Annotated in this window: 54 protein-coding genes (2 of these 54 running past the window's edge); 35 read left to right on the top strand and 19 right to left on the bottom strand. The window is 72.2% G+C overall.

The annotated features are described in order from the left end of the window. The 3 genes in view from BMZ92_RS11185 to BMZ92_RS11195 are tightly spaced (at most 11 nt apart) and all read left to right on the top strand, a layout consistent with a single transcriptional unit that may run on beyond the window. Window positions 1–506: the 3' portion of an oxidoreductase gene (locus BMZ92_RS11185; RefSeq protein WP_091505904.1), read on the top strand. The gene continues 265 nt to the left of window position 1, outside the view; only the last 506 of its 771 coding nucleotides appear in the window; its start codon lies beyond the left edge, outside the window; the stop codon is at window positions 504–506. 11 nt (window positions 507–517) lie between these two features. Beyond that, window positions 518–1,255, top strand: a complete 738-nt coding sequence (locus BMZ92_RS11190) for an SDR family oxidoreductase (RefSeq protein WP_091505906.1) — start codon at window positions 518–520, stop codon at window positions 1,253–1,255. Beyond that, entirely contained in the window at window positions 1,252–1,995 is a 744-nt protein-coding gene (locus tag BMZ92_RS11195) for an SDR family oxidoreductase (RefSeq protein WP_091505908.1), read from the top strand. Before BMZ92_RS11190 ends, BMZ92_RS11195 begins: the two co-directional genes overlap by 4 nt. Window positions 1,996–2,009: 14 nt before the next feature. On the opposite strand, the gene BMZ92_RS11200 is transcribed toward BMZ92_RS11195, so the two are convergent. Then, complete coding sequence (locus BMZ92_RS11200) at window positions 2,010–2,927, bottom strand: LysR family transcriptional regulator (RefSeq protein ID WP_091505909.1); 918 nt, start codon at window positions 2,925–2,927, stop codon at window positions 2,010–2,012. A gap of 102 nt (window positions 2,928–3,029) precedes the next feature. Here BMZ92_RS11200 and BMZ92_RS11205 point away from each other — a divergent pair, with 102 nt between their 5' ends. The 4 genes from BMZ92_RS11205 (at window position 3,030) to BMZ92_RS11220 (ending at window position 8,003) form a co-directional block, all read left to right on the top strand. Then, entirely contained in the window at window positions 3,030–4,133 is a 1,104-nt protein-coding gene (locus BMZ92_RS11205) for an LLM class flavin-dependent oxidoreductase (RefSeq protein WP_091505911.1), read from the top strand. After that, a complete protein-coding gene (locus tag BMZ92_RS11210; RefSeq protein ID WP_091505912.1) occupies window positions 4,130–6,475 on the top strand; it encodes a beta-glucosidase family protein in 2,346 nt (781 codons plus the stop codon). The genes BMZ92_RS11205 and BMZ92_RS11210 overlap by 4 nt, the downstream gene beginning before the upstream one ends. A gap of 53 nt (window positions 6,476–6,528) precedes the next feature. Then, window positions 6,529–6,681, top strand: a complete 153-nt coding sequence (locus BMZ92_RS37340; protein WP_177228641.1) for a hypothetical protein — start codon at window positions 6,529–6,531, stop codon at window positions 6,679–6,681. 140 nt (window positions 6,682–6,821) lie between these two features. Then, window positions 6,822–8,003, top strand: a complete 1,182-nt coding sequence (locus tag BMZ92_RS11220) for an MFS transporter (protein ID WP_245783001.1) — start codon at window positions 6,822–6,824, stop codon at window positions 8,001–8,003. Window positions 8,004–8,102: 99 nt separating this feature from the next. On the opposite strand, the gene BMZ92_RS11225 is transcribed toward BMZ92_RS11220, so the two are convergent. Genes BMZ92_RS11225 through BMZ92_RS11240 form a run of 4 tightly spaced genes read right to left on the bottom strand, consistent with a single transcriptional unit; the run spans window position 8,103 to window position 12,173 of the window. After that, a complete protein-coding gene (locus tag BMZ92_RS11225; RefSeq protein ID WP_091505915.1) occupies window positions 8,103–8,891 on the bottom strand; it encodes a TIM barrel protein in 789 nt (262 codons plus the stop codon). 3 nt (window positions 8,892–8,894) lie between these two features. After that, the gene (locus BMZ92_RS11230) at window positions 8,895–9,839 is read right to left on the bottom strand and encodes a sugar phosphate isomerase/epimerase family protein (RefSeq protein WP_091505917.1); all 945 of its coding nucleotides are present in this window, start codon (window positions 9,837–9,839) and stop codon (window positions 8,895–8,897) included. Beyond that, window positions 9,836–10,774, bottom strand: a complete 939-nt coding sequence (locus BMZ92_RS11235) for a sugar phosphate isomerase/epimerase family protein (RefSeq protein WP_091505918.1) — start codon at window positions 10,772–10,774, stop codon at window positions 9,836–9,838. Before BMZ92_RS11235 ends, BMZ92_RS11230 begins: the two co-directional genes overlap by 4 nt. 43 nt (window positions 10,775–10,817) lie before the next feature. After that, a complete protein-coding gene (locus BMZ92_RS11240) occupies window positions 10,818–12,173 on the bottom strand; it encodes an MFS transporter (protein WP_177228642.1) in 1,356 nt (451 codons plus the stop codon). Window positions 12,174–12,455: 282 nt separating this feature from the next. Here BMZ92_RS11240 and BMZ92_RS11245 point away from each other — a divergent pair, with 282 nt between their 5' ends. The 10 genes from BMZ92_RS11245 (at window position 12,456) to BMZ92_RS11290 (ending at window position 22,638) form a co-directional block, all read left to right on the top strand. Continuing rightward, window positions 12,456–13,844: an MFS transporter gene (locus BMZ92_RS11245; protein WP_177228643.1), complete on the top strand. Its 1,389-nt coding sequence runs from the start codon at window positions 12,456–12,458 to the stop codon at window positions 13,842–13,844. Between the two features lies 1 nt (window position 13,845). Continuing rightward, a complete protein-coding gene (locus BMZ92_RS11250; protein WP_091505923.1) occupies window positions 13,846–14,325 on the top strand; it encodes a flavin reductase family protein in 480 nt (159 codons plus the stop codon). 44 nt (window positions 14,326–14,369) lie between these two features. Beyond that, entirely contained in the window at window positions 14,370–15,035 is a 666-nt protein-coding gene (locus BMZ92_RS11255; protein WP_245783002.1) for a TetR/AcrR family transcriptional regulator, read from the top strand. Between the two features lie 79 nt (window positions 15,036–15,114). After that, a complete protein-coding gene (locus BMZ92_RS11260) occupies window positions 15,115–17,250 on the top strand; it encodes a cytochrome P450/oxidoreductase (RefSeq protein WP_245783003.1) in 2,136 nt (711 codons plus the stop codon). Between the two features lie 68 nt (window positions 17,251–17,318). Beyond that, window positions 17,319–18,308 (top strand): sugar phosphate isomerase/epimerase family protein, encoded by a 990-nt coding sequence (locus BMZ92_RS11265; protein ID WP_091505926.1) that lies wholly within the window; start codon window positions 17,319–17,321, stop codon window positions 18,306–18,308. An 11-nt stretch (window positions 18,309–18,319) separates the two neighbouring features. Beyond that, a complete protein-coding gene (locus BMZ92_RS11270; protein WP_091505929.1) occupies window positions 18,320–18,691 on the top strand; it encodes a C-glycoside deglycosidase beta subunit domain-containing protein in 372 nt (123 codons plus the stop codon). Further along, complete coding sequence (locus BMZ92_RS11275) at window positions 18,688–20,136, top strand: GMC oxidoreductase (RefSeq protein ID WP_091505932.1); 1,449 nt, start codon at window positions 18,688–18,690, stop codon at window positions 20,134–20,136. The genes BMZ92_RS11270 and BMZ92_RS11275 overlap by 4 nt, the downstream gene beginning before the upstream one ends. Beyond that, window positions 20,136–20,471, top strand: coding sequence for a hypothetical protein (locus tag BMZ92_RS11280; RefSeq protein ID WP_091505935.1), 336 nt, complete (start codon window positions 20,136–20,138; stop codon window positions 20,469–20,471). Before BMZ92_RS11275 ends, BMZ92_RS11280 begins: the two co-directional genes overlap by 1 nt. A 17-nt stretch (window positions 20,472–20,488) precedes the next feature. Further along, window positions 20,489–21,499 carry a sugar phosphate isomerase/epimerase family protein gene (locus tag BMZ92_RS11285; protein ID WP_091506212.1) on the top strand — a complete coding sequence of 337 codons (1,011 nt, stop codon included), beginning with the start codon at window positions 20,489–20,491 and terminating at the stop codon, window positions 21,497–21,499. Then, complete coding sequence (locus BMZ92_RS11290; RefSeq protein WP_091505937.1) at window positions 21,496–22,638, top strand: Gfo/Idh/MocA family protein; 1,143 nt, start codon at window positions 21,496–21,498, stop codon at window positions 22,636–22,638. Before BMZ92_RS11285 ends, BMZ92_RS11290 begins: the two co-directional genes overlap by 4 nt. A gap of 400 nt (window positions 22,639–23,038) precedes the next feature. On the opposite strand, the gene BMZ92_RS11295 is transcribed toward BMZ92_RS11290, so the two are convergent. Continuing rightward, entirely contained in the window at window positions 23,039–26,425 is a 3,387-nt protein-coding gene (locus BMZ92_RS11295) for a glycosyl hydrolase family 65 domain-containing protein (protein WP_091505939.1), read from the bottom strand. A 34-nt stretch (window positions 26,426–26,459) separates the two neighbouring features. Beyond that, window positions 26,460–27,038: a TetR/AcrR family transcriptional regulator gene (locus BMZ92_RS11300; protein WP_177228644.1), complete on the bottom strand. Its 579-nt coding sequence runs from the start codon at window positions 27,036–27,038 to the stop codon at window positions 26,460–26,462. A 48-nt stretch (window positions 27,039–27,086) separates the two neighbouring features. Between BMZ92_RS11300 and BMZ92_RS11305 the strand changes: the two genes are divergently transcribed. After that, a complete protein-coding gene (locus BMZ92_RS11305) occupies window positions 27,087–28,049 on the top strand; it encodes an SAM-dependent methyltransferase (RefSeq protein WP_091505944.1) in 963 nt (320 codons plus the stop codon). On the opposite strand, the gene arsM is transcribed toward BMZ92_RS11305, so the two are convergent. Next, window positions 27,985–28,761 carry an arsenite methyltransferase gene (gene arsM, locus BMZ92_RS11310; RefSeq protein WP_091505946.1) on the bottom strand — a complete coding sequence of 259 codons (777 nt, stop codon included), beginning with the start codon at window positions 28,759–28,761 and terminating at the stop codon, window positions 27,985–27,987. The genes BMZ92_RS11305 and arsM overlap by 65 nt on opposite strands. 49 nt (window positions 28,762–28,810) lie before the next feature. On the opposite strand from arsM, the gene BMZ92_RS11315 reads away from it, so the two are divergent. Together BMZ92_RS11315 and BMZ92_RS11320 are read left to right on the top strand one after the other, a co-directional pair. Further along, window positions 28,811–29,191, top strand: a complete 381-nt coding sequence (locus tag BMZ92_RS11315; RefSeq protein ID WP_091505948.1) for an ArsR/SmtB family transcription factor — start codon at window positions 28,811–28,813, stop codon at window positions 29,189–29,191. Then, entirely contained in the window at window positions 29,188–29,604 is a 417-nt protein-coding gene (locus tag BMZ92_RS11320) for an arsenate reductase ArsC (protein WP_091505951.1), read from the top strand. Before BMZ92_RS11315 ends, BMZ92_RS11320 begins: the two co-directional genes overlap by 4 nt. A gap of 4 nt (window positions 29,605–29,608) precedes the next feature. Here the strand turns inward: BMZ92_RS11320 and BMZ92_RS11325 are convergent, their stop codons facing one another. Continuing rightward, window positions 29,609–30,490: an SDR family oxidoreductase gene (locus BMZ92_RS11325; RefSeq protein WP_091505953.1), complete on the bottom strand. Its 882-nt coding sequence runs from the start codon at window positions 30,488–30,490 to the stop codon at window positions 29,609–29,611. A gap of 85 nt (window positions 30,491–30,575) precedes the next feature. Here BMZ92_RS11325 and BMZ92_RS11330 point away from each other — a divergent pair, with 85 nt between their 5' ends. Next, a complete protein-coding gene (locus tag BMZ92_RS11330; RefSeq protein ID WP_091505956.1) occupies window positions 30,576–31,154 on the top strand; it encodes a TetR/AcrR family transcriptional regulator in 579 nt (192 codons plus the stop codon). A gap of 7 nt (window positions 31,155–31,161) precedes the next feature. Here the strand turns inward: BMZ92_RS11330 and BMZ92_RS11335 are convergent, their stop codons facing one another. Continuing rightward, entirely contained in the window at window positions 31,162–31,992 is an 831-nt protein-coding gene (locus BMZ92_RS11335; RefSeq protein WP_091505958.1) for an LLM class flavin-dependent oxidoreductase, read from the bottom strand. Between the two features lie 65 nt (window positions 31,993–32,057). Then, window positions 32,058–32,486, bottom strand: coding sequence for a cupin domain-containing protein (locus tag BMZ92_RS11340; RefSeq protein ID WP_143249848.1), 429 nt, complete (start codon window positions 32,484–32,486; stop codon window positions 32,058–32,060). Between the two features lie 114 nt (window positions 32,487–32,600). On the opposite strand from BMZ92_RS11340, the gene BMZ92_RS11345 reads away from it, so the two are divergent. Then, window positions 32,601–33,428, top strand: coding sequence for an oxidoreductase (locus tag BMZ92_RS11345; protein WP_245783004.1), 828 nt, complete (start codon window positions 32,601–32,603; stop codon window positions 33,426–33,428). A 68-nt stretch (window positions 33,429–33,496) separates the two neighbouring features. On the opposite strand, the gene BMZ92_RS11350 is transcribed toward BMZ92_RS11345, so the two are convergent. The 4 genes from BMZ92_RS11350 to BMZ92_RS11365 all read right to left on the bottom strand — a co-directional run bounded on the left by BMZ92_RS11350 (window position 33,497) and on the right by BMZ92_RS11365 (window position 37,345). After that, window positions 33,497–34,420 carry an alpha/beta fold hydrolase gene (locus tag BMZ92_RS11350; RefSeq protein WP_091505962.1) on the bottom strand — a complete coding sequence of 308 codons (924 nt, stop codon included), beginning with the start codon at window positions 34,418–34,420 and terminating at the stop codon, window positions 33,497–33,499. Window positions 34,421–34,716: 296 nt separating this feature from the next. Further along, a complete protein-coding gene (locus tag BMZ92_RS11355) occupies window positions 34,717–35,379 on the bottom strand; it encodes a methionine ABC transporter permease (protein WP_091505964.1) in 663 nt (220 codons plus the stop codon). Next, the gene (locus BMZ92_RS11360; RefSeq protein WP_091505965.1) at window positions 35,376–36,398 is read right to left on the bottom strand and encodes a methionine ABC transporter ATP-binding protein; all 1,023 of its coding nucleotides are present in this window, start codon (window positions 36,396–36,398) and stop codon (window positions 35,376–35,378) included. The genes BMZ92_RS11355 and BMZ92_RS11360 overlap by 4 nt, the downstream gene beginning before the upstream one ends. After that, window positions 36,395–37,345: a MetQ/NlpA family ABC transporter substrate-binding protein gene (locus BMZ92_RS11365; RefSeq protein WP_091505967.1), complete on the bottom strand. Its 951-nt coding sequence runs from the start codon at window positions 37,343–37,345 to the stop codon at window positions 36,395–36,397. The genes BMZ92_RS11360 and BMZ92_RS11365 overlap by 4 nt, the downstream gene beginning before the upstream one ends. A gap of 254 nt (window positions 37,346–37,599) precedes the next feature. Here BMZ92_RS11365 and BMZ92_RS11370 point away from each other — a divergent pair, with 254 nt between their 5' ends. From BMZ92_RS11370 to BMZ92_RS11380, 3 genes are read left to right on the top strand one after another with little or no spacing between them, the layout of a single operon-like run. Continuing rightward, complete coding sequence (locus BMZ92_RS11370) at window positions 37,600–38,745, top strand: LLM class flavin-dependent oxidoreductase (protein WP_245783005.1); 1,146 nt, start codon at window positions 37,600–37,602, stop codon at window positions 38,743–38,745. A gap of 40 nt (window positions 38,746–38,785) precedes the next feature. Next, on the top strand, window positions 38,786–39,937 hold the full coding sequence (locus tag BMZ92_RS11375) for a sensor histidine kinase (protein ID WP_091505970.1): 1,152 nt from the start codon (window positions 38,786–38,788) through the stop codon (window positions 39,935–39,937). Beyond that, window positions 39,934–40,605, top strand: coding sequence for a response regulator (locus tag BMZ92_RS11380; protein ID WP_091505972.1), 672 nt, complete (start codon window positions 39,934–39,936; stop codon window positions 40,603–40,605). Before BMZ92_RS11375 ends, BMZ92_RS11380 begins: the two co-directional genes overlap by 4 nt. Here BMZ92_RS11380 and BMZ92_RS11385 read toward each other — a convergent pair. The 3 genes from BMZ92_RS11385 to BMZ92_RS11395 all read right to left on the bottom strand — a co-directional run bounded on the left by BMZ92_RS11385 (window position 40,586) and on the right by BMZ92_RS11395 (window position 43,117). Beyond that, the gene (locus BMZ92_RS11385) at window positions 40,586–41,464 is read right to left on the bottom strand and encodes a CPBP family intramembrane glutamic endopeptidase (RefSeq protein WP_245783006.1); all 879 of its coding nucleotides are present in this window, start codon (window positions 41,462–41,464) and stop codon (window positions 40,586–40,588) included. The two genes, BMZ92_RS11380 and BMZ92_RS11385, sit on opposite strands and share 20 nt — an antisense overlap. A 107-nt stretch (window positions 41,465–41,571) precedes the next feature. Continuing rightward, the gene (locus BMZ92_RS11390; RefSeq protein ID WP_091505973.1) at window positions 41,572–42,600 is read right to left on the bottom strand and encodes an aldo/keto reductase; all 1,029 of its coding nucleotides are present in this window, start codon (window positions 42,598–42,600) and stop codon (window positions 41,572–41,574) included. Window positions 42,601–42,664: 64 nt separating this feature from the next. After that, on the bottom strand, window positions 42,665–43,117 hold the full coding sequence (locus BMZ92_RS11395) for a VOC family protein (RefSeq protein ID WP_091505975.1): 453 nt from the start codon (window positions 43,115–43,117) through the stop codon (window positions 42,665–42,667). Window positions 43,118–43,231: 114 nt separating this feature from the next. Between BMZ92_RS11395 and BMZ92_RS11400 the strand changes: the two genes are divergently transcribed. After that, complete coding sequence (locus BMZ92_RS11400) at window positions 43,232–44,215, top strand: helix-turn-helix transcriptional regulator (protein ID WP_091506219.1); 984 nt, start codon at window positions 43,232–43,234, stop codon at window positions 44,213–44,215. Between the two features lie 24 nt (window positions 44,216–44,239). Here BMZ92_RS11400 and BMZ92_RS11405 read toward each other — a convergent pair whose 3' ends face one another. Next, window positions 44,240–45,229 (bottom strand): PaaX family transcriptional regulator, encoded by a 990-nt coding sequence (locus BMZ92_RS11405; RefSeq protein WP_091505977.1) that lies wholly within the window; start codon window positions 45,227–45,229, stop codon window positions 44,240–44,242. Window positions 45,230–45,402: 173 nt separating this feature from the next. On the opposite strand from BMZ92_RS11405, the gene BMZ92_RS11410 reads away from it, so the two are divergent. From BMZ92_RS11410 to BMZ92_RS11450, 9 genes are all read left to right on the top strand, one after another. Further along, a complete protein-coding gene (locus BMZ92_RS11410) occupies window positions 45,403–46,323 on the top strand; it encodes a transporter substrate-binding domain-containing protein (RefSeq protein WP_091505978.1) in 921 nt (306 codons plus the stop codon). A gap of 5 nt (window positions 46,324–46,328) precedes the next feature. Continuing rightward, window positions 46,329–47,219 (top strand): amino acid ABC transporter permease, encoded by an 891-nt coding sequence (locus tag BMZ92_RS11415; protein ID WP_091506221.1) that lies wholly within the window; start codon window positions 46,329–46,331, stop codon window positions 47,217–47,219. Continuing rightward, window positions 47,216–48,001 (top strand): amino acid ABC transporter ATP-binding protein, encoded by a 786-nt coding sequence (locus BMZ92_RS11420; protein WP_091505980.1) that lies wholly within the window; start codon window positions 47,216–47,218, stop codon window positions 47,999–48,001. Before BMZ92_RS11415 ends, BMZ92_RS11420 begins: the two co-directional genes overlap by 4 nt. Continuing rightward, complete coding sequence (locus tag BMZ92_RS11425; protein ID WP_091505981.1) at window positions 47,998–49,134, top strand: CapA family protein; 1,137 nt, start codon at window positions 47,998–48,000, stop codon at window positions 49,132–49,134. The genes BMZ92_RS11420 and BMZ92_RS11425 overlap by 4 nt, the downstream gene beginning before the upstream one ends. Further along, on the top strand, window positions 49,131–50,369 hold the full coding sequence (locus BMZ92_RS11430) for a CaiB/BaiF CoA transferase family protein (protein ID WP_091505983.1): 1,239 nt from the start codon (window positions 49,131–49,133) through the stop codon (window positions 50,367–50,369). The genes BMZ92_RS11425 and BMZ92_RS11430 overlap by 4 nt, the downstream gene beginning before the upstream one ends. After that, window positions 50,369–51,463, top strand: coding sequence for a 2-hydroxyacyl-CoA dehydratase family protein (locus tag BMZ92_RS11435; protein ID WP_177228645.1), 1,095 nt, complete (start codon window positions 50,369–50,371; stop codon window positions 51,461–51,463). The genes BMZ92_RS11430 and BMZ92_RS11435 overlap by 1 nt, the downstream gene beginning before the upstream one ends. Then, entirely contained in the window at window positions 51,460–52,704 is a 1,245-nt protein-coding gene (locus BMZ92_RS11440) for a 2-hydroxyacyl-CoA dehydratase family protein (RefSeq protein WP_091505985.1), read from the top strand. Before BMZ92_RS11435 ends, BMZ92_RS11440 begins: the two co-directional genes overlap by 4 nt. Then, on the top strand, window positions 52,704–54,050 hold the full coding sequence (locus tag BMZ92_RS11445; protein WP_245783007.1) for an alpha/beta hydrolase: 1,347 nt from the start codon (window positions 52,704–52,706) through the stop codon (window positions 54,048–54,050). The genes BMZ92_RS11440 and BMZ92_RS11445 overlap by 1 nt, the downstream gene beginning before the upstream one ends. 776 nt (window positions 54,051–54,826) lie before the next feature. After that, window positions 54,827–56,009, top strand: the 5' portion of a protein-coding gene (locus tag BMZ92_RS11450) for a beta-galactosidase (protein WP_091505986.1). It continues 2,897 nt past the right edge of the window; the window shows 1,183 of its 4,080 coding nt (coding positions 1–1,183); its start codon is at window positions 54,827–54,829; its stop codon lies off the right edge, out of view.

The following is a 56,009-nucleotide window of genomic DNA, read 5'->3' on the forward strand; positions in this document are numbered from 1 at the left end:
ACAACGCCGGGGGCGCGGGGCCGCACCCGGGTGCGCTGGCCATCCCCGACGAGGAGTGGCTGAACGCGCTGAACCTGAACTTCCTGGCGTCCGTGCGGCTGGACTCGTTGCTCGCGCCGGGGATGCGGGAGCGCGGTTCGGGGGCGATCGTGCACGTCGCCTCGGCGGCCACGCCCACCGTGGCCCCGCCGTGGCTGCACTACACGACGGCGAAGGCGGCGCTGGAGAACTACAGCCGCGGCCTGGCGCTGGAGCTGGCCGGGTACGGGGTGCGGGTCAACATCGTGTCGCCGGGCCGCACGGAGACTCCCGGTGGGGTGGCGAGGCGGAAGGAGTGGTCGTTGATGACGGAGGGACCCGGGCAGGACGTGACTTCGCCCCCGCTGGGCCGGGACGGCCGCCCGGACGACATCGCCAACGCCGTTTTCTTCCTCGTTTCCGAGCGGGCGAGCTGGGTCACCGGAAGCACGCTCGTCGTCGACGGCGGCGAATACCCCAAACACTGAAAGGCGCGCACGTGTACCGCGGCAAAAATGTGGTGATCACCGGCGGAAGCAGTGGAATCGGCTTCGGGGTGGCGAAATTCTTCGTGGCGGGTGGCGCTCGGGTGGCGATCACCGGGCGTTCGCAGGCCACCCTCGACGCGGCGCGGCAACAGCTCGGCGAGAACGTGGTGACGGTGCGGGGTGACGTGGCGTCGCCGGCGGACCTGGACGAGATGGCCGACCGGGTGAAGCGCGAGCTCGGTTCGGTCGAGGCCTTGTTCGTCAACGCCGGGATCACGAGGTCGTCGCCGTTCGAGTCGATGACCGAGGAGGTGTACGACGAGCTGTTCGCGATCAACGTCAAGGGCGCCTACTTCACCGTGCAGAAGCTCGCTCCGCTGCTGAGCACGGGCGCCGGCGTCGTCCTCACCACCTCGGCCGCGAACGTGCAGGGCATCGAGGGGGCGAGTGCCTACGCGGCGGGCAAGGCGGCGGTGCGCTCGATGGCCCGCAGCCTCGCCCGCGAGCTCCTGCCGCGGGGGATACGGGTCAACGCCGTCAGCCCCGGCCCCATCGACACCGAGATCCTGGAGAAGGAGATGAGCGCGGAGGACGCCGCGGCGTTCAAGGCGCAGGTGGTCGCGAACAACCCGATGCAGCGCTTCGGCGGCCCGGACGAGATCGCGCGGGCGGTCGCCTTCCTCGCCTTCGACGCGACCTACACCACCGGCGCCGAACTCGCCGTGGACGGCGGTGCGACGCAGCTGTGACCAGGGAAACGGTGCTCATCACCGGCGGGACCAGCGGGATCGGTCTCGCCACCGCGCGGCTGCTGCACGAGCGCGGTGCGGAGGTGCTGGTGACCGGCCGGAACCCCGAGACGATCCGGGCGGCCCGGGCTGAACTCCCCGGCGAGGTCGAGATCGTCGAGGCCGACATCGCCTCGCTCGCCGACACCGACCGCGTCATCGCCGCGGCGCGTGACCGCTTCGGTTCGCTCACGGGAGTGTTCCTGAACGCGGGGGTCAACAAGGCGGTGCCGCTGGGAGAAGTGGACGAGGACACCTACGACGAGGTGTTCGCCGTCAACGCGAAGGGGCAGTTCTTCTTGCTGCAGAAGGCCTTGCCCCTCCTGGCGGACAACGCGTCGGTGGTGTTCACGGTCGGCATCGCGGCCACCCGCGGCCTGCCGGGCGCGAGCCTCGGTGCGGGCAGCAAGGGGGCGTTGCTGGCGATGGTGCCGTCGCTGGCGGTGGAGCTGGCGCCGCGCGGGATCCGGGTCAACGCCGTGAGCCCCGGCCCGATCGCGACGCCGATCTGGGCCAAGTCCGGGATGCCGGCCGAGCAGGTGAGCGCGGCCAGGGAGGCCGTCGCGGCGGGGGTTCCGCTGGGACGGCTCGGCGAGGCGCGGGAAGTCGCTGCGGCCGTGGCCTTCCTGCTCTCCCCGGACGCGGGCTACATCACCGGCGAGAACCTCGTCGTCGGCGGCGGCACCGGCCTGCGGGTCTGACCGCGGCGGGGCCTTCACGGGGCGGGCGCCAGCGCCCGCCCCGCTTCTGCGAAGACCTCGCGGATCCAGCGGTGCTCCGGGTCGTCGTCGTGCATCGGGTGCCACCACAGGGCTTCCACGAGCGGCACGGGCTCGAAGGGGCACGGCAGGATCCGCACTCCGTCCACACCGGACAGCAGCCGCGCCACGTGCCCTTGGAGCAGCCCGATCCGGTCCGTGCCCGCGACGAGGTGGGGGACCGCGAGGAAGCTCTCCACCACGGCGGTCACCCTCGGCTCGATCCCGAGCGCCTGCAGCTGCCGGGCGACCGTGGTGAACGCGGTCGCCGACAGGTAGGTGAACACCCACGGCAGCTTCCGCAGGTCGTCCATCGTCAGCGCGTCGCCGACCTGGTCGTTGCTCTCACCGACCACGCACACCCAGGAGTCCGCGAACAGGTCGGCGTGCGGGACGCCGCGGAGGTACCCGTGCGGCAGCATCATCCCGTCGACGTGCCGCAGGCTTTCCGGCGCGTTGTCCACAATGGACGCCGTGCTGGGCTCGAACCGCAGGCGCACCCCGGGTGCGCGTTCGTCGAGGATCCGGCCGACCGCGGCGCCCAGCACGGCCACCACGTAGTCCGAGGCGGCGACCCGGAACTCGCGGCCCGAGGTGGTCGGGTCGAACCCGGGGTGCGCGCTGAACGCCTGCCGGACCCCGATGAGCGCCGCCTCGGCGCGGGGGCGCAGCTGCGCGGCCAGCGGGGTCAGCTCGTAGGCGTTGCCCTTGCGGACCAGCAGCTGGTCGCCGAAGTGCCGCCGCAGCCGGGCCAGTGACGAGCTGAGCGCCGGCTGGCTGAGCCCGAGCCGGGCGGCGGCCCTGGTGACGCTCTTCTCCCGCAGGAGCATGTCCAGGGGGACAAGGAGGTTCAGGTCCAGGTTCGTGAGGTTCACGGTCGCCCTCTCCTTCGCCGTTGACGCGCGGACGCGGAGGAGTCTACGCTAAAACCAGAATCAACATTCTAAATCTTGTTTCTACGGCCACTGGAGGTCGCTGTGCACTTCTCCGCGTTCCTGACCACCCGGTCCTCCGGTCCCGCCGACGACCGGCCCGTCATCGAGGCGATGGTCGACCACGCGGTGGAGGCCGAACGGCTCGGGTTCGACGCCGTCTTCCTGCCTGATCACCACTTCACCGGCTACGCGCCGCCGGCCAGCGACCCGATGATGTTCGCGGCCTACCTCGCCGCGAAACTGCCCCGGCTGCACTTCGGGTTCTCCGTGCAGACCATCCCGCTGCACCACCCGGTCCGCTTCGCCGAGCGGCTCAACCTCATCGACCAGCTCACCGACGGCAAGGTCCTCGTCGGCACCGGCAGCGGGACCACGCCGGAGGAGATGATCGGGCTAGGTATCAATTACAAGGACACCGCGCAGCTGTCGGTGTCCAATCTGGAGCTCGTGGAACGCTTGTGGGCCAAGGAGATCTCCGACCCGCCGATCGAGTTCGACAACGGGCACTACCGCGGCTCGGTCGTCTCGCGGATCGTGCCCGCGCCCTACTCGGCCGGCGGCCCGCAGCTGATGTCGGTCGCCGCGCGGCCGTCGAGCACGCAGCGGGCGGCGAGCAAGGCCCAGCCCGCGTTCATCCTCGCCTTCACGCCGCCGACGATCGACGACGGGCGGCCGCTGGAGCACCTGCGCCGCTACTTCCAGGCCTACCGCGAAGCGCTGGAGGCGGCCGGGCACGACGAAGCCCGCGTCGCCCACGCGCTGGAGTGGACCACGCACACCTACCAGCACGTGCACCTCGCCGAGACCGACGAGCAGGCCGAGGAGGAGCTGCAGCTGCTCATGGAGCAGTACCAGGAGGCGATCGAGCGCGAGCACGTCGCGAACCTCGCCGCCGAGCGGATCACGGGCGTGACGCTGCCCCCGCCGCCGGACGCCCGCAAACCCGGCTACCAGCGCACCTGGTGCCTGTGGGGCAGCCCGGAAACCGTCACCGAGCACCTGCGGGAGATCCAGGGCATCGGGATCGGCAACGTGCTCGGCGGGTTCCTCGGCGGGCCGCTGACCCCGGAGCGGGTCGCGCTGGGCCGTCAGTCGATGGAGCTGTTCGCCACGCGCGTCATGCCGCACTTCCGGGCGGCGGCGTGACCGGCGCGCTGGATCCGGCGCGCAAGGCGGCGCTGACGGCCGGGGAGACCGGGTACCGCACCCCGGCCGAGCCCGCCGTCGGGCTGCGCCCGGTGTACCTCGTGGACGGTCCGCTCGGCCTGGTCAGCCCGACCTTCGACGAGCGGGACACGTCGCTGCTGCTGCCGAGCGGGATCGCGCTGGGCGCGACCTGGGATCCGGACGTGGTGCGGTCGGTGGCGGCGGCGGAAGGCTCGGAAGCCCGCAGCCGTGGTTTCGACGCCGTCTACGCGCCCAACCTCAACCTGGCCCGCACCGGGCTTTCCGGCCGGACGTTCGAGATGCTGTCGGAGGACCCGTTGCTGGCCGGGGTGCTCGGCGCGGCGTTCGTCGAAGGCCTGCAGGGACAGGGCGTCGCCGCCGTGCCGAAACACCTGGTGTGCAACGACACCGAGACCGAGCGCCAGCGGATGAGCGCCGACGTGGACGACACCGCCCTGCGCGAGGTGTACCTGCGGCCGTTCGAGCACGCCGTCCGCGCGGGAGCGTGGGCGATGATGACCGCCTACAACCGGCTCAACGGCACGCCCTGCGCGGCGCACGCCGAGCTGCTGGCGATCGTGAAGGACGAGTGGGGTTTCGACGGAATCGTGATTTCCGACTACTTCGCCCTGCACGAGACGCTCGGGCCCGCGCTCGCCGGGCTCGACCTCGAAATGCCCGGTCCCGCCATCCACTTCGGCGCTCGCCTGGCCGAGGCGGTGGAACGCGGGGACGTGCCGAGGGAGAGGCTCGACGACGCGGTGACGCGGCTGCTCCGCCTGGCGCGCCGGGTGGGTGCGCTCGACGGGAGCAGTCCTCAGGTCACGGCGCCGGATGTGCCGCCGCACGAGGTGCTGACCGACGCGGCTGTGGCGTCGTTCGTGTTGTGCCGTAACGAGGACGAGCTGCTTCCGCTGGCGCCCGGGACGCGGCTGGCGGTCATCGGGCCGAACGCCGACCGGCCCTGTTACCAGGGCGCGACGTTCGGCCGCATCCGTCCCGAAGGGGGCGTGACGACGCCGGTGGAGGCGTTGCGCAAACGCTTTCCCGTGAGCTACGAGCGGGGTGTGGACAGCGTTCCCGCGGTGTCGCTCGGCGCGTTCGATGTGTCCACTCCGGACGGTCAGCCTGGGGTGCTGCTGGAGCACTTCCGGGACGGCGAACTCGTGTTGTCGGAGGTGCGGGGGGATAGCGCTTTCATCTGGTTCGGCCACGTGCCGGGGGTCGGTGCGACCACCGGGCCGGGCGTGCTGCGCCTGACCGCCGTGTGCACGCCGACCGCCGACGGGCGGTGGACGTTCGCGGCGGGCGGGTCCGGGACGACGGTGCTGTCGGTCGACGGGACGGTGCTCGCGTCCCGGCCCGCCCCGGCCCCGGGTGACGTGATGGGGCAGGTCGCCCGTGCGGAGACGACGGGTGCCGAGGTCGAGCTACGGGCGGGACAGCCGGTGACCGTGGTCGCCGAGATGACGTCGGCGGGCAGCCGCGTGCAGGCGTTGACGGTGACCTGTGCCCCGCCGCCGGTGCCCGGTGCGCTGGCGCGTGCCGTGCGAGCGGCGGCCGAGGCCGACGCGGTCGTCCTCGTGGTCGGGGACGAGCTGGAGACCTCGCGCGAGAGCCGGGACCTGGAGTCGTCGGCTTTGCCCGCGGCGCAGGTGGAGCTGATCCGGGAGGTGTGCCGCGCCAACCCGCGGACCGTGGTGGTTGTCAACGCCGGGCGCCCGGTCGACGCGCCGTGGGCCGGTTTTGCGGGTGCGGTGTTGCAGGGCTGGTTCGCCGGCCAGGGGTTCGCGGACGCGCTGGCACGGGTCCTCGCGGGCGACGACGAACCCGGCGGCCGTATGCCGGTGACCGTCCCACTGCGCGACGAGGACCGTTCCACGCACGGCGAGACGCTGGACGCGGACCTGCGCCGGAACTACACCGCCGCGGAGCCGACCGGCTACCGGCACCTCGCGCGCACGGGCACGCGGGCGCGGTTCGCGTTCGGCTCGGGGTCGGGCTACACGACGTTCCACTTCGGACCGTCGCGCTGGGACGGACGGCGCGTCCGGCTCGACGTGACCAACACCGGTGCGCGGCGAGGTCGTGAAGTGGTGCAGGTGTACGTCCGCGCCCCGGGCGAGGCGGACGCGCGGCTGGCGGGGTTCGCCGGGGTGCGGTTGGCGCCGGGGGAGACCGCGGAGGTGGAGGTCGTGCTGGAGGGGCGGGTGTGGCAGCGGTGGCGTGAGGGCCGGTGGCAGGTGCCGCCGGGCAGGCACGAGGTGCTGGTGGGGCGCTCGGCGGAGGAGGTCGTGGAGGTGCTGGAGCACGAGGTGTGATGGTGGGTGGCGCCGGGGAGGCCGCGGCAGGTGTGGAGCGTGATCGCGGAGGTGTGACTGGCGCGGGGTTCGCGGGGGCGGAGGTCGTGCTGGCGGAGCGGGTGTGGCAGCGGTGGCGTGCGGGCCGGTGGCAGGTGCCGCCGGGCAGGCACGAGGTGCTGGTGGGGCGCCCGGCGGGGGAGGCCGCGGAGGTGGAGGTGGTGTGATCGGGCGGGAGCCGGGGCGGTGGTGGCGTGAGGGGCGGTGGCAGGCGCCGCCGGAAAGCGCTTCACCGCCGCGTCCCCCCGTCACCGCGCCGTCGTTTTCCCGCCAGCTTCGCCTCCGCGGCGCTTCTACCGTCGTCGCCGTGGATATTGATCTCTCGCCGGCCCGGCCGGTGCTCCGCGCGCCGGTGGTGGGGTTCCTGACGCTGGCCGCCGCGGTGGGCACCGCGACCCTGTACCCGTTGCAACCCTCGATCGCGGAGGTCGCCGGGTCGCTGGACATCCCGGCGGCCGTCGTCGGCTCGGTGCTCGCCTGCGGGCCGGCCGGGTACCTGGCCGGGCTCGCGGTGCTGGTCCCGCTGGTGGACCGGTTCCCGCCGAGAACGGTGGTGGCCGCGCAGTTCGCCGCGCTCGCCGCCGCCTTGGCGCTGGCCACTGCCGCCGGGTCAGCCGTGCTGCTCGGGCTCGTGCTCGCCGTGATCGGGGCCGGCTCCGCGGTGGGGGCCCAGCTGAGTTCGGTCGCGGGACGCTTCGCCGAGCCGCACCGCCGGGCGACCGTGCTCGGCGTGGTGACGTCCGGGATCTCCGCGGGCATCCTCGCCGGGCGGATCGGTGGTGGCTGGCTGACCGGGATGATCGGCTGGCGCGGCATGCTGCTGGTGTTCGCGCTCGCGTGCGCGATCCTCGCGCTCGCCGCCCGGTGGGCGCTGCCCGCCACGCCCGGCCGCACCGGTTACCTGGCTACGTTGCGCGGGGTGCCGGGGCTGTACCTGAGGTTCCCGGCGTTGCGGCTGGCCGCCGGGCGCGGCGTCCTGTGGTTCTTCGCGTTCTGCGCGGTGTGGGCGGGCATCGCGGTCGCGCTGTCGCAGCCGCCGTTCTCGTACTCGCCGGAACGGATCGGCGCGTACGCGGCAGCCGGGCTGCTCGGCATCGTCGGCACCCGGATCGCCGGGGTGTGGACCGACCGCATCGGCGTGCGGCGGGTCATCCTCATCGGACTGGCGCTCGCCGCCGCGGCTGCGTTGACACTCGGCCTCTGCCTGCCGAACACGCCCCTCACGCTGGTCTGCCTCGGCATGTTCGACGCCGGGCTGTTCGCCGCGCAGGTGGCCAACCAGAGCACCGTGCTCGCACTCGACCCGGCGGCCCCTGCGCGGTTCAACAGCGCCTACATGGTCGTCTACTTCGTCGGCGGCACCCTCGGCACCGCGGCAGGCGCGGCCGCGGTGGGCCGGTTCGGCTGGATGGCAACCGCGGTGGTGAGTGCCGCGGCGATCGTGGCTGCCGCGGGGATCACCGCAGCCAGCCGGGCCGGGGCCGGGTGACGCCCCCGGCGCGGCCGCGGTGGGCCGGTTCGGCTGCACCGCGGCCGCGGTGGCGAGTGCAGTGGGTCACCGGCCGGAGCCCGGTGACAACCCCGGACCCTACAACCCCGCCGCGATCTCCGTGATCGCCCGCAGGGACGCCAGCGACTCCGTCGTCGGGAGGTACTCCAGGCCGAACGGGCCCGCGTAGCCCAGCTCGCGCAGTTCCCGCAGCCGGGCCGCCCAGTCGACCGTTCCCGTGCCCGGTTCCGTGCGGTCCGGCAGGTCTGCGATCTGCACGTGCGACACCACGTCCATCGCACCGGCCAGTTCCCGCGCGGGCTCCTCGCCCATCTGCAGCGAGTGGTACGCGTCGTAGAGCAACGCGAGCCCGGGAGAGCCGACCGCGCGCACCGCGGCAATGCACTCAGCCGTGGTGTCGAACAGGGTGCCGGGGTGGTCGACACGCGTGTTCAGGTTCTCCAGCACGATCGTCACGCCGTGCTCCGCCGCGATGTCCGCGCCCGCCTTCAGCGCTTCGACCACGATGCCGTGCTGCACGGCCCGCTTCATGTACGGCAGCCCGACCCCGGAACCGGTCACGATCCGGGTGCAGCCCAACCGCCGCGCGGCCTCGACGGCGGCGCGGACGTGGCCGGTGAACGCCTCGTGCGTACCGGCGTCGGCGAGGGTGAGGCGTCCTTCGACGAGCATCGTGTGCAGCGTCGAGCCGGTGTCGGAAAGCGCTTTCTCAATGCTGTCGAGGTCCTTGTCGCTGTGCGACCAGATCTCCACGACGCCGTAGCCGTGGTCGGCCGCCGCGCGGATGCGGTCGCCGAGGTCGTCACCGGCCTCGCGGAACAGCAGTTCGACGTTGACGGACAGGGGTAGTGACACGGAATCTCCCATGGCTCAGTTGGTGTGGTCGAACAAACGGCGCGCGTACCAGCCGTTCAGCATCGCGCTGCGGGCCGGGTTGGGGGTCTGCTCGCTTTCGAACACCGCCCAGCCCGACCAGTTCCGCAGCAGTGCGGCGACGGCGGGGAAGTCCACCAGCCCGCCCCGCGTACCGCATTCGTAGAACCAGCGCTCGATCTCCCGTGTGCCGCCTTCCGACAGCATGCTCGCCTCCGCGTGCGGGGCCAGCCGCTCGCCGGTTTCGTCGACGTAGCGGGTGTCCTTGAGGTGCAGGTGGTCCACCCGGTCCAGGTGCCCGGACAGCACCCGCACGGGGTCGAGACCGGCGACGGTCAGCTCGGCGGTGTCCACGGTGAGCCCGACGAGCGCGGGATCGGTGGCCGCGAGCAGCCCGGCGATCACCTTCTCGTCGGCCGCCGCGGACAGGCAGTCCACGTGCAGCGACACCCGCACACCGGATTCCGCCGCCATCGCGCCGACCGCGTTCCACCCGTCCGCCGCGTCACCGAGACGTCCGTCGGTCAGCGCGCCGTGCCCCGGCAGGGCCCGCACGACCAGCCGGTCGGCGCCGGCCTCGGCGAGGAACGCGGCGAACGGCCGCAACGACTCGACGATCGCCGCGTGCTGTGAACTGTCCAGAATGGACCGTCCACGGCTCAGCTCCTCGTCCACCGGCTCGCCGGGATCGACGTAGTACGAGCACACCCGCAGGCCGATTTCCCTTACGACGTCAAGGAACGCGCTCGTGGAACCATACGTGGCGGCGATGGACGACGGACGCCCCAGCGGGTCCCAGCGCCCGGTACCCGCCCGCAGTTCGACACCGGTGAACCCGCACGCGGCGATCACCTTCAGCGCGCGCCGGTGTTGTTCGGGCCGGGTGAAGTCGTCGAAGTTCGGCTTCCACTGGTTGATGGCGTACCCGAGGCGGACGGTCATGCGTAGATCTCCGAAAGGACGTTGCGGGCGTACCACATGGACAGTGCGGTGGCCTCGGCGTAGTCGCCGCCGATGTTGGCCTTGTCGTGCTCGACGGTGATCCAGCCGGTGTAGCCGGTGTCCCGGATCGCCCGCATCAGGCGCGGGAAGTCGACCAGCCCGCCCTCGGTGCCCATTTCGTGGAACCAGCGGTCGGTCTGCGGCGCCATCAGCTCGGCGTCCGGGCTGTGCCGGTATGCCTCGGTCGTGTCGACCTGGCGCGTGTCCTTGAAGTGGAACCCGGAGCAGCGCTCGTGCAGGTCGAGGAACAACGCGACCGGGTCGATCCCGGCGATGCAGTGCTGCGCGGTGTCGCAGAAGAAGCTCACGTACCGCGGGTCGGACCAGTCGTAGAACTTGCGGATGTCGGCCTCGGTGCGGATCGCGCAGAAGAACTCGTGGTGCGCCGTGGTCCGCACGCCGAACTCCGTCAGCGTCATCTCTCCGACGCGGCTCCAGCACTCCGCCGCCGCCTTGATCTTGTCGTCGGTCACCGGCGCGGCCGCGGTGTACAGGCTCGCCGGCATCACGATGAGGTTCTCGATGTCGAGCGCCTGCCACATCCCGAGCATCCGGCGCGTGCTCTCGACGATCTCGTCGTGCGTTTCGCGCACGTGCGGGTCGGCCAGGCGCGGGTCGTACATGATGCCGCGGAACAGGTTCACGATCTTGTCGATGCCGTGGTCGCGCAGGTAGTCCTGGTACTTCGCGACCGAGCCGAACATGCCGCTCAGCGCGAAGACCTGGAAGTCGAACATGTCCAGGCCCTCGAAGCCCACGGCGTTGATCTGCTTGACGAAGTCGTCCATGTGGCGGCGGGCGGAGTACTGCGTCACGGGACCGCGCGGGCTGTCCACCCGCCAGTGGTCCATGTAGCTCCAGCGGAGGCTGGTCATCGTCGATCAACTCCAGAACGTCGGGTGCCTCATTGAAACATAATCAAGATTCTGATTCTAGTCTTTCGGCGGGCAGGGCCAGTGCGCACACGAGCCCGAGGGCGAAACACCCCGCGGTCGCCGTGAACACCGGCGCGTAGGACCCGCCCGCCGCCCGGGCGACCAGCGCGCCCAGCACGGCGGCGCCGACGGTCACCCCCGTCTCCCGCACGAAGGCCAGCCCCGCCGTGACGGCGCCGGCCACCCGTGCCCCGCCCGCGTCCTGCGCCACCACGACGAGGAGCTGCATGAACGACCCGGTGCCGAGCCCCAGCAGTGCCAGCAGCGCCGCGACGACCGGCAGCGGTGCCCCGTCCAGCAACGCCAGCGCGGCCGCCGCGCCGCCGGACAACGCACAGCCCGCGATGGGGAACGGGCGCCAGGAACCCCAGCGGCGCACGGCGAAACCGGACGCGTTGACCCCGGCGACGATCCCCGCGGTGATCGGCAGCAGCAGGAGCCCGGAGGTCGTCGCCGACGTGTCGTACACCTCCTGCACCCACGTCGGCACGTACGCCAGCACGCCGAACAGGCCCATGCCGCCCAGCAGCGCCAGCAGGCAGCACAGCAGCACCGTGCGGTCCCGCAACAGCCCCACCGGGAGGACCGGGTTCGCCGCCCTGCGCTCCCAGCCGAGCGCGACGGCGGCGGCCACCACGGTGAGCGCCGTTCCCGTTGTGGTGGCGGGGTTCCAGCCGGTTTCGGCGACCGCCGTGGTGACCAGGACGAGCCCGGTGGCCGCCGCGGCGAGCAGGACGGCGCCGGTCGTGTCGAACCGCGTGCGCTCGTCCCGCCCGTGATCGGCCGGGACGGCGGTGAGCACGAGCGCGGCCGCCGCGGCCCCGAGCGGCAGGTTGAGCCAGAAGATCCAGCGCCAGGACGTGGCGTCGGTGAGCCAGCCGCCGAGGAGCGGGCCGGCGACCGTGGCGACGGCGTACACGGCGCCGAGCGGACCGAGGAACGCGGCGCGTTCACGCGCGGGCACGGCACCGGCCACCACGGCCTGCGGCAGCACCAGCAGGCCGGCGCCGCCGAGGCCCTGCACCAGCCGGGCCGCGGCCAGGAAGCCGACGTCGCCGGCGAACCCGCAGGCGGTGGAGGCGGCGACGAACACGGCGATCGAGCAGACCAGCACGCGGCGGTGGCCGAACCGGTCGCCGAGCGCCCCGGCGGCGGGCATCGCGGCCGTCAGCGCCAGCGCGTAGGCGGTGACGATCCACGAGACGCGGGACGGCGCGCCCAGTTCGGCGACGATCTCGGGCAGTGCGGTGGCGACGATCGTCTGGTCGAGCGCGCCGAGCGCGGTGACGAGGACGAGGCACGCGAACAGCGCGCGGCGCCCGGTTGCGGTGGCAGGCAACGGGGTTCTCCCTGGGGCGACGGCGGCGACCGGGCGCGGGGAGGGGTCGGCTCCCCGACGGGCGGCTCGCGGGCGCACCCCGCCGTCGGCGCGATTATGCACCACGCCCGAAGCGCCCAGGACCGCTCGACGGCGGGTTCTCGCAGGTCAGGGCGGCGGCATCGCTTTCGTCAATAAGCAGAATCCGAACTATGAATTTCCTTTATCCTGGTGCCGTGCCGCATCGTGGTCGGTGTCTTCCCCGGCGCCACGACGGCGCCGTGTGCGCAAAGGAGCGGCACTGTGGACATCACCAGCGACGTCACCCCGCGGGTGGCGCCCGGACGCGCGGTCCGGCTCGGATGGCGGGAAAAGCTCGGGTACGGAGCCGGCGACCTCGCCTCGAACCTCTCCTGGAACCTCGTCGGCGGGTTCCTGCTCTACTACTACACCGACGTGGCCGTCGTGCCCGTCGCCGCGCTCGGCACCCTGTTCCTCGTCGCCCGCCTGCTGGACGCGGTGGTCGACCCGGCGATCGGCGTCCTGGTCGACCGGACGCGCTCCCGCTGGGGCAAGGCGCGGCCCTACCTGATCTTCGCGTCGATCCCGTTCGGCGCGCTCGGCGTGCTCACCTTCACCGTCCCCGACATCGGCGACACCGGGAAGCTGATCTACGCGTTCCTCACGTACCTGACCCTCGGCCTGCTGTTCTCGATGGTCAACGTGCCCTACAGCTCGCTGCTGCCGATGATGACGCGCGATTCGCAGGAACGCATGCAGATGGGCGGGCTGCGGGCGATCGGCAGCTCGGTCGGCTCGATCATCGTCACCGCGGGCACCACGCCGTTCGTGGCCCTGCTCGGCGGCGGGAACGAGCAGCGCGGCTGGACGATCGCGACGCTGATCTTCAGCGTGCTGTCCGTCGGGTTCTTCGTGTTCACCTTCCTGGTGTGCAAGGAGCGGTACGCACTGCCGCCGGAGAGCGACTCGCTGCGGCCGCGCGACGCGTTCCGCACCCTGTGGGGCAACCGGGTCTGGAAGCTCACCTTCGTCTACGGCGTGCTGAACTTCGTGCGGCTGGGCATGGTGCTCGCGGTGACCGTCTACTTCGCACTCGCGGTGCTGCACGCGCCGTGGGCGATCTCGGTGCTGCTGCCGCTGGTGTCCGGCGCGATGATCGTCGGCGGGTTCGTCGCCCCGGCCTACTACCGCCGCTTCGGCAAGCGGCGCGGCAACATCCAGGCGCTCGGTGTCGGCTTCGTGTTCTGGGCCGCGATGATCCCGCTCGAGAGCACCTTCCCGGCGTTCCTGACCTGCTACATCCTCGGCACGCTGGCGATCAACCTATCGATGGTCTCGATGTTCACGATGGTCGCGGACACCGTCGAGTACCAGCAGTGGCGGTTCGGCACGCGCAACGAGGGGCTGCTGTCCTCGGGCATCAGCTTCGCCACCAAGGTCGGGTCGGCGATCGGGTCCGCCGCGGTCGCCTACGGCCTCGGCCTGGCCGGGTACACGCCCGGCGAGGCCTCCGGCTCGGCGCTGACCGCGATCCGGGTCATGTTCTACGGCGCCCCGCTGCTGCTGATCGCGTTGCAGGCCCTGACGATGGCGTTCTGGGACCTCGACGGCAAGCACGAGCGGATGGCGGAGGAGATCGACCGCGCGACCCGCGCGAAGGAGGAAGGCTGACGTGAACCCGTTCGACGGCACCGAGTTCCGGCGCGCGCTGAGCCACTACCCGACCGGCGTCTGCGTCATCACCGCGGGCACCGGGGCCGCGATGGTGGTCGGCACGTTCACCTCGGTGTCGCTGGACCCGCCGCTGGTGGGGTTCCTGCCCGACCGGTCCAGCACGTCGTGGCCCCGGATCCGCGAAACCGGCCGTTTCTGCGCCAACGTGCTCGCGGCCGGGAACGAGCGGCTGTGCCGGGACTTCGTCGAGAAGGTGCCGGACCGCTTCGCCGTGCACGGCCTGCCCGGTCCGGCGCCGTACGGGCCCCGGCTGGCCGGCACGGTCCTGCGGGTCGGCTGCGACATCGAGGCGGTGCGGCCCGCGGGCGACCACGAGCTGGTGCTGGGCCGGGTGCGGGCGCTGGAGGTCGAGCCGGACGCGGGGGAGCCGATGGTGTTCCTGCGCGGCCGGTACGCCGCGGCAGCGGTGCCGGCGTGATCCCGGTGTCGCCCGGAGCGGCCGCCGTGCCGTACGGTCGGCCCGTGGAGAGCGTCAACGCCCGGGTCAGGGAGCCCAAGCAGGAGCGCAGCAGGCTGTCGTTCGACAAGGCGCTGGACGCGGTCGTCGCGCTGCTGGTGGAGCGCCGCTCGGATGCCTTCACCCTGGCCGACGTCGCGCAGCGCGCCGGGGTGTCCACCGGCTCGATCTACGGCCGGGTGAGCAGCAAGGACGACCTGATCCGCGCCGCGCACGTCCGTGAGATGGCGCGGATCGGCGAGGAGCAGCGCGCGGCGTTCGCCGGACCGGCCCCGGAGGGGGAGACGTTCGGCGAGGCGGTCGAGCGGGTCCTCGGCACGGCGGCGGAGCTGTTGCGCCGCAACGCGCCGGTGCTCGGCCCGTTCATGCTGCTGGCCAACACCGACGCGCAGATCGCCGAGCTGGGCGGCGCGGCGCACGCCGAGCTGCGGGACGCGTTCGTCGCAGCGCTCGCCGAGCGGGAGGACGAGATCCGCCACCCCGACCCGCACCGGGCGCTGGAGTGGAGCTTCACCGTCGTCTACAGCGTGCTCGCCCGCTGGCTCGCGCTGGGCAGCACCCAGCAGGCGTCCGGCGAGGGGGAGTGGTCGGAGATCCTGGTCGACCTCGCGCGGATGGTCCTGGCGTTCCTGACCCAGCCCGAGCCGCCGCGGAAACGCCGTCGGCGCTGAGGGTTTCCGCCCGGGGAGCCCTGGCTTTTCTGCGCCGGGAAAACTAGAATTATAATGTTGAATCTGAAGTGAGGGTGGTATGAGCTGTCCCTTCACCGATCCCCGCGCGTTGTTCGGCGACCTGGCGGCGGCTCGTGCGCGGCCCGGCCTGACCTGGAGCGAGTCGCTGGGGCGGTACGTCGTGTCGCGCTACGAAGACATCGTCGAGGCCCTGCAGCGGCCGGAGGTGTTCTCCTCCAGGCCGGTCGTGCCCGAACTGCCTTCGCCGTGGCGGGACCGGTTCGCCGGACGGGTGCCGGACCGGGGCACGTTGCTGGGGCACGACAACCCCGACCACGACCGGTTGCGGAGCGCGGTCAACACGTTCTTCATGCCGAGGCGCCTGGCCCGGTTCGAACCCTGGATCGAGCGGACCGCACACTCGCTGATCGACGAGTTCACCGACCGCGGCGAGATCGACCTCAAACGCCACTTCGCCCTGCCGCTGCCGCTGCGGACCATCGCGCACGTCGTCGGTCTCGACACCGCCAAGGCCGGCTGGATCGGCTTCGCACTGGCCTTCTTCCTCGGCCCGAAGGACACCCACTACCAGGCCTCACCCGAGGAGAAGGCGGAGGCGCTGCTGGAGCTGCACGACCACCTCCGCGAGGTGATGGCCGACCGCCGGCGCGACCGCCGCGACGACCTGATCAGCCACATCTGGAACGTGCGCGACAGCGGCGAGGTCGAGATGACCGACTTCGAGATGCTGTCGATGTTCCCCGGCCTGATGCTGGCCGGGCACGAGACCTCGTCGAACCTGCTGTGCATGGGGCTGGCCCACCTCCTTTCGCGCGACGGTGCGTACGAGGCCGCCCAGTACGACCACGCCAGCCGGGCCAGGGCACTGGAGGAGCTGCTGCGGTACGAGTCGGCGATCACGGGCATGCCGCGCCTGGTCACCCGCGACACGGAGCTGGGTGGCACCCGGCTGCGGGCGGGTGAGGAGGTGTTCCTGGCCTACGCCTCGGGGAGCCGGGACGCCGCCGTGTTCGACGACCCGGACGGGATCGTGCTCGACCGCGGGTTCGAGCGACCGCACCTGGGGTTCGGCCAGGGCGTCCACGCCTGCCTCGGTGCGCCGCTGGCGAGGCTGCTGCTCAGGACCGAGTTGCGCGTGATCCACGAGCGGCTTCCCGGGCTCCGCCTCGCGAAGCCGTACGCCGAGCGGGAGTACGGTCCCGTCGGCGAAGCACGGGGAGTACCGGAGCTGCTGGTGCGGTGGGATCCCGGCCGGCGGCGGCCACCGGTGCGCGCGCGGCAGGACATCCCCGCCGTGGTGGCCGCGAAGTCCGTGGTCGCCGAGGGCGTGGTCGAGGTGGAGTTCACCCCGCTGGACGGTCGTTTCCCGGCGTGGGCGCCCGGAGCGCACATCGACGTCCGCTTCGCGCCGGGGCTCATACGCCAGTATTCGCTGTGCGGTGATCCGGGTGAACACGACCGGTGGCGCGTGGCGATCCGGCGCGAGGTGGACGGCCGGGGTGGCTCCGTCCACGCGCACGACCGGCTGGCGGTGGGGGACGAGGTGACACTGGCCGGGCCACGCAACAACTTCGCGCTCGTCCCGGCGCCGGAGTACCTGTTCGTCGCGGGAGGCATCGGGATCACGCCGCTGCTCCCGATGATGGCGCGGGCCGCGGCGCCCTGGCGGACCGTCTACTTGGGACGGACCGAGCGGAGCATGCCCTACCGCGAGCTCGTCCGGAGCCTCGGGCACGCGACCATCTGGCCTTCCGATCGCGGCCGCTTCGACCTCGACGCGCTCCTCGCCTCGGCGAAGCCGGGCACGGCGGTGTACTGCTGCGGGCCGGAGCGGTTGCTGGCCGCGGTGGAGGAGCTGTGCGACCGGCGTGCACTGGCGCTGCACGTCGAGCGGTTCGCGCCGAAGCCGCAGGAGCCCGGCGACAGTACGGAGTTCGAGGTCGTCCTCGCGGCGAGCGGGCGCACCGTCCACGTCGGGGCGGAGGAGCCGGTGCTGGACGCGCTGAACCGGGCCGGTGCCCAGGTGCCGTCCACCTGTCGCGAGGGCACGTGCGGCACGTGTGAAGTGCGGGTGCTCAGTGGCACGCCGGACCACCGGGACTCGGTGCTCACCCCCGCCGAGCGGGCGGCCGGGAAGTACCTGATGCCGTGCGTGTCGCGCTCCCTGACGCCTTCGCTGGTACTCGACCTGTAGCGCGAGCCCTGGCTTTTCCGCGCCCGTAAACCTTGAATCATCATGTTGAATCCGAAGTGGAGGATCCCGTGAGCGCACTGCCCGACCGCCCGCGCCGCGGCGTGAGCCTGTACTCCTTCCAGGAGGAGTACTTCCTGCGCACCATGTCCGTCGAGGACTGCGTCGCCGCCTCTGCGGCCATGGGTGCCAAGGGGATCGAGATCATCCCCGAGCAGTCCATCCCTGGCTACCCGGTGCTCACCGACGAGTTCGTGGCGCGGTGGCACGGCTGGATGGAGACCTACGGGACGACGCCGGTCGCCACCAACGCCTTCCTCGACACGAAGCTGCACCCCGACCGCTGGCTCACGCTCGAGGAGCAGGTCGCCTCGGTGCGGCGGGACATCGACATCGCCGTCCGGCTCGGCGCCGGCATCGTCAAGGCCACCATCAACTTCTCACCCGAGGTGATGGCGGCCGCCGGGCCCTACGCCGAGGAGCAGGGTGTGCGGCTGCTGCTGGAGGTGCACGCGCCGTTCCACTTCCGGCACCCGTGGATCCTCGAACACCTCGAAGTGATGCACCGCTTCGGCCCGCACGTGCTCGGCCTGATGCCGGACATGGGCGTGCACGTGCGGCGGTTCCCGCGCGTGGTCAGCGAACGCGCCCTGCGTGACGGCGCGAAGCCCGAGCTCGTCGACTACATCGTGCGGACCTACGACGACCACGGTGACACGCGCGCGCTGATGGACATCGTCAACTACCGCGGCGGCGGGCCCGTCGAGTTCGGCCTGGCGCGCCAGGCCACCCACTACATCTGGACCGAGCCGAAGGACATGGTCGAGCACCTGCCCTACATCGGGCACGTGCAGGCGAAGTTCTACGAGATGACCGAGGACGGCGAGGAGTACAGCATCCCCTACGACGAGATCGTGCCGGTGCTCGCCGACGGCGGTTTCACCGGGTACCTGTCCAGCGAGTACGAGGGCAACCGGCACATCCAGGACGCCTTCGCAGTCGACAGCGTCGAGCAGGTGCGCCGCCAGCAGGACATGCTGGCGCGGCTGCTCGGCGAGTGAGGAGAACCCCGATGTTCGACCAGTACATCGTGTGCGGGCTGCGGGCCCGCGGCCGGACCGGCGGCGAGGTGGAGGTGCGGATGCCCTACTACCGCGGGCTTTTCCTGTCCATGGTGGAGGCCGTCGACCTGGTGCTCGACGGCGTCCCCGTGCCGCCGGAGCGCACCACGTTCACCGTGCACGGCAACACCTACACCTTCGCCGAGCTGCCCGGGGTCACCGGCGACCGGTGGGAGATGGGGGAGCGGGCCGTGCTGGGCTTCGACACCGGCGAACCGCTCGCCCCCGGGGAGCACGACGTGGCCGTCTCGGTGCGGCTGCGGATCTCCTACATGCCGGTGCCCGGCGGCGGGCGCGACCGCAAGCGGCTGGTGGCGGCATGAGCCGCACCTTTCCGTCCACTGTGGACGTCGCGGTCGTCGGCAGCGGGCCGTGTGGCGCCGCCTATGCGCGGATCCTGTCCGAGAAGCGACCGGATCTGCGGCTGTCCACGTTCGAGGCCGGGCCGTTGCTGGCCGACCCGCCGGGCGTGCACGTGAAGAACATCGAGGACCCGGCCGCGCGGGAACGGGCGCAGCGGCGGTCGGAGGGACCGGGCGGGTCGCCGCGCGGGCGCCCGGGCACGTTCCTCCTGGAGAACGACGCGCTGCCCGCCGCGGCCATGTCCAGCAACGTCGGCGGGATGGGCGCGCACTGGACGGCGGCCTGCCCGCGCCCCGGCGACAGCGAGCGCATCGGGTTCCTGCCCGGCCTCGACGAACTGCTCGACGAGGCGGAACGGCTGCTCGGCGTGTCCGCGCACGCCTTCGACGACGCGCCCTTCGCCGCGGAAGTCCGCAAGCGGCTGGCCGCCGAGTTCGACTCCGGCCGCGCCGAGGACCGCCGGGTGCGGCCGATGCCGCTGGCGGTGCGGTGCGAGCCCGACGGCTCGCTGATCTGGTCCGGAGCCGACGTCGTGTTCGGCGAGGCCACCCGGCGCAACGAGCGGCACACGCTGTTCCCCGAGGCGCTCGTGACCCGAGTGCTCGTCGAGGACGGGCGCGCGACCGGTGTCCTGGTGCGCGACCTGCGGGACGGCGGGGAGCACGAGGTGCGTGCCAGGCGGGTCGTGGTCGCGGCCGACGCGCTGCGCACGCCGCAGCTGCTGTGGGCCTCCGGGGTGCGGCCGCCCGCGCTCGGTCGTTACCTGAATGATCAACCGCAGGTCGTTTTCGCGGTACGGTTGCGGGACGTCGGGCCCGCGGGGACCGATCCACGCGGGAGGTCGAAGATCGTGCGGCAGAGCGGGGTGAGCTGGGTGCCGTTCACCGACACCGAGCCCTGCCACGGGCAGGTGATGCAGCTCGACGCGTCCCCCGTGCCCCTGGCGCCGGACGACGTGCCCGCGCCCGGCTCGATCGTCGGGCTCGGCTGGTTCTGCGCCAAGGACGTGCGGCCCGAGGACCGGGTCACGTTCGACGACGAGGCCCGCGACGGCTACGGGATGCCCGCGATGCGCATCCACTACCGGCTCACCGCGCGGGACGAAGCCGCGCTGGACGCCGCCCGCGCGGCCGTCCGCCGGGCCGCCGCCGCGCTCGGCACCCCGCTGGACGACGAGCCGATCACGCTCCCGCCCGGCGCGTCCCTGCACTACCAGGGCACGGTGCGGATGGGCGCCGCCGACGACGGAACCTCGGTGTGCGGCCCGGATTCGCGGGTGTGGGGCGTCGAGGGCCTGCACGTGGCGGGCAACGGCGTCATCCCCACCGCGACCGCCTGCAACCCGACCCTGACCTCGGTGGCGCTGGCCGTCGCCGGGGCCAGGGCGATCGCGGAAGAGGTCTGATGGACGTGGAGAAGATCGCGACGGTCGTGCCCGTCGCCGACCTGCCCGCCGCGGTGGGCACGTGGTCGCGCCTGCTGGGCGCGGAACCGGCGTTCGTCGACGGCGACCGCTGGGCGCAGTTCGACGTGGCCGGCGCGCGGGTCGCGCTGGCCGGGACCGACAGCGTCACCCGGCACCCGGCGCTGCTGCTGCGGGTCGCCGATGTGGCGGCGGCCCGCGCGGAAGCCGTGTCGGCGGGCCTCGAAGCCGGGCCGGTGGAGACCGGGCCGCACGAGCTGCGCTGTCTGGTGTGGACGGACGACGGCACGGAAATCGTGCTGCACAGCCGAGTTTGACGATGGGAGAAGCCACCGTGACCCGACCGATCACCCTGTTCACCGGCCAGTGGGCGGACCTGCCGCTGGAGGAGGTCGCGCGGCTGGCGTCCTCCTGGGGCTACGACGGCCTGGAGATCGCCTGCTGGGGCGACCACCTGGACCCGAACCGGGGTGCGGTCGACGACGCGTACCTCGACGAAAAGCGGGCCCTGCTGGACAAGTACGGGTTGCGGGTGTTCGCGATCTCCAACCACCTCAAGGGCCAGGCGGTCTGCGACGACCCGATCGACGAGCGCCACCGCGCGATGCTGCCCGCCTCGATCTGGGGTGACGGCGAACCCGAAGGCGTCCGGCAGCGGGCCGCCGAGGAGATGAAGAACACCGCGCGCACCGCCGCCCGCCTCGGCGTCGACACGGTGGTCGGGTTCACCGGCTCGGCGATCTGGAAGTACGTGGCCATGTTCCCGCCGGTGCCGGGGAACCTCATCGACGCGGGGTACGAGGACTTCGCCGCCCGCTGGAACCCGATCCTCGACGTGTTCGACGAAGTGGGCGTGCGCTTCGCCCACGAGGTGCACCCGTCCGAGATCGCCTACGACTACTGGACGACCAAGCGGGCGCTGGAGGCGATCGGCCACCGCGAGGCGTTCGGCCTGAACTGGGACCCCAGCCACATGATGTGGCAGGACACCGATCCGGTCGGGTTCATCCTCGACTTCGCCGACCGCATCTACCACGTGGACTGCAAGGACGTGAAGCTGGCGGTCGGCGACGGCCGCAACGGGCGGCTCGGCTCGCACCTCGGCTGGGGGGATCCGCGCCGCGGCTGGGATTTCGTGTCCACCGGGCACGGGGACGTGCCGTGGGAGCGGTGTTTCCGCGCGCTCAACGCCATCGGCTACTCGGGGCCGATCTCGATCGAATGGGAGGACGCCGGCATGGACCGGCTCGTCGGTGCCCCCGACGCGCTCGAATTCGTGCGGTCGCGGCTGTTCGACCCGCCGGCCGCGTCCTTCGACGCCGCCTTCGGGGAGAAGCAGGTATGAGCGAAGTGTTGCGGGTCGCCATGATCGGTCACGGCTTCATGGGGGCGGCCCACTCCCAGGCGTGGCGGAACGCGCCACGGTTCTTCGACCTGCCGCGACCGGTCTCGATGGACGTCGTCGTCGGCCGGGACGCCGAGCGCGCGCGGGAAGCCGCGGCGCGGTACGGCTGGGCGTCGAGCGCGAGCGACTGGCGGGAGGTCGTCGCCAGGGACGACATCGACCTGGTGGACATCTGCACCCCCGGTTCGTCGCACGCCGAGATCGCGGTCGCGGCGCTCGCGGCCGGCAAGCACGTGCTGTGTGAAAAGCCCTTGGCGAACACGGTTTCCGAGGCGGTCGCGATGGCGGACGCGGCGGAGGAGGCCGCGCGGCGCGGGGTCTTCGCGATGACCGGCTTCACCTACCGCCGCGTGCCCGCGATCACCCTCGCGGCCGACCTCGTCCGGCGGGGCGAGATCGGTGAGGTGCGGCAGGCGCGGGCGCAGTACCTGCAGGACTGGCTCAGCGATGCCGAAGCGCCCCTCACTTGGCGGCTCCAGCGCGACGAGGCGGGTTCGGGCGCGCTCGGCGACATCGGCGCGCACATCGTGGACGCGGTGCAGTTCGTGACGGGCCAGACGGTCACGACCGTCAGCGGCACGACGCGGACCTTCGTCGCGGAGCGGCCGTTGCCTTCGGGCGGCCGTGGCGAGGTTTCCGTGGATGACGCGGCGTTGTTCACGGGGAAGCTCAGTGGCGGTGGCCTGGCGACCTTCGAGGCGAGCCGGATGGCGTCCGGGCGCAAGAACGCGCTGCGGTTCGAGATCAGCGGCACGGCGGGCGCGATCGCGTTCGACCTGGAGGACCTGAACACGCTGCAGGTCTTCCGCTTCGCCGACGGGGAGACGGCCGGCTTCCGGCGGGTTCTCGTGACGGAGCCGGGCCACCCGTACGTCGCGGCGTGGTGGCCGCCGGGGCACCTGCTCGGCTACGAGCACGGCTTCACGCACCAGGTCGTGGATCTGGTGCGGGGCATCGAAAAGGGCGAACAACCGCGCCCCTCCTTCGGCGACGGGCTGTGGGTGCAACGCGTTCTGGCCGCCGTGGAACGCAGCGCCGCGGACGATACCCGGTGGACGTCGGTGGCTGAGAGTCGCTAGCCGACGAGCAGGCTGTCGAGGTTGAGCCCGGCGGGCAGGGCTTGGCGGCGGTCGGTGGGCACGGCCTTCGGCAGACCGTGCTCGACGACCACTCCCGCGTCGCCTACGCCGGGGTCTGCGCCGACGAGACGACCGCGACCGCGATCGCAGTGTCGCCAAGTTCGGCCAAATCCCCGACGGGCGGCGGGCGGCGCTACGTCGGCATGCAGCAGGGCGACCGCAACCGGTCGGCAACGGTCGCCAGGACCAGGACACCGCGCAGCACACTACCGCCCTCGGACCGGTATCGACTGGCCCATGTCGGTGGGCGTCCGAGACAGCACCATGACTATCTTCGCCGCCATCGAGTACGTCCGACCGTCTTCGACGACAAGCCGACAATATCCCTGGACGCCAGTCGCTAGCCGACGAGCAGGCTGTCCAGGTTGATGCTGCCCGAGTCACCGGGTGCGACGAGCAGTTGCACCACGTCGTTCCCGGCGGGCAGGGGCACGTCGGCCGTGACGGTGGACCACGTGTCCCAGCTGCCCGTCACCGGTAACGACAGCTGCCGCGCGGTGCCGCCCGCGACGAGGGTGATCGTCCTGGTCTCGGTCAGGTACGGCGGGTTCTGCCCGCCGGTCCAGTTCGCGTAGCGGACGGTCACCCGGTGCGGTCCGGCGGCCGGCACGGAGACCACGGCGGTGATCGCCGCACCGCCGTAGAGGTGGTCGACGAAACCGGTGCCGGTGTAACCGGGGTGGTCCCGCCCGGTCGACGCACCGCCGCTGAGGATCGCCTGCTCCGCCTCGGCCACCGTCCCCGCGGGCACCGGTGGCGCCACGTACAGCGCGGCGGTCGACGTGGTCTGGTCCACCGCGTTCTTCTTGCCCTGCCACGTGGTGGTCACCGTGAGCGGCACGCGCGCCGGAGGCTGGTTCGCCGGGGCGGTCACCGTCCAGGTATTGGTCACGGTCGCCCCGCGCGTCGCGGCCGCACCCGGGGTGGCGCTCCACCCGCTGGGCAGCGAAAGCTCCGTCTTGACGTCCCTCGCGTCCGCACCGCCGACCGAGCGGAGCGTTTGCGTGATCTGGAACGGCGAGCCCGGTGCCGCCGCGTCGGGTGCGTCGAGCGTGGCGACCAGATCCGGGGCCGACGCGTCAGGCACGGTCAGCTCCGCGATGCTGGCCGGCTGCCCTCCGTCGAAGGTGAGTTGCACGGCGCGGGCGGTCACGGGCGGCCAGAGGGCGTCGAGGGTGCCCGTCGCCGGTACCGCACCGGCCGCGACCTGCTGCCACCGCCCGGACGGTGCCTGCACGCGCACCGTGTAGGACTCCGGCCGCGTCGCGCCCCACACGACGGAGGCATGTCCGGTCCTGACCGGCTTGTCCGGGGTCACGGTGAACGACGAGGACGTGCCGGTGGCGGCCCAGCTGGTCACCGCGTTGCCGTCGACCGCCGCGGCGGGCTGGTTGACCGGCTGCGCGGAACTCGCCGACACCGGCGCGCAGCGTGCCGTGTTGTCGCTCGGCGCCAGGTCCGGGCGCGCGGTGGTCACCGTGACCGGCCTGCCCCACCTCAGCGTCTGCGTTCCCGACGGTGTGCTGAGCGCGACCGGCGTACCGGACATGAGCGTCACCGTCGTCCTGTCGAGTCCAATGTGGACATCGACGGCGCGTCCCCGGTACTGCAGGCCGGTGATCGTGATGCCCGGGGACAGCTGCGGGGGCAGGGTCGGGTTCAGCGACAGGGCACCGGAGTCCCACCGCAGCCCGGCGAAACCGTAGGCGAAGGTCTGGAGGAACCCACCGGCCCCGGTCGCGAAGTCGAACGCCGGGTTGGACTGGCCACCCGAGGGCGTCAGGTACTGCGTCTCGTTGAACTGGGCGAACGCGCCGCGCAGGAAGGGCTGGTACGAGTCCTGGAACAGCGTGTACGCGAGGCAGCCCGGCCGCTGGACCTGCGCCGCGACCACCGCCTCGACGGACGCCGTCATGGCGGGCCCGCCCGTGTCGGTGACCGGCATGTACCGGTCGAGGTCCGCGGCGGCCACCTGGTTGTCCGTGACGTAGCCGAACGGGTAGGTCATCAGGACCGTGTCCGCCTGCTTGACCGGCTGGCCGGTGTAGCCCGGGTACTCCGGGTGCGTGCCGTCGGCGTCGGTCGCGACGAAGATGTTCTCCGCGATGGCCGCCCACGACGGATCGGGGGACAGCCCGAGCACGCGCGCGGCGGCCGTCGCGTTGCGCAGGGCGATCACGGCGCCGGCGTTGGTCGCCGACTCGTCGTCGACACCCGAGGTGTACTCGTCGGGGCCGGTGACCTCGTGGATGTGGTACCTGCCGTCGGCGCCGGGCGTGACCCGGCTGGCCCAGAACTCGGCGACGTCCCTGAGCACCGGGTAGCCGTCGGTGCGCAGCCAGTCCGTGTCACCGGTGGCCTGGTAGTACTGCCACTGGGCGAGGGAGATGTCGGCCTGCAGGTGGTCCTCGTAATGGCTGCACGGCGCCAGGCCGCCGCACTTGCCGGTCGGGCCGTCGTCCCACGCCCACGAGCCGCCCCGGTAGCCCGCGGACCGGGCGTTGGCCTCGGCCGCGGCCAACGTGTCGTAGCGGAACCGGACGATCGACCTCGCCAGCTCCGGGTGCAGGACCAGCAAGGACGGGAACATCCACGTATCGGCGTCCCAGAAGATGACGCCGGCGTAGTTGTCACTGGACAGCCCGGCCGGCGGGATGCTGAAGTTCACGCCCTCACGCAGACTTGAATACAGAAGGTAGAACGAGCTGTTCACGGCCGTCTGCACCGCGGGCAGGCCCTCGACCGTGATGTGCCGCTGCCACAACGCCGCCCACTGCGCGGTGTGCGCGCCGACCAGCCGCTGCCAGCCGGTCGCGACGGCGCCGTCGACCGTCGCCCGCGCGACGTCCGCCGGGGCACCCGGGTCGTTCGACGTCGAAATGCCCACGTACTTCGTGAACTCGTAGGAGAGTGCGGACCGGACCGGAACCGTCCACTGTGTACCGGCGGTCGCCGCGTCGTCGCCGGGCAGCACCGCGTCCCGCCGGGACACCCGCACACCGGGGCCGGCCACGAGCCGCGCGGTCTCGGCGACCGCGGTGCCGCGTCCCGGCGTGACCAGCTGGACGGTCGCGGTGTCCGTGGCGGTGTCCACGGCCCGGCCGGCAGCGGTGATCCGCTGGGCGCCGGCGCCGTTGAGCAATGACGTGACCGCCAGGTCCCCGGTCCAGGACGGGGTGATGCTCGCCCGAACCTGGGCGAGGTGCATGCGGTCGCGGTTGGCGAGCACCTCGTACCGCACCGCCGCGGACCGGCCCGGCGCCGGTGTCCAGCGGAAGGTGGTGGTGACGGTGCCCGTGCGCATGTCCAGCGTCTGGCGGTACTCGCTGACCTGGGCGGCGGGCACGTCCGCGTCCAGCACGTGCCCGTCGACGGCGAAGGACAGGTCGGACCACGTCGGCAGCGTCGAGATGTGGTCCGTCGTGCCGGTGTTCTCGTACACCCCCGCGACCAGCGCCGTGGTCGAGCGGTCGTTGTACAGGGGCCAGTTCCCGACGCCGAGCTCACCGCCGCCCTCGAACCCGGCACCGATCGCGGACAGCCGCTGCGCGAGATAACCGTTGCCGACGAACGGTTCCTGGATGTAGTCGTCGGGGGTGTAGGTGCTGTTCGCCAGCACCCACGCGTCACCGCCCCCGGGCCCGGCCGGTGCCGCGTCGGCCTGCGGACCGGCGGCGGTGGTCACCAGCAGAGCGGCCGCCATGGCCGCCACGGTGAGCTTCCCCATGCCGCATGATCTTTCTCGCCCCGGATCGCGCGAGTCAAGCCGGCGGTTGCGCGAAACCGTGGATCACGAACCTGGCGAAGCGCTGGGACGCCGCGACTCGCCCGGCGAGCGTGCTCGCCCGGAAACCGTTTACCGCCGTGAGCATGAGGACCAGGTCGTCCACGGCGACCTCGGGGCGCACGCGGCCGGTGGCCTTGACCCGGCGGAGGAGTTCGGCAGCGGAGGCCAGCGAGCGAGCCCGCATCGCGGCGAAGTCCACCGCGTGCGGGAACTCGGACTTGAAGGCGGTGGTGAACTCGCGGTCGAGTGCCTGCCTCGCGCAGAGCTTCTCGATGGCGAGACAGAAGCCCCGCCAGGGATCGGGATCCGCGATTCCACTGTCCACAATGGACCACCACGGGCGCGTTTGCTCGGTGAACACCTCGGCGGCCAGCGTCTCCTTGGTGGGGAAGTGGCGGTACACCGTGGCGGGGGAGACCTGGGCGCGCCGTGCGATCTCCCTGATCGGCGCGGCCGGCCCGTCGGTGAGGAACGTCGCCCTGGCCGCGTCGACGATGAGGCCGCGGTTGTCCCGCGCCTCGGAACGCCGGCCGTGAGGCAATCGATCGGTCACCGCTCTCACTTTAGCCACGCGGACGGGGGTGTCCGTTACGGTCCGCTGATGATGACGACCAGGCAGGACGGGGATTCCTGGGATCTGGCTTCCGGCGTCGGCGTGACCGCGACGATGGCCGCGATGACCCGGGCGATCGCGAGCCGTGAAGGCGATGCTCTCATCGAGGACCCGTTCGCCGCACCGCTCGTCGAGGCGGTCGGCATCGAGCTCCTCACCCGGCTGGCGACCGGCGAACAGCCCCCTGGGGATTTGGTCGGGCGGGCGGCGATCGACGGCGCGAAGGCGCGAACCCGGTTCTACGACGAGTTCTTCCTCGATGCGACGGCGGTGGGCATCAGGCAGGTGGTGATCCTGGCGGCGGGGTTGGATTCCCGCGCGTACCGGCTGCCGTGGCCGGCGGGCACCGTGGTGTACGAGGTCGACCGACCGCGGGTCGTCGAGTTCAAGACCCGCACACTAGCCGGGCTGGGTGCCGAGCCCACCGCGCAGCGCACGGCCGTGGCCGCCGACCTGCGCGATGACTGGCCCGCCGCGCTGAGCGCCGCCGGATTCGACCCGGCGGTGCCGACCGCGTGGAGCGCCGAAGGCCTGCTGGGTTACCTGCCGCCCGAGGCGCAGGACCGGATGCTGGACACCGTCACGGAACTCAGCGCGCCGGGAAGCCGGGTGGCCACGGAAAGCCGACCGGGCAACGAGGAGGTGAAGGAAGGTCTGGACCGCGTTTCCGCACGCTGGCGTGCACACGGGTTCGACTTCGACCACGCCGCCCAGCGGTACCTCGGTCAGCGCAACGAAGCGGCCGCGTACCTCGCTGCGCGCGGCTGGGTGCTGACCGGGGTCAGCGTCCGGGAGTTGTTCGCCGCCCACGGTTTCTCCCTCGACGGGGACGACCTCGGCATGAGCGAGGTGCGCTACGTGAGCGGTACCAAGGCTGCCGAAGTGCTCAGCCGCAGCACCCGGAGTTCGCCACCACCGGGAGTTCCCGCGCGGCCGCGGCGCGTGGTTTGACGGCCTTGACGATGGCCGAGTGCATGTTCTCGGCGGCTTCGTGCGTCGGCGTGATCTCGATGTCGGTGAATCCCGCGTGGGTCAGGCCCGTGCGGTATTCGGCGAACGACAGGGCGCCCGCGATGCAGCCGACGTAGTTCCCGCGCTCCGCCCGCTCGGCCGCGGTGAGGTGGTCTTCGGCGACGACGTCGGAGATGCCGATCCGGCCGCCGGGCCTGAGCACGCGGAACATCTCGGCGAACACCACCGGCTTGTCCACCGACAGGTTGATCACGCAGTTGGAGATGATCACGTCGACCCGGTTCGCCGGAAGCGGGATCGCCTCGATGTTCCCCTTGAGGAAATCGACGTTCGTCGCCCCGGCTTTCTCGGCGTTGGCGAGTGCGAGGGCGAGCATCTCCTCGGTCATGTCGAGCCCGTACACCTTGCCGGCCGGGCCGACCCGTTTAGCGGACAGCAGCACGTCGATGCCGCCGCCGGACCCGAGGTCGAGCACGGTTTCGCCCTCGCGTAGCTCGGCCACGGCCAGCGGGTTGCCGCAGCCGAGGCTCGCCGACACCGCCTCCGGCGGCAGGGACGAGCGCTCCGCCTCGTCGTACAAACCACCGGTCAGGTCGGCGGGCCCGGGGCAGCAGGACACCCCCGAACCGGCCCGCACCGCGGCCTCCGCATAGCGCTCGCGCACCTGTTCACGCAGCTCCTGCTCACCCATGCCGGCTCCTCCCGTCGGTGGACGAGCAGGACTCTGCTCCTCTGTATCGATGGACGTCAAGATAGAAGCCTGTTTAGATAGCGCTGTGTCCCAGCAGTTGTGCTGCTCGCCGCTGGTGCGGGAACCGCTGTCCGACGGGCAGGCCGCGGACCTGGCGAAGGTGTTCAAGGCGGTCGCTGACCCGGTCCGGTTGCGGCTGCTGTCGCTGATCGCCTCCCACGACGGCGGCGAGGTGTGCGTGTGCGACCTGACCGAAGCCTTCGACCTGACCGGGCCGACGATCTCCCACCACCTCAAGGTGCTGCGCGAGTCCGGGCTGATCACCGGCGAACGGCGCGGCACCTGGATCTACTACCGCGTGCGGCCCGAAACCCTGGCCCGGCTCTCCGCCGTCCTCACCCCCATTCCGGACACCCAGGAGCCGTCGTGAACCCCACCCCTGAAGTCCTGTTCGTCTGCGTCCACAACGCGGGCCGCTCGCAGATGGCCGCCGCCCTGCTCGACCACCACGCGGCGGGCGGCGTCACCGTCCGCTCCGCCGGATCCGCGCCCGCCGCCACCGTCAACCCCGCCGTCGTCGAAGCCATGCGCGAGCTCGGTCTGGACCTCTCCAAGGAATTCCCCAAGCCCCTGACCACCGAAGCCGTCCAAGCCGCGGACGTCGTGATCACCATGGGCTGCGGTGACGCGTGTCCCGTCTTCCCGGGAAAGCGCTATCTCGACTGGCAGCTCGACGACCCGGCGGGCAAGGACGTCGCTGCCGTCCGCCCCATCCGCGACGAGATCGACCGGCGCGTCCGCGCGCTGCTGGACGAACTCTCGCGCCGTGCGGGTGCCGCGTGACGGCTCACGGCTGGACGTTCTCCAGGTCCTCGAAGAGGCTGGGGTGCGTGGGTTCCCAGCCGAGGGCCTCGCGGGTGTGGGCGCTGGAGGCCGGCTGGTCCATGGCGAAGATCGGGCCGAACGGGCCGAAGTCCTCCTGCGGCACCGACCGCACCGGCAGGCCGAGCCGGCGGCCGATGACGGCCGCGATGTCGCGGACCGCGTCACCCTCGTCGGCCACGGCGTGCCAGGCCGTGCCTGCCGGGGCCGATTCCAGCGCCAGGCGGAACAGGACCGCCGCGTCGAGCGCGTGCACGGCGGGCCAGCGCTGGGTGCCGTCGCCGGGGTAGCCCACCACCCCGGTGCGGCGGGCCTGCTCGGTCAGCAGCCCGGCGAACCCGCCCTTGCCCTCGTTGTGCACCGTGCGCGGCATGCGGACCGCCGTCGCCCGGACCCCGCGTGAAGCCAGGTCCAGCAGCGCGTTGACCGAACGGGCGCGACCCGCCACCGGCCCCTCGACCGGCAGGGGATCGGCCTCGGTGGAAGCGCGGCCCGGCACCCACGGCGTGCCCGAGACGGTGACGATCGGGCGGTCACTGCCCACGAGTGCCTCGCCCAGCGCTGCCATGGCCGCGCTCTCCTCGGCGATCGAGCGCGCGAGCGCCTCGTCGGTGCTGTAGTCATTGCCGAACGCCAGGCTGATCACGCCGTCCGACTGCGCGGCACCGGCGCGCAGGACGTCGAGGTCCGCGAGCTGACCGCGCAGCACCCGGGCGCCGGCGTCGGTGAGCGCCTGCGCGGACTTGTCCGAACGGGCCAGCGCGAGCACGGAGTGACCGGCGGCGAGCAGCTCGGCGACGACCGCGGAGCCGATGGTGCCGGTGCCCCCGGTGACGAAAACCTGCATGGAAAGACCCTCCTGAGGTGATGCGACCTTTGTCCCGTCACCATACACGGTGACGGGACTCTTGTCCCATCGCTAGGATGAGGTCATGGCCCGCTGGCAACCCGACACGACTCACCGGCTCGTCGTGGCGGCCGTCGACCTGTTCACGGAACAGGGCTACGACGCCACCACGGTCGCGCAGATCGCCGAGCGCGCGGGTGTCACCAAGAGCACCTTCTTCCGGCACTTCTCCGACAAGCGGGAGCTGCTTGTCGCCGGCCAGGAAACGCTGAGCCGCCTGCTCGCCGAGGGGATCGCCGAGGCGCCGGAAGGTGACGGACCCCTCGAAGCGGTCGCGGCGGGCCTCGAGCGCGCGTCCGGCGTCATGGGCCAGGCCAACCGCGAACTCGGCCCCCGCCTGAAGGCGGCCGTGGCGGCCAGCGCCGAACTGCAGGAGCGGGACGCGCTCAAGACCGTCGGTCTCGCGGCCGCCATGACCGACGCCCTCGTCGCGCGCGGCGTTCCCGAACTGACCGCGCACCTCGCGGCCGAACTGGGCGTCCTCGCGTTCAAGCGGGGTTTCGCCCGGTGGTCCGAAACCGATCGCGGGGACGGTGAAGGGCTCGCGCCCTACGCGCTGGCCGCCCTGCGTGACCTCCGCGAGGCGACGGCATCGCTGGCGTGACCGGGGCCTACTTCCCGGCCAGCTCGGCGACGACCGGTGCGAGCGTTTCGGCGAAATCGGCGCCGAAGACGAAGTAGGTGAAGCCGATCTCCTCCCGCCGTCGCTGGATCTCCTCGGCGGCCGCGGCCGGGTCGTCCGGGAGGATCGCCAGCGAGTCCACGGCGCGGAGCGCGGCGGGGTCGGTGCCGGGAGGGGCCATGAACGGCGCGACCCGGTCGCCGATCACCGCGACGTGCTGCGAGAGTTCGATCTCCCGTTCGGGGTGGAAGCCGCGGACCAGGCGGGTGGTCTCCGCCCGGTCGTCCCCCGGCATCAGCGCGAAGGTGACGGTGTCCGCGACCTCGGCCGCCAGCGCCTGCGCCTTCGGGCCGCGGACGGCCATCACCACGGGCGTGTGCGCGTCGGGTCCGTCGAGATCCCGAAGCGTCGCAATGGTTTCCCGCACCTGGGCCAGCCGCCCCGTCAGCCCGGGTGTGGGCAGGCCCAGCTCGCGGACCTCGTCCTCGATGCCGGGCCTGCCGGTGCCGATGCCCAGCTCGAAGCGCCCCTCGGTGAGCACCGACAGCGAGTGCGCCTCCCACGCGGTGTGCCACGGCGGGCGCAGCGGGGAGGCGTAGACCCAGGTGCCGACGCGCAGGTCGGCGAGACCGGCCGCGGCGGCCAGCGTGGGGCCGGGTGCGGGCTGCCACCGCGGGACGTCGGGCATCAGCAGCGTGGAGAACCCGCTGTCGGCGATCCGGCGCACCCGGTCCCGCCACGCCGGGAGGTCGGAGGTGATCGGGGCGACGGCCCCGAACCGGAACCGCTGGGTGCCGCTGCTTGCGTTCGAATCGCTCATCGTGCCCGTCCTCGTCGGTAGTCGTTACCCGGGTAGACCGGTGCCGCCGCCGGAACTCACCGGTGTCAGTCGAAGGAGCAGCCCGGGTTCGGCGCGTCGACGGCCAGCGGCTGCCCGGCCGGGTTCCGGTAGAACACGTCGAGCACGACGGGTGTGGTGCCCAGGTTCCGTCCGATGTGGACATAGCCGGGCCCGCTGTTCTCGGAGATCAGCCGGCCGGGGTGGTAGGTCCCGTCACTGGCGCACGTGGCGTCGTTGTGGCTCAGCACGCCCTGCTTGACGAAACCGGTCACCTCCCCGGGGTGGTAGTGCCAGCCGGTGCTGCCGCCCGGCGCGAGCGTGATCTCCCTGAGCACGTACTCGGTGCCGCCGACGACGTGGTCGAAGAGCGTGACCGCCGAAACGCCGCGGCCGGGCGTCGCGTTCGCGGTGGCGGGAAGGGTGGCGAGGCACAGGCCGGCGGCGAGGGTGGCCGCCGCTGATTTTCTGTTCACCGGGCGAAGGTTATTCCTCTATGGCGCCGCTCACCAGACACCTCGGCTGCCAATTAAGTGCTACATTGATGAGGCAGTTTAGAGTGCAGAGGAGACAACGATGAGCAGGATCTGGTGGTCACCGGAGCGTCGCGCGGCTTCGGGCGCAGCCTGACCGAGGCCGTCCTGGAGGCGGGCGATTCCGTCGTCGCCACGGCTCGGCGGCCCGGGCAGCTGGACGATCTGGTCGCCAGGTACGGCGAGCGGATCCGCGCGGTCGCGCTCGACGTGACCGATGCCGGTGCCGCGCGCCGGGCCGTCAAGGAGGCGACCAGCGCGTTCGGCGGGCTGGACGTGGTGGTCAACAACGCGGGCTACGCCAACAGCGCGGCGATCGAGGAGATGGCCGAGGACGACTTCCGCGCCCAGATCGAAACGAACCTGTTCGGCGTAGTGCACGTCACGCGTGCCGCGCTGCCGGTGTTCCGGGAGCAGCGGTCCGGCACGTTCGTGCAGTTCTCGTCGATCGGCGGGCGCGTGGGCGGCACGCCGGGGATGGGCGCCTACCAGACGGCGAAGTTCGCGGTCGAGGGGTTCTCGGAGGTGCTCGCGAGCGAGGTGGCGCCGTTCGGGGTGCGGGTGATCATCGTCGAGCCGGGTGCGTTCCGCACGGACTGGCAGGGGTCGTCGATGACGCGGCACCCGGTCGGCCCCGGCTACGAGGAGACGGTCGGCGCGCTGCACCGGTACCGGGACGAGCAGGACGGCAAGCAGCCGGGCGATCCGGTCCGTGGCGCGAAGGCCGTGATCGAGGCGGTCGGGGCACCGAACCCGCCGCGCCGGCTGATCCTGGGCGCCGCGGCCGTCGAGTCGGCACTGGCGTCGGCGCGGGAACGTTCGGCCGAAGCCGAGCAGTGGGCGGAGCTGAGCCGGTCGGCCGATTTCCCCGCCGACGCACGCTAGGGCGCGTCCTGCCGCTTCGGGTGACGACGGCGGGGGAGGACCGTCAGGCCCCCTCCCCCCGGCCGGTGTCAGCGCGCGACCTGTGCGGTGACGCGGTCGATGGCCTGCACCGCGACGTCCGGCTGGTCGACGTAGATGTAGTGGCCGCTGTTGTCCGCCACGGTCAGGGTGCTGTGGCTGGACAACGCGAGCCACTTGCGCTGCCCCTCGGTCCACGCCTGTTCCAGCGCCTGGCCGTAGCCGGGCACGCCCTGCTCGAGGTAGGGCTGCCCGTGCCGGATCACCTCCACTGGCACGTTCCCGGCGGACCGGACCTCCCCGTCCGGCGTCGCGAGCTGTTCCGGCGTCTCGCCGCGCACCACGGCCACGAACTGCGCCCGGATATCGCTGGCGGGGCTGGGCGCGGACTCCGGGATGATCCTCGTGACGTCGGCGCTCATGGTCGACGGGGTGGCGTCCATGAGGACGACGCCCTTCACCCGGTCCTGGTGGTCGGGCGCGTACCGGGCCGCGATGAGCCCGCCGAGCGAGTGCCCGGCCAGCACGACCGGGCTCTTCCCGGCGACGCGGTCCAGCACCCCGGTCAGGATCTTGCCGGTGGTGTCGAAGGTCTGCGGGCCGTCCGGCTGGTCGCTGGCGCCTTCGCCGAGCCGGTCGTAGGAGCAGACGCGGTGGGTGCCGCTGAGCCTCCGCTGGAAGTCGGTGAGCTTGTCGAGCCCGTCGCCGAGCCCGGCCAGCAGGACGACCACCGGCTTGCCCTGCGCGGAAGCGCCGGAGCACGAGACGTTGACCGACTTGCCGTCGACGGTGATCTTCGTGGTGCCGTCGATGCCACCGGGCGCGCTGTCACCCGCGGCGGCCGCCGTCGTGGCGGGCGGGGCGGCCGGTGCCGGCTGGTCCTCGCTGCCCTCCTCGTCGCAGGCCGTGAGCGACAGGCCGGCGACGGCAACCCCCAGTGCGATCAGCGAAGTGACCTTCGTGGTGCGGAACATCGTGTTTCTCCCATGGTTTCAGCTGGTGCTCGCCGTGCCGGCGACGCGATGAACGTTATGGGCCGCGGCGGCCCGGAACGATCACCCGGAGTCCCCTCTTCACGGTGGGGTTGTCCCCACCCCCGCCGCGTCGTGGTGGCGACAACATAAGTGCCGGGGCCGCGGCTCGGGAACGGCGGTGACTCACACGCAGAATTGTTTGCACGGTGGGGAAAACGACGTCGAAGGGGGCGTTTTCTGTTGCACCGCAGGCACGGCTTTGCCCGTTCGGCGATCGCGGGTTGCCCGCGCGTTCCTCAGTGGCGGAGTGCCTTGCGGGCCAGCAGGTTCCCGAGGAACTGGGCGGCCTGGACGAGCACGATGATCGTGAGCACGGCCAGTCCCGTGACGGCCCAGTTGAACCGGTGGTAGCCGTAGGTGATCGCGAAGTCGCCGAGCCCGCCGCCGCCGACCGCGCCCGCCACCGCCGTCATGTCGACCACCGCGACGAACACGAAGGTGTAGCCCAGGATCAGCGGGCCGAGCGCCTCCGGCACCAGCAGCGTGACGATGATCCGCAGCGGGCTCGCGCCCATCGCGCGGGCGGCTTCGAGCACCCCGGGGTCGATCGTGACCAGGTTCTGCTCCACGATCCGGGAGATGCCGAACGTCGCGGCCACCACGAGCGCGAAGGTGGCCGCGGTGGTGCCCAGCTGGGTGCCCACGGCGAGGATGGTCAGCGGGCCGATCGCGGTGATGAAGATGATGAACGGGATCGGCCGGATGATGTTGACCAGCACGTTGAGCACCGTGAACACCCAGCGGTTGGCCAGCAGCCCGCCGGGCCTGGTGGTGTAGAGCAGGATCCCGAGCACCAGCCCGAGCACGCCGCCCACGAGCAGCGTGGTCACCGCCATGAACAGGGTCTGCCCGATCGCGGAGAGGAAGACCGGGCCGAGGGTGTCCCAGTCGATGGTCATCGTGCGAGCTCCTCGATTTCGGTGGTGGTGCGGAGTTCGGCGACGAGCGCGTCGACGCCGGCGGGTTCGCCGAGCAGCTCCAGCGTCAGCCCGCCGAAGGACCGGCCCGACAACGTCGTGATGCCGCCGTAGACGATCTCGAAGCGGACCCCGTGCCTGCTCACGGCGTCCGACAGCACGGCGCCGAGCCGCCCGGCGTCGTCGACCCTCGCCGCGATGAGCCTGCCGCCGTGCCGGGCGCGGAGCCGCTCCAGGTCGGCGCCCTCCGGGGTTTCGCGCAGCACCGTGCGGACGAACCGGCGTGCGGTCGCGCTCTTCGGTGCCGAGAACATGTCATAGACGGTGCCCTCCTCGACGATCCGGCCGTCGTCGAGCACCGCGACCCGGTCGGCGATCTCGCGGACCACGTCCATTTCGTGGGTGATCACCACGATCGTCACGCCGAGCTCGGTGTTGACCCGCTTGAGCAGCCGCAGGACCTCCGCGGTGGTGCCGGGGTCCAGCGCGCTGGTGGCCTCGTCGGCCAGCAGGATCTTCGGGTTGGTCGCGAGCGCCCGCGCGATCCCGACCCGCTGCTTCTGCCCGCCGGAGAGCTGGTCGGGATAGCTCCACGCCTTGTCGGCGATGCCGACGAAGTTCAGCAGCTCCGCGACGCGTCGCCGGCGCCGTTCCCGGTCCCAGCCCGCGACCTTGAGCGGGTAGGCGACGTTGCCGAACACGGTGCGCGAGCGCAGCAGGTTGAACTGCTGGAAGACCATCCCGATCCCGGCGCGGACGCGGCGCAGCTCGCGCTCGGACAGGGTCGACAGGTCGACACCGTCGACCAGCACCTGCCCCGACGTGACCGGTTCGAGCGCGTTGATCAGCCGCACGAGGGTGCTCTTGCCCGCGCCGGAGTAGCCGATGATCCCGAAGACCTGCCCGGCCTCGATGGCGAGGTCCACCCCGTCGACCGCCGTGACCGCCTGCGCGCCGGTGCCGAACGTCTTGGTGACCCCGCGGAATTCGACGATGCTCATTTCTTCGCGGACCGCACGGTCTGCTCGAGCCGGGCCAGGATCGCCTCCAGGTCGGCGCGGGGCCGGTCGACGAGCACGGCGGTGTTCTTGGACTCCGCCTCGACCTCGCCCGTCACCCGCGGGTCGCGGTAGAGCTGGGCGAGCTTGAGGTAGGTCGGGTTGTCCTTGTCGGCGGCCCTGGCGACGAACGCGTTGATGTAGGGCTCGGCGGAGGGGCTCTTCGGGTCGTCGTTGAACAGCGCCTTGGACGGGTCGAGCCCGGCGTCGAGCGCGAAGTTGTTGTTGACGACCGCGGCGTCCACCGACGGCAGCGCGGCGACGGTCTGGGAGGCGTCGACCGGCGTCACGGTGACCTTCGACGCGGCCTGGTCGATCTCCGCGGGGGTGGACAGCACGGTCCCGCCGCCCCGCAGCTTGACCAGCCCCGCCGACTGGAGCACCAGCAGCGCCCTGGCCTGGTTCGTCGGGTCGTTCGGGATGGCGACCTGCCCGCCCGCCGGGATCTCCGCCAGCGTGCTGTGCTTGCGCGAGTACAGGCTCAGCGGCACGACGTAGGTCGAGCCGATCGGAGTGAGCGTGTCGTCGCTGGACACGTCGTAGTTGGCCAGGAACAGGATGTGCTGGAACAGGTTCAGGTCCAGCTGGCCCTGCGACAGCGCGGGGTTGGCCTGCGTGTAGTCGCTGAAGTTCACGAGCTGGACGTCGATCCCCTGCTCCGCGGCGAGCCGGGTGTAGGTCTTCCAGTAGTCGGCGCTGATGTCGGTCACCCCGATCCGCACGGTGGTGCGGCCGGCGGTGTTGGACGAGCCGCCGGTCGTGGTGACCAGCACCACGACGACGGCCGCCACGACGACGATCGCCGCGGCGAGACCGAGGAAGAAACCTTTGCCCCGGCCCGGCTTCTCGGGAAGGTCGGCCGTCGGCTCCGGGGCGTCTTGCGTGGACATGCTGCCTCTCAGGTCAGGAACGGGTGGTCTGGACCGGATCGTGTCCGGCCGGCCGCCATCCTGCGGCAACGCGCCAGGTCACGGCACCGGTTCCCAGGAGGTGGAACGGGGAAGAGCGCCGCGGGAAGCCGTGTTGTGGCTGGCGTTACGGCCGCCCCTCTGTCCTTTGTGGACACAGAGGGCCGCCACGATGTGGACAGCGGTCGACACCGGCGGCGCGGCGCAGGATGCTGGCAGTCGTCGAAGGGATCGCCGTGCCTGAAGTCGCGCTGTCCGTGCTCGATCTGGCCCCGATCAGCGAGGGGGCGACCGCCGCCACCGCGGTGCGCAACACCATCGACCTCGCGCGCCACGCGGAACGCCTGGGGTACAAGCGGTACTGGCTCGCCGAGCACCACCTCGCGCCCGGTGTGGCGGGCAGTTCGCCGCCGGTGCTCGGCGCGCTCGTCGCGAGCGCGACCGAGCGGATCCGCGTCGGTTCGGCCGGTGTCCAGCTCGCCCACCGCACGCCGCTGTCGGTGGTGGAGGAGTTCGGGCTGATCGACGCACTGCACCCCGGCCGCCTCGACCTCGGGCTCGGCCGCAGCGGCAAGCAGCTGCTGCGGGAACGCGCGGACCGGCCGCCCGCGCCCGCCGCACCGCCGCCGGACGCCGGCGTGCTCATCCCGCCGCCGCCGGACGCCGGCGTGCTCATCCCGCCGCCGCCGGACCTGCGCGGGCTGACCCGCTCGCCCCGGCTCGCCCTGACGTTCGGCCTGCTGCAGCAACCGGGAGCCGAGACGCCGGACTACGGGGAGCAGGTCGCCGACATCCTCGCCCTGCTCGAAGGGACCTACCGTTCGCCGGAAGGGCTCGACGCGCACGCGGTGCCGGGTGAGGGAGCCGACGTCGAGGTGTGGATCCTGGGCAGCTCCGGCGGGGCGAGCGCGCGGACCGCGGGTGAGCGGGGGCTGCGGTTCGTCGCGAACTACCACGTCAGCCCGTCCACGGTGCTGGACGCCGTCGGCGCCTACCGCGCCGCCTTCACGCCGTCGAAGTACCTGGCCCGGCCCCACGTCGCGGTGTCGGCGGACGTGGTGGTGGCCGAGACCGACGCGAAGGCGGCGGAACTGGCCGCGGGCTACGGGCCGTGGGTGCGCAGCATCCGCACCGGTCAGGGCGCGATCCCTTTCCCCGCAACGGAAACCGTCGCGGCGCAGGCGTGGACGGACGAGGACGCGGCGATCGTCGCCGACCGCGTGCGCACCCAGTTCACGGGCTCGCCGAAGACGGTGGCCGAGGGGCTGCGGCGCCTGCGGGACGCCACGGGTGCCGACGAACTGGTGATCACCACGATCACCCACGAGCACGCCGACCGGGTGCGGTCCTACGAACTGCTCGCGGGGGAGTGGGGCCGGTAGCGCGCGGGCGGGCGGCCGCGGTGCCGTTAGGCTCTGCGCCATGCCGACGACCCGCGTCATCGACCGGCTGCGGAACTGGTGGCGCGCCTACGACCCCGCGGTGTGGGACCGCTGGCTCGCCGTCGGGTGCGCCGGGCTGGCGTTCGTGCCCGCGTTGTCGAGCCTGAGCGCCCAGTTCGGGGACCTGCCGACGCGGCGGGCGGGCGCGTTCGCGGTCGTCCTCGTGCTCGCGCAGACGCTGCCGATCGCCGTGCGGACCCGCTGGCCCGCCGCCTGCCTCGCGGTCGTCGGGGTGTCGTTCGCGGTCCACCAGTCGCTGGGGTACCCGCCGCACTTCGGCACCGTGACGTTGTACCTGGCGTTGTACTCCGCCGGTGCGCACCAGGAACGGTTCCGGCACGGCCTGGCGATCACGGCGTCGGCCGCGTACGGCGTGTTCTCGGCCGTCCTGCACCTGCTCGGCTCGCCCGCCCGGCCGGTCGACTTCCTGACCTACTACGTGGTGCTCGCCGGGTGCTGGGTGCTCGGCGCCTTCGTGCGGCGGCGGCGGATCGACGAGCGCGAACGGCAGCGGCTGGCCACGGCCGCAGCCGCCACCGCGGAGCGGGCCCGCATCGCGCGGGAGCTGCACGACGTCGTCACCCACCACGTCACCGCGATGGTCGTCCAGGCCGACGCGACGCAGTTCCTCACCGGTTCGCCGGACCGCGTCGCGGGGGCGCTCACGACGATCGGCGACAGCGGCCGCCGCGCGCTGACCGAGTTGCGTCACCTCCTCGGCGTCCTGGAGGCGACCGGCGAAGCCGCGGCACCGCCGGAACGGGTGGCGGACCTGGTCGAGCAGATCCGGCGCGGCGGGCAACCGGTCGAGCTGGTCGAGGACGGCGATCCGCTGCCCGCGGGGGTGGAGCTGGCCGTGTACCGGGTGGTGCAGGAGGGGCTGACCAACGCCGTCAAGTACGCGCCGGGGCAGCCGACCGCGGTGCGGATCGGCCGGCGGGACGGCCAGGTCGAGGTGGAGGTCACCAACCCCCTCCCCGAGGTGGCCGCCGCCCGGTCGCTTTCCGGTGGGCGAGGCCTGAACGGGCTGCGGGAACGGGTTGGCGTGCTCGGCGGTGAGCTGAGCGCGGGGGAGCAGCCGGACGGGCGGTACCGGCTGCGTGCGGCGATTCCGGTCGGGAGGGACGTATGACGGTCCGGGTGCTGATCTGCGAGGACCAGGAGGTCGTCCGCGCCGGGTACGTCACGGCCTTCGCCGCGCAGCCGGACATGGAGGTCGCCGGGGAGGCGGCCAACGGACTGGCCGCGCTCGACGTCGCCGCGCGCGTGCGGCCGGACGTCGTCGTGATGGACATCCACCTGCCGCTGCTGGACGGCATCGAGGCCACCCGGCGGCTCGCCGGGCCGTCCGTGGCCTCGCCGCCGAAGGTGCTCGTGGTGACCACGTTCAACGTCGACGAGTACGTCTACGAAGCGTTGCGGGCCGGGGCCAGTGGTTTCCTGCTGAAGGACGCGCCACTGGCCGAACTCGTGAACGGGGTGCGCACGATCGCCCGGGGTGAGTCGCTGCTGGCGCCCGCGGTGACCCGGACGCTCATCGGCCGCTTCGCCGACCGCATCCGCCCTCCCGGCGCCGGCGGCGGCGAGCCGCTCGACCGGCTCGCGCCGCGGGAACGCGAAGTGCTGCGGCTGATCGCGCACGGCCTGTCCAACGCCGAGATCGCGCAGGAGCTGGTGCTCAGCGTGGAGACGGTGAAGACCTACGTCTCCCGCCTGCTGACCAAACTGGACTTGCGCGACCGCGTGCAGGCCGTCGTGTTCGCCTACCGGACCGGCCTCGTCAGCGCTGACGAGCGGTAGCGGGCACGAGGCGGCCGTGCCGCTTGGCGGAGCGGAGCAGGAGCGCCGAGAGCAGGAGGCACGCCGCGGTCGCGGCCAGGCCCGCTTCCGGGCCGAACGAGCCGCCGGTCAGCGCGGACGGTCCGGTGAGAGTGGTCTGGACCAGTCCGCCCAAGTCGCTCGACTTGCCCGACACCGCCGTGCCCAACGCCGCTTCGACGGCGTTCCAGGCGAAGTGCAGGCCGATCGGGAACCACAGCGTGCGGGACGCGAGGTAGGCCGCGCCGAGCATGATCCCGCCCTGCAGGACGATCGAGAACGCGCCCCACAGCATCGCCCCCGCGCTCACCTCGGAGGCACCCGCCAGGTGCAGCGCGCCGAAGAGCACCGAGGACACCCCCAGCGCGGCCCAGGACCCGAACCGCCCTTCGACGACGCGGAAGAGGACACCGCGGAAGATCACTTCCTCGGTGACCGCGACGCACGCCATCATCCCGAGCGTGGCCAGGAACTTCCAGGCGTCGCCGCCCGAGAAGTCCGCGCCGCCGAAGACCAGCATGATCAGCAGGGTGACGAGGAACGTGGCGGTCCCGATGGCGCTGCCCCACAGCAGGCCCGGCCGGGCGCGGTCACGCGGCAGCTCGGGGACGGACGGCCGTCGTTCGACGAACCTGGTCAGCCGGACGTAGCAGAACAGGGTGGCGGCCGCGGCGGCCACGCCCACCACCAGCCCCAGCAGGCCGGTGCCGCTGAGGAGGACGGTCAGCTGCTGGGCGACGACCAGGATCACGAGCAGCGCGACCACCATCACGGGCAAGCGCCAGGTGTGCAGCCAGGCCGGGGGCGTGCGCCCTTCGTTCGCCGTGCGGGGAGTGGACATCGGGGAAGCTCCTTCCATCGGGTGTGCTCAGACGGTAGGAGCGGGGCGGCACGCCGCGAGTCACCCCGCGGGAGACCTTTCCGGGTAGCTCTCGCGGGGGACAAGCGCTATCCCGGCACCCCGGTGCGGCGGCGGAGGTGCGGTTGCCTGAGGTGGGGCGGCACGTACGCCACGTCCACCGGGCCGAGGTCGGTGCCGGGCGGGACGATCTCGTCGATCCGGTCGAGGAGGTCGTCGTCGAGCCGCGTGCCGGCTCCGGCGAGCAGGTCCTCCAGCTGTTCCTCCGTGCGGGGGCCGATGATCGCCGAGCTGACCCCCGGGTGCGCGGTGGTGAACGCGATTGCCAAGTGCCGCAACGGAATTCCGGCCTCCTCGGCGAGCGGGACGAGGGCTTCGACGGCGTCGAGCTTGCGTTCGTCGGTCAGGTGCCGTGGTGCCCAGTGCAGCCGGCCGGCCGACGGCGTTTCCGCGCCGTTCCTGCGGTACCGCCCGCTGAGCAGCCCCATCGACAGGGGGCTCCACACGAGCACGCCCAGGTCGTAGCGCTGGCACACCGGCAGGACCTCGCGCTCCACACCCCGGTTGAGGATCGAGTAGTGCAGCTGCTCGGTGCGGAAGCGGGCCAGCCCGCGCCGCTGCGCCAGCCACTGGGCTTCGACGATTTCCGACGCGGGCAGGTTGGAGTGCCCGATCGCGCGGACCTTGCCCGCCCGCAGCAGGTCGGTCAGGGCGCTCAGCGGCTCCTCGATGTCGGTGCCGGGCTCGGGGTGGTGGAGCTGGTAGAGGTCGAGGTGGTCGACGCCGAGCCGGCGCAACGAGCCTTCGACGGCGGAGATGATCCAGCGGCGCGAGTTGCCGCGCTGGTTGGGGCCGGGGCCCATCGGCCCGTTGCCCTTGGTGGCGAGGACGACGTCGTCTCGGCGGCCGCGCAGGGCCTTGCCGAGGATCCGCTCGCTTTCGCCGTCGCCGCCGTAGACGTCGGCGGTGTCGATGGTGGTGATCCCGCCGTCGAGCGCGCGGTGGACGATGCGGACGCACGCGTCGGGATCGGGGTTGCCGTAGGGGCCGAACATCATCGTGCCGAGCGTGTAGGTGCTGACCTGGATGCCGGTACGGCCGAGTGGTCGCGTCTGCAAGGGGTTCTCCAGAGGTGGTGCGCGGTGGGATGCGGCTGTCCGGCACCCCACCGCGGGAAACGGGTCAGGCGGCGACGTCGACGATCCAGGTGACGCCGAAGCGGTCGGTCAGCATGCCGAACGCGGGCGCCCACTGGGAGGGCCCGAACTCCTCGATCACGGTGGCGCCTTCGGCGAGGCCCTTCCACACGGGCGAGACCTCGTCGACGGTCTCGCCGCGCACGGACAGGAAGAAGCGCTCCTTCGTGAGGGTGGTGCCGTTCTCGCGGCGGGTGGCCGGGGTGGCCGGGACGGCAGGCCCGTCGGTGCCCGGGACGTCGTAGGCCATCACGCGGAAGCCGTTGTCGGCGGTGACCTGGCCGAAGACGACGTTCCTGGCGTCGGGCAGCTCGGCGGGCATGCCGAAGTCGCCGTAGGTGACGACGGTGGCCTGTCCGCCGAAGACCGACTGGTAGAACTCCAGCGCGGCGCGGGCCTGGCCGGTGAAGTTCAGGTGGGCGACAGCGTTGAGCGACATGGGTTTTCCGGTCCTTCGTGAGTGCTCGCGCCGCCGGGGGTTCCCGGCGGCGAACGCCACTGTGGCAGCGGTAGCGGCCAGGGAACGTCCTCTTCTCGTGGCACCATGGAATTCATGCCGACCGCTTCCTCGGCGGCGACCTCGGGCCGCCTCCTTTCGCTGCTGTCCCTGCTGCAGGTCCGGCGGGACTGGCCGGGCGCGCTGCTCGCCGGCCGCCTCGGCGTGAGTGAGCGGACCGTGCGCCGCGACGTCGACCGGCTGCGGGAGATCGGCTATCCCGTCAGGGCGATCAAGGGTCCGGAGGGCGGGTACCGGCTCGAAGGCGGCAGCCAGATGCCGCCGCTGCTGTTCGACGAGGAGCAGGCGGTCGCGCTCGCGGTGGCGCTGCGGATCGCGGTCGGGACGGGGGCCGGTATCGAGGAGGCCGCCGCGAGGGCGCTGGCCACCGTGCGCCAGGTGATGCCGTCGCGGCTGCGGCAGCGCGCCGACCTGGTCGAGGTCACCGCGGCGGAGCGGGACACGCAGGTCGACACGGAGGTGCTGCTCGCGCTGAGCTCCGCGATCCGGGCGAGCGAGGAGGTGCGGTTCGACTACGCCTCGCCGTCCCGTCCTGCCGAAGCCCGTCCGGTGCGGCGGGTGCAGCCGCACCACCTCGTCGTCCGGAACGGGAAGTGGTACCTGGTGGGCTGGGACGCCGCCCGCGAGGACTGGCGGACCTACCGCGTCGACCGGATGGAACTGCGCGTGCCGAACGGGCCGCGGTTCACCCCGCGCGAGGTCCCGGGCGGGGACGTCGCGACGTTCCTCGCCGCCCGGTTCAAGGGCTCCGACACCGCGGACGCGTGGCCGTGCCAGGGGGAGGTGGTCCTGGACCTGCCCCTCGCCGAGGTGGCACCCTTCGCGGGTGACGGGGTGGCCGAGGAGGTCGCCCCGGGGCGGACCAGGCTGCGCACCGGGTCCTGGTCGTGGGCCGCGCTCGCGGCGGGCCTGGCGCGGTTCGACGCCGAGGTCGAGGTGGTCGGCCCGCCTGCTTTGCGAGCGGCGTTCGCCGACCTGGCGGACCGCGCCCGGCGGGCCTCTCGATTACATGATGACTGACGTACGTACGGCGATGTGTCGTATTTACTCGTGGCGTGCCTCGTCCAGCCTGCGTGCACGGGCGGCCTGTTCGAACGGGGTGTCGCCTGCCGGGTGGCGGTCGCCGAGCGCGGCGAACAGCTTCGCGACCCCGGCCGAGTCGTGGTGGGAGGCGAGCGCGGCCAGCTCGGGGTCGGTCGCGGCCAGCAGCTGCCGGAACCGCAGCTCGCTGAGCGGGCCGAGCCGGTCGTAGATCTGCACGAACACCCGCTGCGCCCGCTCCCTCGCCCAGTCCTCCGGCAGGAGCCCGGCGGGCAGGTCCGGGTCGGTTTCGGGGAAGCGGCGCCAGTCCACGCGCAGCTCCGTCCTGATGCGCAGCGCCTGCGCGGGGCTGACCAGGCCGTCTTCGAGGCTCGCGAGCACGGGTTCGTAGCGCTCGGCGAACCGCTGGTACTCCTTGGCGAGCGGGCCGAGGTCGAAGGCCGCGACGGGGCTCCGCTCCCCGGAGTCCCCGGGGACCTCCGCCGCGCGGAACACCGTCGCGCTCCGCACGCCGAGCTCGTCCAGCGCGGCGAGCGCGGAGTCGGCCTGGTCGTGCGGCGACACCCAGACACCGTCGTAGAGCGCGGCGAAGCGCAGCACGCGCAACCGCGACCGCAGCGCGCTGCGCAGCCCGCGGTCCTGCTCCGGCACCGAGAACGCGACGACGGTCCACTGCCCGTCCCAGTCCGGCGCCGTCGTGCCGAACGTCAGCATCCGGTGCGTGCGCTCGATGATCACCTCGGACGTGCGCGCCGGGATGCCGTACGCCGTCGTCCGCCCCGACTTCGACACGGTCAGCAGGCCGCGGGCGGTGAGCCTGCGGATCGCCGCGCGGGCGCTGGCGGGGGTGATGTCGAACTCGCCGAGCAGCCGCACCAGCGCGGCGGACGGGATGTGCTCGTCGCGCCAGTACCAGAAGTCGCCCAGCAGCGAGGTGAGCAGGAGCTGCGGTTCCGCCCCCTGCTGGGTGCGGGGCAGCGGGCCGGTCGTCATGCGCGCACCCTTCCTCCTCGCCCGTCGGTCGCGGAGGCCCATGGTCGCAGCTTCGGGCCGCCGTCTCCAGCAAGGGGTTGAATCACGCTACACATCATGCGACGATCGATCGCGTAATAGCAACCGATCCTCTCGATCTTTCGCAGGTTCCCCCCTCGCAGGAAGAAAGCCATATGGGTTCCCCACTTCGTCAATGGCGTCGAAGCACCACCGTCGCGATCGTCGTGGCCGGGCTGGCTCTGGCCGGCTGCACGGTGGACGACGGAGCGGCCTCCGCGCCCGCGCCCGCCAGCCTCGCCGTCGTCCCGGCGCTGCACGACCAGCTGCCGCAGGCGGTCAAGGACGCCGGGATCATCCGGTTCGCCGGAGACTCCCACCCGCCGTACCGCACCGTCGGCCCCGACGGCAAGACGGTCACCGGCATCGACAACGACTTCCAGCAGGCGCTCGGCCAGCTGCTGGGCGTGCGCACGGAGACCACTGTCGTGAGTGGACTGCCCGCCGCGCTGCAGGGCATGCTCAGCGGCCGGTACGACGCGTTCAACGGCCCCGTCAAGGCGACCGCCGAGCGCGAGCGCCAGTTCGACACCGTCACCTGGATGACCACCCGCACGTCCTACGTGGTCCCGGCCGACTCCACCGCGGGCGTCCAGCGCGCCGACGACCTGTGCGGCAAGCGCGTCGCGGTCGTCACCGGCAGCGTCGTCGAGGAGCAGCTGACCAAGCTTTCGGCGTTCTGCCAGGGACAGGGCCGTCCCGCGGCGCAGTCCATCGGGCTCGACGACACGAACGCGACGCTGCTGGCCACGAAGTCCGGCAGGGCCGAGGCGGCGGGCATGACGCAGGCCGCCGCGATCGACGTGACCACGCAGCAGAAGGGGCAGTACCGCTACGTGACCCAGAGCGAGGAGCAGGGCGCCACCAAGGACAACCTGGCGCTGTACACGCCGAAGGCCGGTGGCCTCGGGCCCGTGCTGCAGAAGGCCTTCGAGGAGCTGTTCCGCAACGGCACCTACGCCCGCATCATGAACCAGTGGGGCCTGACCGACGTCATGGTCCAGCAGCCGCTGTTCGACGTGGCGTCGGCGAAGTGAGCACGATGTCCACAGTAGACGAAACGGTGACCGTCGCCGCACCCGGCGAGGACGTGGCGTCGGCGCGCGGCCGGCTCCGCCCGCTGCGCTGGCTGTTCGTGCTCGTGCTCGCGGTGCTGGCCGCGCAGCTGGTGCTCTTCCTGGTGCGCAACGAGCGGTTCCAGTGGGACGTCGTCGCGAAGTACCTGTTCGAGAAGAGCGTCATGGCGGGGCTGGGCACCACGGTGGTGCTCGCGATCGCCGCGATGGCGCTCGGCTCGCTGATCGGCGGGGTGGTCGCGGCGATGCAGCTGAGCGGGTTCGCCCCCGCCCGCTGGGTCGCCACGCTGTGGGTCGGCCTGTTCCGCGGGATCCCGCCGCTGGTGCAGCTGATCTTCTGGTTCAACCTGGCCTACCTGCTGCCGAAGCTGTCGATCGGGATCCCGTTCGGCCCGGTGTTCGGCAGCTGGGACGCGAACACCGTGATCACCCCGCTGACCGCCGCGGTGATCGGGCTTTCGCTGGTGGAGTCCGCGTACCTGGCGGAGATCTTCCGCGCCGGCATGGGCGCGGTGGACCCCGGGCAGCGCGACGCGGCGCGGGCGATGGGCTACCCGCCGGCGCAGACCCTGCTGCGGATCGTGCTGCCGCAGGCGATGCGGGTCATCGTGCCGCCCGCCGGCAGCCAGTTCATCAACGTGCTCAAGGGCACTGCGCTGGTCTCGGTCATCGCGATGTCGGACCTGCTGCACTCGGTGCAGGTGATCTACAACCGCACGTACGAGATCGTGCCGATGCTGCTCGTGGCCTGCTTCTGGTACCTCGTCGTGGTCACCGCGCTCACCGCGGGCCAGCGGTGGCTGGAGCGCCGGTTCTCCCGCGGGCACCGGCCCGTCGCCGTGAGGAGGAGCCGATGAGCGAGCCAGTGCTGCGCATCAGCGCCGTCCGCAAGCACTTCGGGCAGGTCGCCGCGCTCGACGGGGTGAGCCTGGACGTGCACGAGGGGGAGAGCGTCGTCGTGATCGGACCGTCGGGCTCGGGCAAGTCGACGCTGATCCGGTGCGCCCACCAGCTGGAGACGATCGACGGCGGCGCGCTGTACCTCGACGGCGAGCTGCTGGGCTACCGGCGTACGCCGCGCGGGCTGCGCCCGCTGAGCGAGCGGCGGATCGCCGAGCAGCGCCGGCGGATGAGCATGGTGTTCCAGCAGTTCAACCTGTTCCCGCAGTTCACCGTGCTGCGCAACGTCACGGACGCCGCGGTGCGCGTGCACGGCCGCGACCGGTCCGAAGTGGACCGTGAGGCGCGGGAGCTGCTGGCCCGCATCGGCCTCGCGGGCCGGGAGGACCACTACCCGTGGCAGCTGTCCGGCGGGCAGCAGCAGCGGGTCGCGATCGCGCGGGCCGTGCTGGTCCGGCCGCGGATCATGCTGTTCGACGAGCCCACCAGCGCGCTCGACCCGGAGCTGGTCGACGAGGTGCTCGCCGTGCTGCGGGACCTCGCGGCGGCGGGCACCACGATGGTCGTGGTCACGCACGAGATGGCGTTCGCGCGAGAGGCCGCCGACCGGTGCGTGTTCATGGAGGCCGGCCGGATCGTCGAAGAGGGCAAGCCCGCCGACCTGTTCAGCCGCCCGCGCACCGAACGGCTGCGCGCGTTCCTGTCCCGCCACCTGTCCGAAAGGGAGGCTGCTTCGTGATCACCGTGGGCGCCGTCGGCGACCTCATCCTCGACGAGCCGGATCCGGACTCCTTCCTCGCCCCGGCCGCGCCGGTGCTGCGGGGGATGGACCTGGCGATCGGGCACATCGAGGTGCCCCACTCCACCACGACCGTCCAGCGCAGCACGGACGTGCCGGCCCCGCCCGCCGACCCCGCCGCGCTGAAAGCGGTTTCCGCGGCCGGGTTCCACGTGGCCACGCTGGCGGGCAACCACATCTACGACGCCGGCGACGAGGGACTGGCGGACACCATCGCACACGCCCGGGCGGCGGGACTGGAGACCGCCGGGGCGGGCCCGGACCTCGCCGAGGCCCGGCGGCCCGCGGTCGTCGAGCGCGGCGGGCTGCGCTTCGCGGTGCTGTCGTACAACTGCGTGGGGCCACGGGATTCCTGGGCCACGTCACGCAAACCCGGCTGCGCGTACGTGCGCGTGCTCACCCACTACGAACTCGACCACGCCAGCCCCGGCGGCCCGCCCGAGGTCTTCACCTTCGCCGACCCGGCGAGCCTGGCCCTGATGGAGGAGGACGTGCGGCGGGCCCGCGCGGACGCCGACGTCGTGCTCGTGTCGCTGCACAAGGGCGTCGGGCACACCCCGGCGGTCGTCGCGATGTACGAGAGCCCGGTGGCGCGGGCGGCGATCGACGCCGGTGCCGACGCCGTGTTCTCCCACCACGCCCACATCATGCGCGGCATCGAGGTCCACAAAGGACGGCCGATCTTCCACGGGCTGGGCAACTTCGTCACCGTGACCCACGCGCTCACCCCGAGCGCCGGCACCGGTGCGGACGAGCTGCGGGCGTGGGCCGAGCGGCGCACGAAGCTGTACGGCTTCGCGCCCGACCCCGACATGCCGTACTACCCGTTCCACCCCGAGAGCCGCAACACCGCCATCGCCGTCTGCCGGTTCGACGAGAACGGCCTGCGGGAGGCCGGTTTCGTGCCGTGCCGGATCGACGACCGCGGCCGTCCCGTGCCGGTCGGCGGCACGCCCGAAGGCGCGGAGGTGACCCGGTACATCGAGGACATCACCCGCGAGGCCGGGCTCAACGGCCGGTTCACCGCACACGGCGCCGAAGTGCGCATCGATCTTTCCGGAGGGGACCAATGACCGACCAGCCGCTGGCCGGCCGCACCGTCATCGACCTGACCACGGCGCTCGCCGGCCCGTACGCGACGCTGCTGCTCGCCGGGCTCGGCGCCACCGTGATCAAGGTCGAGAACCCCGCCACGGGCGGCGATTCCTCCCGCAACAACGCGCCCTACGTCGGCCGGGACGGGCTGAACCTCGCACGGCGGCACGAGGACGACCTGTCGGTGTCGATGCTGGTGCGCGGCCGCAACAAGCTCAGCGTCACGCTCGACCTGAAGAACCCGCGCTCCCACGCGGTGTTCGCCGACCTCGTCCGCGACGCCGACGTGCTGGTGGAGAACTACAGCCCCGGCGTCACCGAGCGGCTGGGCATCCAGTACGAGAAGGTCCACGAGATCAACCCCCGATTGGTCTACACCTCCATCAGCGGCTTCGGCGCCCAGGGCGGGCCGGGCTCGGGCAAGGCGATGGACTCGATCATCCAGGCGCTGTCCGGCGTGATGATGACGGCGGGCGAGCCGGACGAGGGCCCGGTCCGGTTCGGGCTGCCCATCGGTGACCTCCTCGCGCCGCTGTTCGCGGTCGTCGGCACGGTTTCCGCGCTGCTGCAGGCCGAGCACACCGGCGAGGGGCAGCACGTCGACGTGTCGATGCTCGGCGCGCTGACGTCACTGGTGGCGTGCGAGCCGTTCGACGCGCTTGAGGCGGTCGGCCTGCCCTTGCGCACCGGTTCGATGGTGCCGCGGCTCGCCCCGTTCGGCATCCTGCCCGCGGCGGACGGGTACGTCGCGCTGTGCGCGCCCACCGACGCGTTCGCCCGCGGCGTGCTGCGCGCGATCGGCAGGCCGGACCTCGTCGAGGACGACCGGTACCGCACCAGGGACCAGCGCGTGCGCTCGGCGGACGAGCTGCACGGGCTGATCCGGGAGTGGTGCGAGGTCCGGCCGCTGGCGGAGATCCTCGCGGCGTTCACCGCCGAGGGCGTGCCGGCGGCCGAGGTCCGCGAGCCGCGCGAGGCGGTCCGCGACCCCCTCGTGCGGCAGCGCGAGGAGGTCGTCCCGCTGCGGCACCCCCGGCACGGCGACGTGGCCGACCTCCTCGGAACCGGTGTCCCCATCCGGTTTTCCGCCTCGCGGGTGGCGCTCGACCGGCCCGCGCCCGCGCTGGGCGAGCACAACGAGCACGTGTTCCGCGACCTGCTCGGCTACAGCGAGGAACGCCTCGCCGAGCTCGCCGACGAGGCCGTCATCTGATGAGCGCTCTCACCGAACTCCTCGCCGTGGCGGAGGACCGGGCCGGGAGCGCGCAAGGCGCAGGCCTGCCCGTAGTGGGCTGCGTCGGCGCCGACGTGCCGGTCGAGCTGATCACCGCCGCCGGCCTGCTGCCACTCCGGCTCGCCGGGCAGCCGGAGCGGGACCACGCCTTGGGCGACCGCTACCTCGGGGTCGGCGTCGACCCGGTCGCGCGCTCGGTCCTCACCGGCATCCTCGCGGGGGACTACGGAAACCTCGAAGCCATAGTGGTATCGCGGGACTGCGAGGCGTCGCTGCGGCTGTTCTACGCGCTGCGGGAACTGCACCGGGTCGAGCCGGAGACGGCGCTGCCCCCGGTGTACCTGGTCGACGTCCTGCACCTGCCGCACCACACCACCACGCGCTACGTCCAGGCCAGGATCGGGCAGCTGCGCGACTGGCTGGGCCGGTGGCGGCGGATCGGCGACGACGACCTGGCAGCGGCGATCGAAGCGCACGACGCGTTACGGCAGGCGCTCGGCCGCGTTGCCGTGCTGCGCAGGGAAAACCGGCTGACCGGCACCCAGTTCCTCGGCGTCGTCGCGGCGGCCACCGCCCTTCCGGTGGCCACCGCGACGGACCTGGTGGAGCGCCTGCTCGCCGAGGCTCCCGCGCTGCCGGAGGCCGGCGGGACCCGGGTGTTCCTCACCGGCAGCTCCCACGACGGTCCCGCCGTCTACGAACGCTTGGAGGACAACGGTTTCTTCGTCGCGGGGGAGGACCACGACTGGGGTGAGGCGCTGTTCGCCCGCACGTGCGCCGCGCCGACCGAACTGGCCTTGGCCGAGCGCTACCAGTACAACGGCCCCGCCGCGCCGCGCGCGTCCATCCGGCAGCGTGCCACGCACACCGCCGAGGCCGCCCGCGCCTGCGGGGCGGAGGTCCTCGTCTCGTACGCCCGCGCCGGGGACGACGCGCCGCCGTGGGACTTCCCGGACCAGCGTGCCGCGACCGGACTGCCCGCGGTGCTGGCGGAGCGGCAGCCCTACGGGGAGCTGACGGACGACGCGCTCGCCGCGATCCGCGAGCTGACGACGGCGGGGGTGGCGCGATGACCGGCAGGCTGGCTTCCGCGACCGCCGCGACCGCGCACCAGCGCGAGTGGTTCGCCCGGATGCGGGAGGAGGTCGAGGGCGGTGCGCCGCTGGCGCTGGTGAACGCCGACGCACCGCAGGAGATCTTCCGCACCATGGGCATCCCGTACGTGGTCAACCAGTGGTGGGCGTCGATCGTCGCCGCGAAACGGCAGACCCCGCGCTACCTCGGGCTGCTCAAGGAACGGGGCTACCCCGACTACATCGAGCAGTACAGCGCCACGTCGCTCGCGTCGGCCTTCGAGACCGATCCGGCGCAGGCGCCGTGGGGCGGTCTGCCCAAGCCCACCATCGTGCTCGGCGAAACCACCGGGGACGCGTCCCGCAAGATCTTCGACGTCTGGGACGCCCAGCCCGGGGTCACCTACTACGCGCTGGAGAGCGCCGCGGAGAACGCGGTGCCCGAGCGGTGGTGGGAGCTGATGCCGCACCGGTGGGAGGAGGCGATCGGCAGCACCCGGCTGGACCTGATGACCGGCGAGCTGACCGGGTTCATCCGGTACCTCGAACTCACCACGGGCCGGGTGTTCTCCGAGACCCGGTTCCGCGAGGTGATGGCGCTGGTCAACGAGCAGCAGGAGTGGAACCGCCGCACCCGCGACCTCATCGCCGCGGCGCGGCCCTGCCCGATCGCGGTCACCGACGGCATCCCGAGCGTCATGGTGCCGCAGTGGCACCGCGGGACCGAGTGGGCCCGCGACGCCGCCCGCGCCTTCCACGACGAGGTGCGCGAGCGGGTCGACGCCGGGGTGGGGGTGTTCGAGGACGAGCGGCTGCGGCTGATGTGGATCGGCCGCGGGCTGTGGTTCGACCTGGACTTCTACCGGCGGTTCCAGGAATCGCACGGCGCGGTGTTCGTGTGGTCGATGTACCTCGCGATCGCCGCCGACGGGTACCTGCGGTACGGCGACGACCCGCTGCGTGCCCTCGCCGCCCGTTTCGCCGCCTTCAGCGACCAGCTCTACACGCCACCGTGGTCTTCGGAGTGGTACGTGAAGGAGGCCCGCCACCACGGGGTGGACGGCGTGGTGCACCTCGTCTCCGACGACGCCCGTGGCGGTTACTTCACCACGCGTGCGTTGCGGGCGGCGGGGATCCCGGTGCTGGAGCTGCACGCGGACAACGTCGACGCACGCAAGGGCGGCGACCTGACCTCGCAGCTGAGCGCTTGGCTCGACGAGCTCGGGGGAGGAAAAGCCTGATGGGCCGCAGACTGGGCTGGCTCGTGCTCGCGCTGGTGCTCGTGGCGGTCGGACTTCCCGCGACCGCGTCGGGCAGTTCCTGTGCGGGCGCGGCGCGGTGCGTCGAGGGGAAGCTGACCGACGGGACGCCTTATACGTTCGCGAAACCCGCGCGCTGGAACGGCACCGTGCTGGTGGACCTCGACTTCGCGTCGGGTGGGCTGTCGGCTCCGCTCACGGCGAGCCTGCTGGAGCGGGGTTACGCGGTCGGCGGCACCACGCGGACGGTCAGCAGCTGGAACATCGCGCGGGCCATCGACAACCAGGCCGAAGCGCTCGGCCGGTTCGAGGCCGCGTTCGGTCCTGTCCGTCATGCGATCGCCGAGGGGCGGTCGATGGGCGGCATGGTCGCGGCGGGCGTGGCGCAGGTGCACCCCGACCGGTTCGACGCGGCGGTGCCGATGTGCGGCGGGCTGGGTGGGTCCGTGGGGCAGTGGAACCAGAAGCTCGACACCGTGTTCACCCTGAAGACGTTGCTGTTCCCAGGTTCGGGCCTGCCGGTCACCGGTGTGCCCGCGGACGTCCCGGGCACGCAGCAGCAGTGGATCTCGGCGGTCACGTCGGCGCAGGCGACAGCGGAGGGCCGGGCGCGGATCGCGCTCGCGGCGGCGGTCGGGCAGCTGCCCGGGTGGGGCCTGGCGGCGGACGGCAGCGAAACCCCGGTCCCGGACGACGCCGACGGCATCGAGCAGGGCATGTTCCTGGCGCTCGCGGGTGGTCCGCTGCCGCACCTGGGGCAGGCGGTCAGCAGCAGGCGCACGATCGAGCAGCTGGCCGGGGGCAACCCGTCGTGGAACACGGGCGTGGACTACGCGCGGCAGCTCGCGATGGCCGCGCCTGAGCAGCGGAACGCGGTCCGGCGGCTGTACGAGCGCGCTGGTCTGGACCTCCGCGCGGACCTGGACACGCTCGCGGCGGCGCCCCGCGTGGCGGCTGATCCGGCGGCCGTGCGGTACCTGGAGAAGGGCATCGTGTTCACGGGCCAGCTGCGGATCCCCGTGCTCACGGTGAACGGTCTGGGTGACCAGATCTCGACTGTGGCGCAGCAGCAGTCCTACGGGGCGCTGGTGCGGGAGCGGGGCAACGCTCCCTTGCTGCGGCAGACGTACGTGCGCACGGCGGGGCACTGCACCTACACCACGGGCGAACAGGTGGCAGCGATCGACTCGGTCCTGTTCCGCCTCGAGTCGGGCCACTGGCCGGACACCACCCCGGCGGCGATGAACGCCCGCAGTGTGGGCGTGGACGGTGGCCCGGGCCGGTACGTGCAGTACACCCCGCCGCGGTTCAACCGCATGTACGCCTGAGGGTTTCGGCACCGCCCGGCCCGCGCCCGGGGTGGGCGGTGTGGGGGTGCGGCGTGGTCCGGTGGGGCTGGGCTGGCAGTCCGCGGTCACGGGCGGGGTTGGCGGGGCCTTGCTGGCGGGCCAGTGAGGCGGCGCGCCCCCGCAGCCGCCGGAGGACCGGCTTTTCCCCGTGCTGGCGGGACATCGCCGCCTTTCGGGGGCTGGGATTCCGGGGCGTGTTGCCAAGCCACCCCGCCACGAGCGGCGCGCCGCCGCCCAGCCGCCGTTCGCGGCGGGCCGCCCGGCCCCGCCGCCTCCGGCACGCCAAGCCGCCCCGCACACCCGCGGCGCACCGGCAACCCTGCCACCTGTGGCGCGCTGGCCAGCCTCCCGCTCGCGGTGGGCAACCCAACCTCGCCATCCGTGGCGCACGGCCCTCGCGCCGCGCAGTCCAGCCCCGCCATCTGTGGCGCTCCGCCCTCGCGCCGCGCAGTCCACCCCCGCCTTCCGCGGCGCACCGGGCGACCTCGCCACCTGTGGCGCGCTGGCCACCCCCGACAGCCGCGCGGCTCCGCACAACCCCGCCACCGTAGCGGGCCACCACCCCCGCCTCCCGTGGCACGCCAAGCCACCTCGCGCCCAACCTCGCCACCCGTGCCGCCCCCACCTCCCGCCCCACCCCGCCCTGTCCTGTTCCGGACAGGTTTCCCGCCTTCCTACTGTCGTATCTTGACTACTTCTGTGGAGTCGCCGAAGGATTGTGTTGGTTCTGGTTCGGTGCCGCCCAGGAGGTCCCCATGCGCTCCGCCCGCCGTGCTCTCGGCGTCCTCGTCGCCGTGCTCCTCGGACTCGCCGCAAGCGCCGCACCCACCGCAACCGCCGCACCGGCGGCACCGAAACCCACCCACAGCGTCACCTACGACGGGTACTCCTTCCTCGTCGACGGGCAGCGGACCTACCTGTGGTCGGGCGAGTTCCACTCCTACCGGCTGCCCAGCCCGGACCTGTGGCTCGACATCTTCCAGAAGATGAAGGCGGCCGGGTTCAACGCGACCTCCCTGTACTTCGACTGGGGCTACCACTCGCCACGCCAGGGCGTCTACGACTTCACCGGCATCCGCGACCTCGACAAGCTCCTCGACATGGCACAGCAGGCCGGGCTGTACGTCATCGCGCGGCCGGGCCCGTACATCAACGCCGAGGTCGACGGCGGCGGCTTCCCGACCTGGCTGTCGACCACGCCGGGCCACACGCGCTCCGCGGATCCCGTCTACCTCCGCTACTCCGACGAGTGGCAGACGCAGATCGACCGGATCATCGCGCGCCACCAGCTCACCAACGGCACCGGCAGCGTGCTGGCCTACCAGGTCGAGAACGAGTACTACAACGGCGGCGCCGACGGCCGCGCCTACATGAAGCACCTGGAGGACAAGGCCCGCGCCGACGGCATCACGGTTCCCTTGGTGGGCAACAACAACGGCACCTTCAACTCCGGTGACGCCGCGCTCGACGTGGACGCCCCCGACTCCTACCCGCAGGGCTTCGACTGCTCGAACCCCACGCACTGGGCCGGGGTGCCGGACATCAGCTACGCCCACGCCCCCGGCAAACCGCTGATCACCGCGGAGTTCCAGGGCGGCGCCTTCGACCCGTGGGGCGGCCCGGGCTACGCCAAGTGCGCCCAGCTGATCAACGACCAGTTCGCGAACGTCTTCTACAAGCAGAACATCGCGGTCGGCGCGACCGGCCAGAGCTTCTACATGCTCCACGGCGGCACGTCCTGGGGCTGGAGCGCGATCCCGCAGAACTACACCTCCTACGACTACGGCGCGGCGATCACCGAAGGCCGCCAGTTCGACCCGAAGTACGACGAGGACAAGCTGATCGGCTACTTCACGCAGTCCGTCGCCCCGCTGACGAAGACCGACGGGCTCGCCTCCGCGCCGCTGACCGACCCGGCGCTGACCGACACCGCGCGGA

The sequence above is a fragment of the Amycolatopsis sacchari genome (assembly GCF_900114035.1).
GTDB classification, from domain to species: domain Bacteria; phylum Actinomycetota; class Actinomycetes; order Mycobacteriales; family Pseudonocardiaceae; genus Amycolatopsis_E; species Amycolatopsis_E sacchari.

Excerpts from the sequence above, each read along its gene's own strand:
- BMZ92_RS11225 (WP_091505915.1), bottom strand. The coding sequence starts at position 8,891 with ATGGGAGATTCCGTGTCACTACCCCTGTCCGTCAACGTCGAACTGCTG.
- BMZ92_RS11230 (WP_091505917.1), bottom strand. The coding sequence starts at position 9,839 with ATGACCGTCCGCCTCGGGTACGCCATCAACCAGTGGAAGCCGAACTTC.
- BMZ92_RS11235 (WP_091505918.1), bottom strand. The coding sequence starts at position 10,774 with ATGACCAGCCTCCGCTGGAGCTACATGGACCACTGGCGGGTGGACAGC.
- BMZ92_RS11260 (WP_245783003.1), top strand. The coding sequence starts at position 15,115 with ATGAGCTGTCCCTTCACCGATCCCCGCGCGTTGTTCGGCGACCTGGCG.
- BMZ92_RS11270 (WP_091505929.1), top strand. The coding sequence starts at position 18,320 with ATGTTCGACCAGTACATCGTGTGCGGGCTGCGGGCCCGCGGCCGGACC.
- BMZ92_RS11275 (WP_091505932.1), top strand. The coding sequence starts at position 18,688 with ATGAGCCGCACCTTTCCGTCCACTGTGGACGTCGCGGTCGTCGGCAGC.
- BMZ92_RS11280 (WP_091505935.1), top strand. The coding sequence starts at position 20,136 with ATGGACGTGGAGAAGATCGCGACGGTCGTGCCCGTCGCCGACCTGCCC.
- BMZ92_RS11290 (WP_091505937.1), top strand. The coding sequence starts at position 21,496 with ATGAGCGAAGTGTTGCGGGTCGCCATGATCGGTCACGGCTTCATGGGG.
- BMZ92_RS11295 (WP_091505939.1), bottom strand. The coding sequence starts at position 26,425 with ATGGGGAAGCTCACCGTGGCGGCCATGGCGGCCGCTCTGCTGGTGACC.
- BMZ92_RS11305 (WP_091505944.1), top strand. The coding sequence starts at position 27,087 with ATGATGACGACCAGGCAGGACGGGGATTCCTGGGATCTGGCTTCCGGC.
- arsM (WP_091505946.1), bottom strand. The coding sequence starts at position 28,761 with ATGGGTGAGCAGGAGCTGCGTGAACAGGTGCGCGAGCGCTATGCGGAG.
- BMZ92_RS11315 (WP_091505948.1), top strand. The coding sequence starts at position 28,811 with ATGGACGTCAAGATAGAAGCCTGTTTAGATAGCGCTGTGTCCCAGCAG.
- BMZ92_RS11325 (WP_091505953.1), bottom strand. The coding sequence starts at position 30,490 with ATGCAGGTTTTCGTCACCGGGGGCACCGGCACCATCGGCTCCGCGGTC.
- BMZ92_RS11330 (WP_091505956.1), top strand. The coding sequence starts at position 30,576 with ATGGCCCGCTGGCAACCCGACACGACTCACCGGCTCGTCGTGGCGGCC.
- BMZ92_RS11335 (WP_091505958.1), bottom strand. The coding sequence starts at position 31,992 with ATGAGCGATTCGAACGCAAGCAGCGGCACCCAGCGGTTCCGGTTCGGG.
- BMZ92_RS11350 (WP_091505962.1), bottom strand. The coding sequence starts at position 34,420 with ATGTTCCGCACCACGAAGGTCACTTCGCTGATCGCACTGGGGGTTGCC.
- BMZ92_RS11355 (WP_091505964.1), bottom strand. The coding sequence starts at position 35,379 with ATGACCATCGACTGGGACACCCTCGGCCCGGTCTTCCTCTCCGCGATC.
- BMZ92_RS11360 (WP_091505965.1), bottom strand. The coding sequence starts at position 36,398 with ATGAGCATCGTCGAATTCCGCGGGGTCACCAAGACGTTCGGCACCGGC.
- BMZ92_RS11365 (WP_091505967.1), bottom strand. The coding sequence starts at position 37,345 with ATGTCCACGCAAGACGCCCCGGAGCCGACGGCCGACCTTCCCGAGAAG.
- BMZ92_RS11375 (WP_091505970.1), top strand. The coding sequence starts at position 38,786 with ATGCCGACGACCCGCGTCATCGACCGGCTGCGGAACTGGTGGCGCGCC.
- BMZ92_RS11380 (WP_091505972.1), top strand. The coding sequence starts at position 39,934 with ATGACGGTCCGGGTGCTGATCTGCGAGGACCAGGAGGTCGTCCGCGCC.
- BMZ92_RS11385 (WP_245783006.1), bottom strand. The coding sequence starts at position 41,464 with ATGTCCACTCCCCGCACGGCGAACGAAGGGCGCACGCCCCCGGCCTGG.
- BMZ92_RS11395 (WP_091505975.1), bottom strand. The coding sequence starts at position 43,117 with ATGTCGCTCAACGCTGTCGCCCACCTGAACTTCACCGGCCAGGCCCGC.
- BMZ92_RS11400 (WP_091506219.1), top strand. The coding sequence starts at position 43,232 with ATGCCGACCGCTTCCTCGGCGGCGACCTCGGGCCGCCTCCTTTCGCTG.
- BMZ92_RS11405 (WP_091505977.1), bottom strand. The coding sequence starts at position 45,229 with ATGACGACCGGCCCGCTGCCCCGCACCCAGCAGGGGGCGGAACCGCAG.
- BMZ92_RS11410 (WP_091505978.1), top strand. The coding sequence starts at position 45,403 with ATGGGTTCCCCACTTCGTCAATGGCGTCGAAGCACCACCGTCGCGATC.
- BMZ92_RS11415 (WP_091506221.1), top strand. The coding sequence starts at position 46,329 with ATGTCCACAGTAGACGAAACGGTGACCGTCGCCGCACCCGGCGAGGAC.
- BMZ92_RS11420 (WP_091505980.1), top strand. The coding sequence starts at position 47,216 with ATGAGCGAGCCAGTGCTGCGCATCAGCGCCGTCCGCAAGCACTTCGGG.
- BMZ92_RS11430 (WP_091505983.1), top strand. The coding sequence starts at position 49,131 with ATGACCGACCAGCCGCTGGCCGGCCGCACCGTCATCGACCTGACCACG.
- BMZ92_RS11435 (WP_177228645.1), top strand. The coding sequence starts at position 50,369 with ATGAGCGCTCTCACCGAACTCCTCGCCGTGGCGGAGGACCGGGCCGGG.
- BMZ92_RS11440 (WP_091505985.1), top strand. The coding sequence starts at position 51,460 with ATGACCGGCAGGCTGGCTTCCGCGACCGCCGCGACCGCGCACCAGCGC.
- BMZ92_RS11445 (WP_245783007.1), top strand. The coding sequence starts at position 52,704 with ATGGGCCGCAGACTGGGCTGGCTCGTGCTCGCGCTGGTGCTCGTGGCG.